This window comes from Treponema sp. (genome assembly GCF_024696245.1).
Taxonomy (GTDB): domain Bacteria; phylum Spirochaetota; class Spirochaetia; order Treponematales; family Treponemataceae; genus Treponema_D.
This window is the reverse complement of sequence record NZ_JAILGZ010000006.1, coordinates 57672-115281: the sequence shown is the minus strand read 5'-3', so window position 1 is coordinate 115281 and position 57610 is coordinate 57672. Positions and strand designations below refer to the sequence as shown.

General features: G+C 39.8%; 41 protein-coding genes (1 of these 41 running past the window's edge). 22 read left to right on the top strand and 19 right to left on the bottom strand.

Going from position 1 to position 57610, the window contains the following annotated elements; genetic code table 11:
- Positions 1–1126: CobW family GTP-binding protein (locus K6D58_RS00635; RefSeq protein ID WP_296826502.1), on the bottom strand; the 1126-nt coding region annotated here is incomplete at its 3' end.
- A 175-nt stretch (positions 1127–1301) separates the two neighbouring features.
- Here K6D58_RS00635 and K6D58_RS00630 point away from each other — a divergent pair.
- The 3 genes from K6D58_RS00630 (at position 1302) to ffh (ending at position 4543) form a co-directional block, all read left to right on the top strand.
- Entirely contained in the window at positions 1302–1991 is a 690-nt protein-coding gene (locus K6D58_RS00630; RefSeq protein WP_296826500.1) for a tRNA-uridine aminocarboxypropyltransferase, read from the top strand.
- 77 nt (positions 1992–2068) lie between these two features.
- The gene (locus tag K6D58_RS00625; RefSeq protein ID WP_296826499.1) at positions 2069–3130 is read left to right on the top strand and encodes an NAD(P)H-dependent glycerol-3-phosphate dehydrogenase; all 1062 of its coding nucleotides are present in this window, start codon (positions 2069–2071) and stop codon (positions 3128–3130) included.
- A gap of 33 nt (positions 3131–3163) precedes the next feature.
- Positions 3164–4543 (top strand): signal recognition particle protein, encoded by a 1380-nt coding sequence (gene ffh, locus K6D58_RS00620; RefSeq protein ID WP_296826497.1) that lies wholly within the window; start codon positions 3164–3166, stop codon positions 4541–4543.
- A gap of 136 nt (positions 4544–4679) precedes the next feature.
- Here ffh and K6D58_RS00615 read toward each other — a convergent pair whose 3' ends face one another.
- Complete coding sequence (locus K6D58_RS00615; protein WP_296826495.1) at positions 4680–5390, bottom strand: glycogen-binding domain-containing protein; 711 nt, start codon at positions 5388–5390, stop codon at positions 4680–4682.
- Between the two features lie 120 nt (positions 5391–5510).
- Between K6D58_RS00615 and flcA the strand changes: the two genes are divergently transcribed.
- Both flcA and K6D58_RS00605 read left to right on the top strand, forming a co-directional pair.
- Entirely contained in the window at positions 5511–9518 is a 4008-nt protein-coding gene (gene flcA / locus K6D58_RS00610) for a periplasmic flagellar collar protein FlcA (protein WP_296826493.1), read from the top strand.
- On the top strand, positions 9515–10144 hold the full coding sequence (locus K6D58_RS00605; protein WP_296826491.1) for a diacylglycerol/polyprenol kinase family protein: 630 nt from the start codon (positions 9515–9517) through the stop codon (positions 10142–10144). Before flcA ends, K6D58_RS00605 begins: the two co-directional genes overlap by 4 nt.
- Positions 10145–10150: 6 nt before the next feature.
- On the opposite strand, the gene K6D58_RS00600 is transcribed toward K6D58_RS00605, so the two are convergent.
- Entirely contained in the window at positions 10151–10999 is an 849-nt protein-coding gene (locus tag K6D58_RS00600) for a hypothetical protein (protein ID WP_296826489.1), read from the bottom strand.
- 137 nt (positions 11000–11136) lie between these two features.
- Between K6D58_RS00600 and K6D58_RS00595 the strand changes: the two genes are divergently transcribed.
- The 3 genes from K6D58_RS00595 (at position 11137) to ndk (ending at position 13620) form a co-directional block, all read left to right on the top strand.
- A complete protein-coding gene (locus tag K6D58_RS00595) occupies positions 11137–11829 on the top strand; it encodes a DUF2259 domain-containing protein (RefSeq protein WP_296826487.1) in 693 nt (230 codons plus the stop codon).
- A gap of 164 nt (positions 11830–11993) precedes the next feature.
- A complete protein-coding gene (locus K6D58_RS00590; RefSeq protein WP_296826485.1) occupies positions 11994–13115 on the top strand; it encodes a lipoprotein TP_1001-related protein in 1122 nt (373 codons plus the stop codon).
- A gap of 58 nt (positions 13116–13173) precedes the next feature.
- Positions 13174–13620 (top strand): nucleoside-diphosphate kinase, encoded by a 447-nt coding sequence (ndk, locus tag K6D58_RS00585; protein ID WP_296826483.1) that lies wholly within the window; start codon positions 13174–13176, stop codon positions 13618–13620.
- A gap of 68 nt (positions 13621–13688) precedes the next feature.
- On the opposite strand, the gene K6D58_RS00580 is transcribed toward ndk, so the two are convergent.
- Positions 13689–14471, bottom strand: coding sequence for a hypothetical protein (locus K6D58_RS00580; RefSeq protein WP_296826481.1), 783 nt, complete (start codon positions 14469–14471; stop codon positions 13689–13691).
- 154 nt (positions 14472–14625) lie between these two features.
- On the opposite strand from K6D58_RS00580, the gene rsxC reads away from it, so the two are divergent.
- The 9 genes from rsxC (at position 14626) to K6D58_RS00535 (ending at position 23915) form a co-directional block, all read left to right on the top strand.
- Entirely contained in the window at positions 14626–15942 is a 1317-nt protein-coding gene (rsxC, locus tag K6D58_RS00575; RefSeq protein ID WP_296826479.1) for an electron transport complex subunit RsxC, read from the top strand.
- 14 nt (positions 15943–15956) lie between these two features.
- On the top strand, positions 15957–16994 hold the full coding sequence (locus K6D58_RS00570; protein ID WP_296826477.1) for an RnfABCDGE type electron transport complex subunit D: 1038 nt from the start codon (positions 15957–15959) through the stop codon (positions 16992–16994).
- Entirely contained in the window at positions 16991–17587 is a 597-nt protein-coding gene (locus K6D58_RS00565) for an RnfABCDGE type electron transport complex subunit G (RefSeq protein WP_296826475.1), read from the top strand. The genes K6D58_RS00570 and K6D58_RS00565 overlap by 4 nt, the downstream gene beginning before the upstream one ends.
- On the top strand, positions 17584–18210 hold the full coding sequence (gene rsxE, locus K6D58_RS00560; RefSeq protein ID WP_296826473.1) for an electron transport complex subunit RsxE: 627 nt from the start codon (positions 17584–17586) through the stop codon (positions 18208–18210). Before K6D58_RS00565 ends, rsxE begins: the two co-directional genes overlap by 4 nt.
- Positions 18207–18785, top strand: coding sequence for an electron transport complex protein RnfA (locus K6D58_RS00555; protein ID WP_296826471.1), 579 nt, complete (start codon positions 18207–18209; stop codon positions 18783–18785). The genes rsxE and K6D58_RS00555 overlap by 4 nt, the downstream gene beginning before the upstream one ends.
- 23 nt (positions 18786–18808) lie before the next feature.
- Positions 18809–19615 (top strand): RnfABCDGE type electron transport complex subunit B, encoded by an 807-nt coding sequence (locus K6D58_RS00550; protein ID WP_296826469.1) that lies wholly within the window; start codon positions 18809–18811, stop codon positions 19613–19615.
- A gap of 189 nt (positions 19616–19804) precedes the next feature.
- The gene (locus K6D58_RS00545; protein WP_296826467.1) at positions 19805–20890 is read left to right on the top strand and encodes an ABC transporter substrate-binding protein; all 1086 of its coding nucleotides are present in this window, start codon (positions 19805–19807) and stop codon (positions 20888–20890) included.
- Complete coding sequence (locus K6D58_RS00540; protein WP_296826465.1) at positions 20891–22342, top strand: sensor histidine kinase; 1452 nt, start codon at positions 20891–20893, stop codon at positions 22340–22342. It abuts the gene before it with no gap.
- Positions 22335–23915 (top strand): response regulator, encoded by a 1581-nt coding sequence (locus K6D58_RS00535; protein ID WP_296826463.1) that lies wholly within the window; start codon positions 22335–22337, stop codon positions 23913–23915. Before K6D58_RS00540 ends, K6D58_RS00535 begins: the two co-directional genes overlap by 8 nt.
- 8 nt (positions 23916–23923) lie before the next feature.
- Here K6D58_RS00535 and K6D58_RS00530 read toward each other — a convergent pair whose 3' ends face one another.
- From K6D58_RS00530 to K6D58_RS00515, 4 genes are all read right to left on the bottom strand, one after another.
- On the bottom strand, positions 23924–24991 hold the full coding sequence (locus tag K6D58_RS00530) for an ABC transporter permease (RefSeq protein ID WP_296826461.1): 1068 nt from the start codon (positions 24989–24991) through the stop codon (positions 23924–23926).
- Between the two features lies 1 nt (position 24992).
- The gene (locus K6D58_RS00525; protein ID WP_296826459.1) at positions 24993–26078 is read right to left on the bottom strand and encodes an ABC transporter permease; all 1086 of its coding nucleotides are present in this window, start codon (positions 26076–26078) and stop codon (positions 24993–24995) included.
- Positions 26075–27589, bottom strand: coding sequence for a sugar ABC transporter ATP-binding protein (locus K6D58_RS00520; protein WP_296826457.1), 1515 nt, complete (start codon positions 27587–27589; stop codon positions 26075–26077). The genes K6D58_RS00525 and K6D58_RS00520 overlap by 4 nt, the downstream gene beginning before the upstream one ends.
- A 113-nt stretch (positions 27590–27702) precedes the next feature.
- Positions 27703–28656 (bottom strand): substrate-binding domain-containing protein, encoded by a 954-nt coding sequence (locus K6D58_RS00515; protein WP_296826455.1) that lies wholly within the window; start codon positions 28654–28656, stop codon positions 27703–27705.
- A 278-nt stretch (positions 28657–28934) separates the two neighbouring features.
- Between K6D58_RS00515 and K6D58_RS00510 the strand changes: the two genes are divergently transcribed.
- The 3 genes from K6D58_RS00510 (at position 28935) to ispF (ending at position 31481) form a co-directional block, all read left to right on the top strand.
- On the top strand, positions 28935–29567 hold the full coding sequence (locus tag K6D58_RS00510) for an adenylate kinase (protein WP_296826453.1): 633 nt from the start codon (positions 28935–28937) through the stop codon (positions 29565–29567).
- A gap of 87 nt (positions 29568–29654) precedes the next feature.
- Positions 29655–30275 carry a CarD family transcriptional regulator gene (locus K6D58_RS00505; RefSeq protein ID WP_296826451.1) on the top strand — a complete coding sequence of 207 codons (621 nt, stop codon included), beginning with the start codon at positions 29655–29657 and terminating at the stop codon, positions 30273–30275.
- A complete protein-coding gene (ispF, locus tag K6D58_RS00500) occupies positions 30276–31481 on the top strand; it encodes a 2-C-methyl-D-erythritol 2,4-cyclodiphosphate synthase (RefSeq protein ID WP_296826449.1) in 1206 nt (401 codons plus the stop codon).
- A gap of 45 nt (positions 31482–31526) precedes the next feature.
- On the opposite strand, the gene K6D58_RS00495 is transcribed toward ispF, so the two are convergent.
- The 9 genes from K6D58_RS00495 to K6D58_RS00455 are packed head-to-tail and all read right to left on the bottom strand — an operon-like array spanning position 31527 to position 49604.
- Entirely contained in the window at positions 31527–36125 is a 4599-nt protein-coding gene (locus K6D58_RS00495) for a SpiroCoCo family coiled-coil protein (RefSeq protein ID WP_296826447.1), read from the bottom strand.
- 25 nt (positions 36126–36150) lie between these two features.
- Positions 36151–36822 (bottom strand): HAD family hydrolase, encoded by a 672-nt coding sequence (locus K6D58_RS00490; RefSeq protein ID WP_296826445.1) that lies wholly within the window; start codon positions 36820–36822, stop codon positions 36151–36153.
- A 33-nt stretch (positions 36823–36855) separates the two neighbouring features.
- Complete coding sequence (locus K6D58_RS00485) at positions 36856–37944, bottom strand: hypothetical protein (RefSeq protein WP_296826443.1); 1089 nt, start codon at positions 37942–37944, stop codon at positions 36856–36858.
- Positions 37945–38355 (bottom strand): ExbD/TolR family protein, encoded by a 411-nt coding sequence (locus K6D58_RS00480; protein WP_296826441.1) that lies wholly within the window; start codon positions 38353–38355, stop codon positions 37945–37947.
- A gap of 1 nt (position 38356) precedes the next feature.
- Positions 38357–38968 carry a MotA/TolQ/ExbB proton channel family protein gene (locus K6D58_RS00475; protein WP_296826439.1) on the bottom strand — a complete coding sequence of 204 codons (612 nt, stop codon included), beginning with the start codon at positions 38966–38968 and terminating at the stop codon, positions 38357–38359.
- A gap of 56 nt (positions 38969–39024) precedes the next feature.
- On the bottom strand, positions 39025–40674 hold the full coding sequence (locus K6D58_RS00470) for a hypothetical protein (protein ID WP_296826437.1): 1650 nt from the start codon (positions 40672–40674) through the stop codon (positions 39025–39027).
- Positions 40675–40679: 5 nt separating this feature from the next.
- Positions 40680–43571 carry a tetratricopeptide repeat protein gene (locus K6D58_RS00465; protein WP_296826435.1) on the bottom strand — a complete coding sequence of 964 codons (2892 nt, stop codon included), beginning with the start codon at positions 43569–43571 and terminating at the stop codon, positions 40680–40682.
- A gap of 35 nt (positions 43572–43606) precedes the next feature.
- Complete coding sequence (locus K6D58_RS00460; RefSeq protein ID WP_296826433.1) at positions 43607–44989, bottom strand: hypothetical protein; 1383 nt, start codon at positions 44987–44989, stop codon at positions 43607–43609.
- 25 nt (positions 44990–45014) lie between these two features.
- The gene (locus tag K6D58_RS00455; protein ID WP_296826431.1) at positions 45015–49604 is read right to left on the bottom strand and encodes a 2-hydroxyacyl-CoA dehydratase; all 4590 of its coding nucleotides are present in this window, start codon (positions 49602–49604) and stop codon (positions 45015–45017) included.
- Between the two features lie 283 nt (positions 49605–49887).
- Here K6D58_RS00455 and murJ point away from each other — a divergent pair, with 283 nt between their 5' ends.
- Complete coding sequence (gene murJ / locus K6D58_RS00450; RefSeq protein ID WP_296826429.1) at positions 49888–51507, top strand: murein biosynthesis integral membrane protein MurJ; 1620 nt, start codon at positions 49888–49890, stop codon at positions 51505–51507.
- A gap of 24 nt (positions 51508–51531) precedes the next feature.
- Positions 51532–52677, top strand: a complete 1146-nt coding sequence (locus K6D58_RS00445) for a M24 family metallopeptidase (RefSeq protein WP_296826427.1) — start codon at positions 51532–51534, stop codon at positions 52675–52677.
- On the opposite strand, the gene K6D58_RS00440 is transcribed toward K6D58_RS00445, so the two are convergent.
- Together K6D58_RS00440 and K6D58_RS00435 are read right to left on the bottom strand one after the other, a co-directional pair.
- Complete coding sequence (locus K6D58_RS00440) at positions 52664–56326, bottom strand: tetratricopeptide repeat protein (RefSeq protein ID WP_296826425.1); 3663 nt, start codon at positions 56324–56326, stop codon at positions 52664–52666. The two genes, K6D58_RS00445 and K6D58_RS00440, sit on opposite strands and share 14 nt — an antisense overlap.
- A 42-nt stretch (positions 56327–56368) precedes the next feature.
- A protein-coding gene (locus K6D58_RS00435; RefSeq protein ID WP_296826423.1) for a fibronectin type III domain-containing protein crosses the window boundary here: on the bottom strand, positions 56369–57610 show its 3' portion. Its footprint extends 216 nt past the window's final position; only the last 1242 of its 1458 coding nucleotides appear in the window; the start codon falls outside the window, past its right edge; it ends in the stop codon at positions 56369–56371.

Here is a 57610-nt window from a genome sequence, read left to right as displayed (position 1 = left end):
CTTTAGGACAGGCAGCAATCCACTGTCCTGAATAACCAGCCTGAATCTGACGGCCGGAAGTTTCAAATACCCATGCCATTTCAGGTTCATCACCAAACCACATAAGTCCCTTACAGCGGATAATGTTTCTTGGCCATTTATTTGCAAATTCATCAAGTTTTACGCGGTCAAAAGGCTTTCTGCGCATGTAGATAAAAGTACCGATTCCGTATTCATCTTCACTTTCTCCTTCGTGGCGGTGTTCATGATGATGATGGTGGTGGTGACAGTGTTCATCACAATGGTGACCTTCTTCTCCATGAGCCGGATTATGGTCATGGTCATGATCTTCGTCATGATCATCGTGGTGATGTTCATGTTCATGTTCATCTTCGTCATGGTCTTCGTGATGATGATGTTCATGTTCATCTTCATCATGGTCTTCATCTTCTGAAAGTTTTTTACACCAGCCGGCAGAAGAGTATACTTCATCAAAATCAAAGCTTCCTGTTGAAAGGATTTCTGCTACAGGAACATCTCCATGAGAAGTTTCAATAACCTTTACTCCAGGGTGAAGGACTTCAATAACCTTGCGTACCTTTTTAAATTCATCTTCAGATACAAGGTCTTTCTTATTGATAATAAGGGTTGAACAGAATTCAATCTGCTGAACAAGAAGACTTTCAATATCTTCTTCTCCAATATCGTCTTTATGAAGAAGCTTGTCTCCACCGGCAAATTCATCTACAAGACGGGCTGCATCAACAACACCTACAACATTATCAACAACACCATTTCTAATAGTCTGGAGTTCCTGAGCAATTGGCATAGGTTCACAAACACCGGAAGCTTCAATCATAATGTAATCAAACTTACCGCTTTTAATAATGTTTTCTATATTCTGAGAAAGCTGACTCTTAAGGGTACAGCAGATACAGCCGTTTGTAAGAGGAACAATTGAACTTGTATCAGTAATTTTTGCTCCGTCTGCAATAAGTTTTGCATCAACATTAACTTCACCGATATCGTTTACGATAACAGCAACCTTATAACCCTGCTGGTTTGTAAGAACCTTGTTCATTAAAGTTGTTTTTCCGGCACCAAGATAACCGCACAAAAGTGTAATTGGTGTTAATTTTTTTGCCATAAAATGCCTCTTATATAATTCAATATGAGAGTCCATAAAGGACAGTCTTCGCCTAATAAAATACTAAAAATAATAAAAATTGTACACATAGAAATTCCTGGAGAAACACATATATATAGAAAGATTTTGCATGACTACTTCAAAAAAGGGGGCTTTATGTGGTATATTCTGCCCCATGAGAGAGATATGCTATAAATGTTTCAGGCCTAAATCCAGCTGCTACTGCAAGTACACAGCCCCGGTTAATTGCAATGTAAAATTTGTATTCCTCATGCATCCAAAAGAAGCCAGGCGCCAGAGAACGGGAACAGGAAGACTTGCATCCCTCTGCCTGCCGGACAGCGAAATTATTACCGGAATTGACTTTACTAAAAACGAAAGGCTCTGCAGTCTCCTGAAAGACCCGGCTTACTACCCTGTTCTTCTTTATCCGGGAGAAGATGCCCATACAGCTTCAAGTCCTTCATTAAAGGAAAACCTTACTGATAAAAAACTTCTTGTAATCATTATAGATTCAACCTGGTTCTGTTCAAAAAAAATGTTACGTTACAGTACCAATGTAAGCAGCCTTCCAAAATTTTCTTTTTACGGAAAATACAAAAGCATTTTTACCTTTAAGCATGAACCTTCGGAATACTGCATATCTACCATAGAATCCTGCTACTACCTGATTAAGGAACTTCAGGAAAACCAGCTTGCACCAGCAGAAGCAGACCCTGAACCCCTTCTTACAGTCTTTAAGAAAATGATTCAGTTTCAGCTTGAAAAAGAAAACGAAAGAATTGAATCAGGGCTCCCTGGAACACATGCCTATGACATGTACTACACAAAAAAGAAGGAAATTCCTGATTTTCTTAAGGAATAGCTAAGTTCAAGTTCAATATTGAAACTTCTTCATCAGTAAAGTATCATAGAATTTATAACTTATATTCGAGGTAAAAGATGGATACTCTTTCAGTCGGAATCATTGGAGCCGGAGCATGGGGAACGGCATTAGGAACAGCCCTTGCAGAAGGCGGACACAAAGTTCAGTTGTGGGCAATGGAAGATGATGTAGTAGAATCGATTAACAAAGAACACGAAAACAAGCGCTATCTTGCAGGATATAAACTGAATGACAGTGTTACATGCTGTCAGGACATAAAAAAAGTTGCAGAAGATAAAGATGTACTTATTCTTGCAACACCTTCACTTTACCTTGCTTCTACAATCAGCCGCTTTACAGACGTTAAGAACATTCAGGACGGTAAGACAATTATCGCTTCAATTACAAAAGGTTTTGTTCCTTCAGATGACATTCCTCATTTTGTACTTGAAACAATGGAAGCAGCCCTTCCACAGTGTTACAGGGACTGTACTGTTTACATTGCAGGTCCAAGCCACGCAGAAGAAGTTGCTTTAGGTAAGATTACCGGCCTTATCGCAGCAAGTAACCATCACCGTAATGCAATTAAAGTTCGCGACATGCTCAGGGCAGTTCCTGGTCTTATGGCTTACGCTTCTTTTGATACAATCGGTGTTCAGGTATGTGCAGCCGTAAAGAACGTAATTGCAGTTGTATACGGAAGTATGGATGCCCTTGCAGAAACTTCAGAAATCTTCGGAGACAATACAGAAAGTCTCCTTATGGCAGCAGGCCTTAACGAAATCCAGCAGATTGGTTTTGCCATGGGTGCTACTCATGCTGCTACATTTACTTCAATAAGCGGTGTAGGAGACCTGGACGTTACCTGTAAGTCTAAATTCGGCCGTAACAGAAAATTCGGACAGGATCTTATTAAAACCGACATGATGGAACGTTTCTCTAATCTGGACGATCTTATTGCCAACATTAAAAAGGTTGGATATCTTCCTGAAGGTGCAATTGCCTGCAAGTACGTACATCAGATTGCAGAAAAGAAGAACCTTAAACTTCCTATCTGTAATGCCCTTTATGAAGTACTTAACAAGGAAAAGACACCGGAACAGTGCCTTAAAGACCTTGTAAACGGTAAAAAATACTAACAGTAAAAAATAACGACTTAAGGAAATCGCAAAATGCTTGAAAAAATCACCGGAACATTCAGTTCTATAGTAAAAACACTGAGCGGAAACTCAAAGATTACTGAGAAAAACATTGAGGATACCGTAGAACAGATTAAAATGGCCCTTCTTGAGGCAGACGTAAACCTTCGTGTTGTACGTCGCTTTGTTAATGCAACAATAGAAGAAGCCAAAGGTGAAAAAGTACTTAAAGCCGTAGATCCAGGCCAGCAGTTTGTAAAAATAATCCATGACAGGATTGTTTCCATGCTGGGAGATACAAAAACTGACCTTAACTTAAAGGGACCGGATACCCAGAGCGTTATACTTTTCCTTGGTCTTCAGGGTGCCGGTAAAACTACAGCAGCTCATAAACTTGCAGCCCGTCTTAAGAAAGAAGGAAGAAAACCACTCCTTGCAGCATGTGACCTTGTTCGTCCGGCAGCTATTGAACAGCTTTGCGTTCTCGGACAGAAGATCGATGTTCCTGTTTATAAGGAAGACGGAGCTAAGGATGCCGTAAAAGTTGCAAAAAATGCCATTGATTATGCAAAAAAGAACGGTCTCGATACAGTAATTGTAGATACAGCCGGTCGTCTTCAGATTGATGAAGACATGATGAAGGAACTTGTAGAAATCAAGAAAAAGACTTCTCCTTCTGAAACAATTCTTGTTGCTGATTCAATGACTGGTCAGAATGCTGTAGATATTGCAAAGAGCTTTGATGAACAGCTGGGTATTACAGGTGTTATTCTTACCAAATTTGACTCTGACGCAAGAGGTGGTGCTGCCCTTTCACTTAAAACAATTACCGGAAAGCCTATCCTCTTTATTGGTACAGGTGAAAAAACTGACGACTTTGAACAGTTCCATCCGGACCGTATCGCCAGCAGAATCCTTGGCATGGGTGATATCGTTTCCCTTGTTGAAAAGGCACAGGAAACAGTGGACCAGGAAGCTGCAATTAAAATGCAGAAAAAGATGGCCCGCAATGAATTTACCCTGCAGGACATGCTTGAACAGTTTGAATCAGTAGAAAAAATGGGAAGCGTATCTAAAATCGTACAGATGCTTCCTGGAATGAGCAATTTTGATGAAAGCATGATTGATAAGGCAGGAATAAAGCACCAGAAAGCCATTATTCAGAGTATGACTTATAAGGAACGCCTTAATCACCTGATTATCGGACCTTCAAGAAGAAAACGTATTGCAAAAGGAAGCGGTACTTCTGTTCAGGAAGTAAACAAGCTTATCAAGCAGTTTGAAAAAACAAAGCTTACAATGAAAAAGCTTACAAGAAACCGTGGAATGCAGGCAAAAATGATGCAGCAGATGAGCGGTATGGATTTAAGCCAGCTTGGAAACATGCAGCTTCCAAAGGGCTTTCACTTCTAATAAAGGCGTAAAATAAAAGCCTGTAAAAAATAAGGGCAGAAATGAAGCTTATCCTGAAAAAGTCTTCATTCCTGCCCTTTTTATATTTACCGGTGCATCATTTTTATAAATCTAAAGTAAAAATTCCTTTATCGGACTATTTTACCACAAGAAGGGATGCTTCCTTACCCTCATTACTGTAGCAGCGTTCAGGATTGGTTTTATCTACAAAAGATTTAATTCCTGAATAGTAGCAGTACTGGTAGGTTCCAGGGGGAAGAGCCAGATCCAGCTGATAAAGACCGGGACTTACTTCCTTAAGCTCATAAATCCAGCTGTCCCAGTTGGTAAAACTGCCCCCAAGACGTATATGACGGCCGGATTCACCCTTATAAACAAACCTGACGGTACCGGAAGCCTTTTCTTCCGTAATTTCAGGTATTTCCCTGCCTGCATCAAACACAGAAAGCATAAGGTTTGAGTCCGGATCAAAGACTGAATTTGAATTAAGGGGGTCCATAGTCCATAAACCGTCAATTACAAGGCGGTATTTAAATTCCTGAACATTTTTTGGCAGTTCCAGAACGTAAAAGTAAAAGCTGCTGGTTACGTTATTAAACTCATCCTTCATTACTTTTTTGGAAAATGAATGAATCTGGGAAAAGTTTTCGTAATCCAGGGCAATTCCTACATGGCGGGCATCTTCCCTGGCTGTAAAAATTACGCTGTTTCCTGACAGATAGGGTTCCTGAACACTGTCAATCTGAGACACAAGTATTGAATAATTCCACTTTTCTTCATCTGAACTGGCAAAAGAGACAGCTGCCAGTGCAAAAAACATAGTTAAAACTGCAATATGCTTTCTCATACTTTTATTGTCGGAAACTGAACATAAGTATTTAAAAAAAAAATAGCATTCCGATAAGTAATATAACGGGCTTTATGCACATTGAAAAAAAGCCCTTTTGCGGAGTATAATCATAAAGAAATGCCAGGATTAAGCCAGCTTCAGAAGTTAAACTCAGACTTATTAAATCTCGGAGACGAAGTCAAAATTCGTGCAGCCCGCAGTGAAAAAGCTGTAACTGTACCTATTCCACGTACAATCGAAGATACCGATGACTCAGAAGACTTTAAATTTGGTCTTCCTGTACTTTCTGAAGAAGACCAGGCTCAGGCAGATGCCGCAGCTGCAGAACTGGAAAAAGAAGCAAATGACTTTTCTGACTTTTTAGGGGACGAAAAAGAAGAATCCGATTCACCTGCAGAAACAAAATCCAGTGAACCCTCTGCTCCTGATATGTCTGACATTATCGGGCCTTCTGCAGATCTTGATTTTGGAGACCTGGACTTAAGTGAATTTGAAGAGCCGGAACCTCCAAAGGAACCGGAACCGCCTAAAGAAATACCAATCGAAGACTTAGACCTGGATGCCCTTCTTGCACCAAGAGCAAAACCGGAACCAGAGCCAGCCCCTCTTCCTAAGGCAAAAAAGCCTGCCAGACCGGCTAAACCTTTAAGACCTACATCTGCTCCTGCCAGTGTTCCTGACAGCGATGAAGAAACAGATGCCCTCCTGGATTCAATCCTTGGGAACTCAGCGAATAATACGGCTGCAGATGATGAGCTGGGAGCAATGGAAGAACTTCCTGAACTGGAAGATCTGGGACTTGCAGAAGAAATTCCTGAAGCAGAAGCAATTCCAGAAGCAATTCCAGAAGCAATTCCAGAAGCAGAAGCAATTCCTGCAGAAGAAAATACCAGAGAAACAGCAGCCCCTGAACAGGCAGATGACAGTATTCCATCCCCAGCCAGTGACTTTGACACTTCAGCTTTTGAAAGCTTTGACCTTGATGATACGGGAGCAGATTCAAATGCTGTTTCAAATGCAGAAACTGCTGCCCTTTTTGAAAACTTTGATCTGGAAGCAGAAAATTCAGCTCCTCTTTCTGACAGTGAAGCCCCTTCTGACTCTGGTGATATTCCTGACATGGGAGATATTCCTGATTTTTCAGAAAGTGATGCTTCTGCAAATATTCCGGAAGCTTCAGATACAGCAGCAAGCCCGGATATTCCTGATATGGGAGACCTTCCTGATTTCTCAGATATCCCTGACACTACAGACACAACAGGCCTTTCTGACATACCTGATATTACGGACATAAGTGAAAGCCCTGAAACCGGAGAAAATAAAGCAGAAGAAAACCAGGATTTTGCTGCAGACGAAAACAATCCTTTTTCTGAATTCGACCTTGAAGAAAAACCACAGGCAGATCTTTCTGATGCCATAAACATGAATGAAGGACTTCCAAGTGAATATGCAGAAATTCCTGAAAGCCCTGTAAATACAAGTACCCCTGACACATCTGACTTACCGGATATGAGTGATCTTCCTGATATGTCAGACTTACCGGATATGTCCCAGGATTCAGCAGCTTTTGAAGAAGGAAGTTCAGAAAAAGAAACTTCTGATGCAGCTTCTGATACTCCTTCAGATCAGACCGGTGGAATGGCAGCTGATGATTTTTCACTTCCAGACTTTAACGACATATCAGATTCCGGCACTTCCCTTCCTGACTTTGATATGCCTGCAGGGGACAGTCAGGGAGAAGACCTTACACCAAATAAACTTGCTGATGACAGTACTACACCGCCTGATATAGGAGACATGTTCTCTTCCGGCAGTGGTGATGATTTTACTGTAACAAACTATGAAGGTGGCTTTGACGGAAGACCTGTTGCCCCTCCTGATGAAACAGACACAGTTCCAGATGAAGATGATTCACCTGCAGAAACCTTTGATACTTCTGCAATGGAAGGCCTGGACTTTTCCAACGAAGAAAACACAGGAATGCCTTCTGACTTTGAACTGGGCAATGTAACTACAACAGAAAGCGATGATGACATCTTTAACATTCCGGGCTTTTCTGACACAGTAACTGCTGACCTGTCAAAGAAACCAAGGGAAATCCATCCTGCTACTCCGGAAGAAGATGAATCCGGTAAACCTAAAAACTCATTTACAGATGCTGAATATCAGAAATTCCAGAAGAATCTTGCCAGCTATCCTCTTAACGTAAGGATTGCCCTGGAAGACCTGGTTGTTAAAAACGAATTTACTGATGACGCAGTATTTGAAATACTTGAAAAGGTACTTCGCAAAGTTCCTGCAAGAACCCTTGCTGCTGAACTTGAAAAGATGATGGACATTCATCTTGATGTACCAAGAGATTTTGAACACCGCAGTGCAGCAGAATATGCAGCCTACAAGCAGTCCCTGGAATATCAGCTTAAAAACAGAATCATTCCTGGGGCAATTATAAGTACAGCAGCTGCCATACTTATCTTCTGTATCTTTGTACTTACAAATACCTTTATTTATAAACCTGTAAAGGCATGGACCCTTTACAGACAGGGTCTGGCACTTATTAATGAAGAACAGTATCCGCTTTCTGAAGACAGATTCAATCAGGCTCTTGTATATAATCCGGACAAGGACTGGTTCTTTACCTATGCTCAGGCTTACAGAAAGCACAGGCAGTATGACAGGGCCAGAATGATGTACAATGCAATCCTCCAGCGCTACGACCATGACAAAAACGCCGGCATTCAGTGGGCAGAAATGGAACTGGAAGACCTGTACAACTATGAAGAAGCAGAACGTATCCTTAAAAAAGATGTACTTGTTTACAATATAAATGACAAGGATGCAATTCTTCTTTTGGGAGATACCTATCTTGACTGGGCAACAGAAAAAGACCCTGCCCAGTATGATAATGCCCTTGAACAGTATAACCGCTACGAATACTTCCACGGTGCTACAGACGACTGTGAAAAAAGAAAGATGCGCTATTACATCCGAACTGATGACCTTCATACAGTACTGGAATATAAGGAACACTTCTCAAATAAGCATCACGACAAGGCTTTAGGTTCCAGAGACCTTACTGAACTCAGCGGCTACCTTCTTGATAAAAGATACGGAAAGCTTAAGCCTGCAGAAGAAAGCCTCAGGGGCTATATCGATAATCTCCGCGGTCTTCTTGAAAAGGCTGTTGATGCAGATGAAAGCAACCCGATTGCCCTTTACAATTACGGCCGTTACTTTGTTGCTACTAAAAACGAAACAGCAGCTACAGGTATACTTACTCATGCAGAAAAGGCTTTTGAAAAACAGAAGAGGCGCAATAAGAGGGATACATATAAATACATAGACAATTACCGTCTTCTTGGTGAACAGTACGTCCTTCAGCGTGACTTCCAGATTGCAGAAGAAAAATATGCAAAGGGAATCGATATTTATGAAAATGAACATCGCTCCAGCAATTTTGAAAGCACGGAAAACATAGGACACCTTTACGCTGACTATGCAGACCTTAATTACTTTATTGCCCAGGATTATGACACTGCCCTTACAAATTATGTTTCTGCAGTAGATAATAAATATGACAATTCAGAAGTAAGGTACAAGATTGGTTATATCAATTACTCAAAACAGAAGTATCCGGAAGCTTTAGGTTCATTTATAAAGAGTCACGAAACAAATGCTGATGATACTCATCTTCTTCTTGCCCTTGCAAATACTCTTGCACAGAATTCAGACTACTATGTTGCAAAGGGATATTACGAAAGACTTATTAAGCTTTTGAATGCCCAGAGAATGAAGTGGGGAGAACTTTTCCCTCAGACAAGAGATGACCAGAATGATATTGCAGATACTTATATGAAGGCTACCAACAATCTTGGTGTAATACTTTCAAGAACTGCATCTCAAACCGGAGACTCTGAACTTAACGGTCAGGCTATCGTTAACTTCCAGGAAAGTCTCAGGGCATGGGATTCCCTTACAAGAAATCAGAAGACTATGATAAGGATGGAAGGTTCAAACCTTGCTGAACAGAACATTAAGTATCTTATTAATGATTATGCAGTTTACGAACCTGAAATCTATACAGAAATACCACGTACCCTTACAACAGAAACGGAGATTAAATGATTTTCAGAAGACGGCTTGACGGTATTGTTTCCAGACAAAGAATAAATCTTATTACCAAGGAAATATTCCGCAAGTCAATTCATCTGTGCAGTGCAACGATTCCTTTTCTCCTTAAGGCAGCTTACTGGCCTGTCTTAATTCTTCTGTGTTCCGCAGTAATCTTTTACAGTGTTTGTGAATTCCTGAGGCTTAAAGGACACACCGTTCCACTTATTACGGAAATAACAAATGCAGCTGCAAGAAAAAGGGATGAAAACAAATTTGTAAAGGGACCTGTTACCCTGTGTACGGGAATTATTATTACTGCCCTGCTCTTTGATCCTGTAAGTGCCGCTGTAGGAATACTGGCCCTTTCTTTTGGAGACGGACTTGCAAGTCTTTGCGGTAAGCTTTTTGGAAGGGTAACAATTCCATTTACAGAAGGAAAAACTGTTGCAGGCAGCCTTTCCTGCTTTACTGCCATATATATAAGCTGTGCTGCTGTATGTCAGATTTACGGAATTGCTGGAGCAGGAAGAGCCCTTGTAATTGCAGGTGCAGGAATGCTTATAGAAGTTATGCCTATAAAAGACATGGACAACATACTTATTCCAATTCTTCTGGCAGGACTCTTTTCTGTTTTATAATTCTTTTTATCTCCACTTATAAAGATTGTGAAGAGCGCTCATGTAAAAGACATTTCCAAAAGCAAAAAATGCTGAACCGGAAATAAAGGAAATATAGTTGTCACTTCCGCAGAGAATAAAATAACCGGTGCTTAAAATTAAAAGTCCAATCATTACCCTGATATAATCAGAAGAGCCCTTACTGAAGGCATTCCAGGCAGGAACTGTAAGGGAAGCAAGAACAAGTATTACCCTTACTGCAGAAAGAATTGGAGAAAATCCCCAGCCTAAAGTAAGTATGGAAGTACGGATTTCTGTATTAAGGGGATAAAAAACTCCCATGATTGTAGAAATAAGGACAAGAATCAAAACATTCCTGAGGATATTCTGCCTCTGGTCCCATTCATTAAAGACAGTAGAAAAAAGAAGGCTTAAAGGAGCAAGGATTCTGCTGGAAACTGTAAGTCTTGTTATAACTTCAAGGGAAAAACGGTTTCCCTGAATATCAGGCATGGAAGCAAGATAAAGCCTCTGCTGTTCCATAAAAATAGCAATAATAAATACAATAAAGAAAACTACTTCAAGAGCCTGAGTCTTTTCAAAAATCCTTAAAAGAAGAAAACTTTCTATAGCGGCAGAAAAGGAAAAGACAAGAATGGAAAGGCATGTTGGTGTAATATCCGGACTTGTAAATCTGTCAAAGCTGAAAATATAGACATTTCTTACTATATCACCTTCAGGAAAAGTTATAAGATTCCTGGCGGCATAAAAAATATAAAATAAAACATTGGATAAAAAGAATAAGATTGTAATAACATTTATAAAAATTAATATTCGGTTTCTTGAATTAAGGGTCATAATATAAAGATAAAACATGAAAACCTTTTAGTAAAGACTTAAAGCAATGCTTAAAAAATGCCTTAAATAAAGCCTTAATCCCTGCAAATAAAAGTATAAAGTCATTTTTTTATATTCCGATAAGTAAATAGAGACCTTTTCGGGAGGCAGAGGACATGAAAAGATTTTTGATGATTGCAGCAGCTGCCATGATTTCTTTAACGGTATATGCCGGAGATGCAGCTGTTTATGAAGACCTTGGATTTTCTGAAGACGGAAAAACCTATATTTTTGCACAGTACGGAAAAACAGATAAAGACTTTCAGGGTTGGGCAGAAATTTACACTGTTGATGTAGAAAAAAACAACTATGTTAAAAATGAAGTATACAAAACAAATCCAAAGGATCTTTCAAAAGATGCATCCGGTAAACAGGCCTTTAATTCCCTTATGAATAAAACCCTGTGGAAGAGATGCAAATACAATGCAAAACCTGCAAATGCTGCAGAACTCTTATACCTGAGGGAAGCAGAAAACAAAGGACCTACTGATGAAATTGTATTCAGAAATTTTGACAGTGGTGTTGAAGTAATTTACAAAATTAAACTGATTCCGGAATATGAGGGAAAGGGTAAAAATGTCCGCTCCAAGTATTACATCAATGTTACAATGACAGACAAGGACGGAAATACTCTTAATCAGTGGAAGGTGGGAACCCCGGACCTTAAAAGAAAAGGAATCACTTCTTACCTTATAGACAGGATCTTTACCAGCAAAGACAAAAAGAGTCTTGTTATTGTTGTTCAGAAGACTCTGGAAGACGACAAAGGCACATCAATCCGTTACATGGTAGAGACCCTGAAGTTCTAGAATATGTCTGAATAAAAAATTCAGAACTTATGCCGGAAAGCAGCTTCATTGAAATAACTTTCAGTGAGGCTGTTTTTTTTATTTTAAATTTTTTTATTTTTTTTCTTCATTTTTTTGTTCTTTTTTGCATGGCGATGAAAATATATATACAGGAGACAATAAAAATGAAATCATTAAAAACATTTACCCTTAAAACTTTACTGCCGGCTGTTGCCATGATTACCCTTGTTCTTGCAGTTATAACCCCGGCAGGATGTCATTCTGTATCTGAAGGACTTAATTTTATAGAAGGTGATTTTACCCTTCCCAAGATTCAGGCCTTTTTACTTACAGGTTCTGCCAGTGCAGAAATTGCCTTTACAAAAGAAGTAGTTTCCCTGGAAACAGAAATATTTTCTAAAAATAATCCGGAAGAATCCTTTAGGGCATCTACCTTTTTTGATTCAGCTACAAATACAGCCCTTTTAAACTTTAACCAGAAAACCTTAACAGGCTGCAGCTATATTATTGAAGGAATTGCTAAAGACAAGGGAGGAAACTCCGTTAATTTCAGCATTCCCTTTACAGGATGGAACGACAGCCCTGCCCTTCTTGCCTTAAGTGAAGTAAGAAATGCCTATGGCAGTGTAAAGCAGGATGGCTCTTCAATTCATAAAACGGAATTTGCAGAAGTCTATGTATTAAAGGAAGGAAACCTTAGCGGCCTTGAACTTTACAGTCTTTGTGACGGAGAAGAAAAAAAATATTCATTTCCACCAATAGATGTAAAAAAAGGTGAATACATAACAGTTCACATGAGAAAGCCAGAGAAATCTACTTCCTGTCCCTTTGACGAAGAAGGTGCCCTGGATGAACTTAAAGAAGACCTGACCCTGGCTACAAGAATAGACAGCAATTCAGGAGCAAGGGATTTATGGTTTGACAATACAAAGGCTGTTTTTGCAGATTCTGACATAATCATGATAAGGGACTCAAATAAAATATATGACTGCCTTTACTACAGCAAAAGTACTTTTGAAGGATTTGAAGGTGACAAAAAAATTCTTGCGGATAAAATTCTTTCTGAAGGAATATGGAAGGGAGAAGCTCTTTCTTCTGATAACATAAGTACGGGAGCCTGTAAAAGAAGTTTTTCAAGACAGAACCTTGATGAAATAATTCAAAAAGGAAGCTGTGATAATAAGAAGGATGTATGGATGATAACTGCAGACAGCGGTTCAGGAAAAAAGAAAGTTACGGGAGTGACTCCGGGCTATAAAAACTCCTCCAGTCCTTACTTAAAATAAACTTCAAAATACGGCCTTATAGACGAGAAAGCTGTTTTTTGGCATAATTTTTGCCACTATGAGTACAAGATGTTTTACAATGTTAAAGCCTGGTATCTTAAACCGCAGGCTTGTAGGCGAAGTTATCAGTCGCCTTGAAAAAAAAGGCCTTAAACTTGTTGGCCTTAAGCTGATGAATATCAGCACAGAACTTGCAGAGGAACATTATGCAGAACACAAGGGCAAGCCTTTCTATGATCCTCTTGTTGACTACATTACAAGTGGTCCTGTTGTTGCAATGGTATGGCAGGGAGATGATTGTGTTACCCTGGTAAGAAAACTTGCAGGTTCTACAAAACCGTCTGACGCTCAGCCGGGAACAATCCGCGGAGACTTCTGCGTTCATACTTCTAACAATGTTATTCATGCCAGTGATAGTGATGAAAGTGCAAACCGCGAAATCAACCTTTTCTTCAAACCGGAAGAACTTATCGACTGGGAAGATCAGGCTGCACTCTGGTACTAAAAAGATACTGCAGATTAAAAAAGACTTTCAGGAAGCTATTGTATGGCTTTACCTGAAAGTCTTTTTTTTTATTTTTTTGAAGTTTTTGTTTTTGCTTTTGCTTTTGCAGTGGATTTTGTTTTTGCAGCTGCCTTTGATTTAGCAGAAGCTGTCTTTGTTTTTGCGGCAGCTGTCTTTGATTTAGCAGAAGCTGTCTTTGTTTTTGCATCAGCTTTTGCTTTAACTGCTGTTTTTTTAGAAGAAGCAGTGCTTTTTTTTGCAGCTGACTTTTTATCTTCTGCCTTTTCCTTAGAAGAAGGACGGCCGCCCTTTTTTCCGTTCTGTCTGGCGGTTTCTGCCTTAAGGGGGCTGGTTTTACTTCCTAAAATTCTGGCTCCGATTTTTCCGTCTACATCAATATTCTGAAGCAGCCACTTTTTCATTTCTTTATGGGAGAGTTCATTAATGGAGGCTATTTCGTTTATAAGAACTTCTGCAAAATCCAGCCTGATACCTACGTTACGTTCAAGATAAGGATTGGATGTTTCTGCCGCAGCTTTTTTAATTTTTTTAAGTCCGTTAATGGCACTTCTGCAGGATGAAGAAATCTGTTCAAGAAGACTTGTTTCATCGTTTTTAATGGAAAAATTTTCCCTGTATTCTGCAAGAGCTTTTTTTATGTGGGGATGCCTGTCGGTAAGATCATATTCCTTTGCATCACCAATAGTTGACAAAAGCAAGGTCAAATTTGAATCAACAATATTAAGATCAAAAAGTTCAGCTGATGATGCTATTCCGGAGGTCTCCAGTCTGGAAATCTTATTCTCTACATAATCAAGTAATACCTTTAATTCCTTAACTTCTACTTTCATATTTAAACCTTATAACTAAAAAGCTCTTTTTGCAAACAGAAGAGGACTAAAGATAAAAAATATTTCTCTTTAAAATAAAGGTTAGGTTAGGCTAACTCTAAATAAAATAAGGAATTAGGTGAAAAAGTTTTAATAAGGTTATATAATTTCAGTTATGAAAATTCACACATTTAAAGGCGGAATACATCCGCGGGAAATGAAGGAGCTTTCAAATCGATGTGCAATCACACCGTATTTTCCTTCCAGTAAAACAGTAACCATACCTGTCACTATGGGCGGTGCACCAAATACACCTCTTGTTAAGGCAGGAGATTTAGTCAGCAGAGGACAAATAATTGCAGACGGAGACAAGCCAATGAACTGTCCCGTACATTCATCTGTTTCCGGGAAAGTAAAAAAAATACAGAACTGTCTTGTAACAGGAAACCTTCAGGTTCCATGTATTATAATAGAAGCAGATGATGAAAACCGCTGTACCTTTATGGATCCTCTTGATCCTTTTACATGCGAAACAGAAACTGCCCTTAAACGCATAAGGGATGCAGGAATTACCGGTATGGGTGGTGCCAGCTTCCCTGTTCATATAAAACTTAACCCTCCTGCAGATAAAGAAATTCTTTACGTTCTTGTAAATGCTGCAGAATGTGAACCCTACCTTACCTGTGATGAAAGAACCATGCAGGAAAGTCCTGAAAAAGTAATTGACGGTCTTGCAATTGTTTTAAAACACACCGGCGCTCAGGGAGTTATTGCCCTTGAAGACAACAAGGCCTATATAAAACCTCTTCTGGAAAAAGAAATTGAAGCTAAGGGATATGGTGATGACATGAGTGTATGCCTTGTAAAAACCAAATATCCTCAGGGGGCAGAAAAGTTTATAGTATCTGCCTGTGTGGGAGTAGAGATTCCCTCAGGAAAACTTCCAGCAGATGCCGGCTGTATAATTTCTAACGTTGGAACAGTATGTGCCATAAGTGATGCCTTCAGACTGGGAATGCCTCTTATTGAACGTTCCCTTACAATTTCCGGAGGAGCTGTAAAAAGTCCATGCAATGTCAGGGTACCTCTTGGAACTCTTGTAAGTGACATAGTAAAGGATAATGTTAAGGACGACTGTGCAAAAATAATTTCCGGCGGACCTATGATGGGCTTTGCCATGAGCAGCACTGAATTTCCTGTTGCAAAAGGAACCAGTGGCGTTACCTTCCTTACAGAAAAAGAAACCTACCTTACAAACGAAAACCAGTGCATAGGATGCGGAAGATGTGTTGCTACCTGTGCAATGCATTTAAGTCCTGTACTTATTCTCAGGGAACTTGATGCAGGTAATATTGATAAGGCAAAGAGATTTGGACTTATGGATTGTATTGAATGCGGATGCTGTGCCTTTGTATGTCCTGCAAATATCCGTCTTGTACAGAGAGTAAGGCTTGGAAAAGCCATTGTCCGTTCTCAGATGGTAAGAAAATAAAAGGGAGTATTGTAATGAATCAGATTCATATTTCATCCAGCCCTCATTTTACCCTGGGGTCTTCTACTCAGAAAATAATGCTGGCTGTCCTGATTGCCATGTTACCGGAAGTTATTTACGGAACATATATTTTTGGATTTCATGCCCTTGCTGTAGTTCTTGTTTCTGCTGCAGGCTGTGTAATTTTTGAAGGACTTTTTCAGCTGCTTACAAAACAGAAGCTGGTAATTTCCAACCTTTCCGCTGCAGTGTCAGGAGTTCTTCTTGCCCTGGTTCTGCCTCCATCAGCACCATTATGGATGGTTCTCTGCGGAGACCTGGTAGCTGTTGTAATTGCAAAGGGGCTTTTTGGTGGAATCGGAAGCAACGTATTTAACCCTGCCCTTACAGGAAGAGCTTTTCTTTTTATAAGCTTTCCTGCTGCAATGGGTTCAAGCTGGACAATGCCACAGGGACTTGATGCAGTCTCTTCTGCTACAGTTCTTGCCCAGATAAAATCAGGTGCCCTTGAAGCTCAGACAAGTGACTGGCTTGATTTCTTTATTGGAACAAAAGCCGGCTGTATTGGAGAAACTTCTGTTCTTCTTATACTTATTTCTTTTGTATTTCTTCTGGTAACAAAAATAATTGACTGGAGGGCACCTTTTGCCATGATCTTTACGGCAGCAGCTGCAACCTTCATTCATTCTTCAATTTCTGCATCCAGCCTTATTGCCGGAGGAAGGGATGTTCTTACAGCCCTTCTTACAGGAGGTCTGGCTTTTGGTGCAGTATTTATGGTAACTGATTACGCAACTACTCCTGTTACAAAACCAGGACGTCTTGTATTTGGTGCAGGATGCGGTCTTATTACTTTCCTTATAAGAAACTTCGGCGGTTATCCTGAAGGAGTTATGTTCAGCATCCTTATAATGAATGCAGTGGCACCTTTCCTTAACAATCTTACAGTAAGAATGTACGGCTACGGAAAAAAAGGTAACCGCAAGCCTGAAGTTAAAAAAATCGTACAAACCTTTGATCTTACAAGTGCCAGGGAGGAAGAAGTAAAATGAAAGAAAAAGACGGAATCCTTTCCATGATAAAGCTGGGGCTTATACTTGCAGTCTTTGCATCTGTATCATGTCTGGTACTTGCCCTGGTTAACAATGTAACAGCTCCTAAAATAAAACAGAATCAGATTGAAAAAATCAATTCTGCCATGAGGGAATTTTTTCCTGGAGAGGGATATACTTTTGAAGAAGTAAAGGATTTTAGTCCGGCTTCTAAAGGAACAATAAAAATCGAAAGCCTTTACCTTGCAAAGAAAAATGGAATTGTAGAAGGAGGTGCCGTTCAGGTAAGCGGTCCTACTTATGATACAGCTACAATTTTTGCAGGTGTAAAAAAAGACGGAAGCATACAGGGAATAAAATTCCTTAAGCTTACAGATTCACCTGGATTTGGACTTAAGGCAAATGATTCATCCTACACTCTGAGTAAAAGCAAAAAAACTTTTTACGGACAGTTTGAAGGAATGAATGCTTCTGATGGTTTTACCGTAAACAAAACTTTTGAAGCCATCAGCGGTGCTACAATTACCAGTGCAGGTATCGGTGCCTTACTGGAAGAAGGATGTAACTGTCTCCTTAAGGAGTTTGCAAAATGAACAGAAAATTACAGATACTTACAAATGGATTCGTAAAGGAAAATCCACTTCTTGTACTTAACATAGGTTTGTGCTCTTCCCTTGGTGTAACAACAAGTATTTTTAACGGACTGGGAATGGGCATGGGTATGCTCTTTGTTCTTATGATGAGTGAAATAGTAATCAGTCTTTTAAGAAAAAGCATTCCATCTTCCATAAGGCTTCCTGTTTTTATCATCATAATTGCAGCCTTTACAACTATTGTACAGCTTGTACTTAATGCCTATATGGAAAGTCTTTATGATGCCCTGGGAGTTTTTCTTCCACTTATAGTTGTAAACTGTATCATCATGGGTCGTGTTGAATCCTTTGCTTCAAAAAACAACACAGGAGATTCCATTCTTGATGCCCTGGGTATGGGGCTGGGCTATACAGCAGTTCTTCTTATTATTTCTTTTGCCAGGGAACTTTTAGGAGGGGGAACCCTTCTCTCAGGAACATCCTTTATGGTTACCATTCTTCCGGAAGAATATCGTTTTGGAATCTTTAACAGTGCTCCGGGAGGCTTTTTAGCTTTTGGTTTTCTTGGGGCCCTTGTTCAGTATTTTAAGAATCGTAAGGCAGCAAAGGAGGCAGGTAAATGAGTGACATGATTCAGCTTTTTATAAAATCAGCAATAGTTGATAATGTTGTTTTTATTCAGTATCTGGCAATTTGTCCTTTTATCGGTATGACTTCTGAAACAGGAAAAGCAACAGGTATGGGTCTGGCAACAACATTTGTAATTATGCTGGCAACAGCAGTAACCTGGCCTCTGTATAAATTTGTAATGATTCCTCTGGGACTGGAATTTCTTCAGACTCTCTTCTTTATTCTTGTAATTGCATCCCTGGTACAGCTGGTAGAATTCTACCTTAAAAAATCTGCACCTGGTCTTTACAGTTCCATGGGTGTTTACCTTGCCCTTATTACAACAAACTGTGCAGTTCTTGGTGTAACAATCAACTGTATTGGAAAAAACTACACTTACGGAGAAAGCATTGTATATGCCCTTGGTGCAGCTGCAGGCTTCCTTTTAAGTATGGTAATAATGAGCGGTGTAAGAAGCCGTATTAAAATTGCAAAAATTCCGGCAAGCTTTAAAGGAACTCCAATCCTTTATGTTGCCGCAGGTCTTCTTTCCCTTGCCTTCCTTGGCTTTAAGGGACTGATTAAATAGTTCAGGGAATATTCGAGGTTAAAATGAATACAGTTATTTATACAATCATTGTTGCTTTGTCCATCGGATTTCTTCTGGGACTTCTCCTTGGGCTTTTTAAGAAAATATTTGCAGTAAAAACTGATCCTAAGATCGAAGAGATAAGAAACTGTCTTCCTGGTGCAAACTGCGGTGGCTGCGGTTATGCAGGATGTGATTCTTTTGCTGCAGCTGTAGCAGCAGGTCAGGCTCCCGTAACAGGATGTGTTGCAGGTGGAGCTTCCTGTGCTGCAGGGCTGGCCAGAATCATGGGAGTTGAAACTTCTTCCATGACTCCTAAAGTTGCCCTTCTTGCCTGTCATGGTACTAAGGAATGTGCAGCTGACAAATGTACTTACGAAGGTGTTCAGACCTGTAAGGCCGCAGAACTTTCTGCCCACGGAACAAAAAAATGTGCTTTCGGCTGTATAGGTTTAGGAGACTGTGTTTCTGTATGTCAGTTTGGAGCCCTTACTATGGGAGAAGACGGTCTTCCACACGTAAACAGAGCTAAATGTACTGGATGCGGAATGTGTGTAAAAACCTGTCCTAAACATCTCTTTATTCTTATGAATGCAGATACAAAAGGAAGCGTTGCCTTATGTTCCTGTAAGTCAGACAACAAACCACAGATAAGAAAAGACTGCAGCAATGGCTGCTTCAAATGCGGAATGTGTGCAAGAAAATGTCCTGAAGGCTGTATTGATTTATCTTCAGGCATTCCTGTAATTGATTACAGCAAATGTACAAGCTGCGGTGAATGTATTAAAGCATGTCCGGATAAGGTTCTTCACCTTTTTCAGGAACTTTAATAATTAATATTTAACAATACGTCGAGTCAAGGCACGCTCACGCTTAAAGCCTTGACTTCGCCGTTTTGAGGGTTTTGTAATAAACCCTCAATAAATAAGGACTGCATTAATTATAAAATGCAGTCCTTTTTTTATGCCCTATATTTTTATTGAAAAATTTCCTTCTTGAATTTAAAATAGATGTAAAATATGAAAGCTATATCAAGAAAAGTTATCACCGCCATTATTATTGCAGCAATTTGTATCAGCACCATTAATCTTCTTATGGTAAGAAAGAATTTTTCATTTACAAATAAGGATACAGAAAAAAAAGAAAACAGAATTATTCTGGGCTTTTCCCAGATAGGTTCAGAAAGTGCCTGGAGAAGCAGAAATACTCAGTCTATCTTTGAAGCTGCAGAAGAAAATGATATACAGATCCTTTTTAAGGATGCCCAGCAGAAACAGGAAAATCAGCTTAAGGCTATAAGATCCTTTATAGTTTACCAGGTAGATGTAATTGCCTTTGTACCAATTGTAGAAGACGGATGGGACAATGTACTGGAAGATGCAAAAGATGCAGGAATACCTGTAATTCTTGTAGACAGGCATATTAATGCTGATCCCTCCCTTTACACAGCTTACATAGGTGAAAATGGAATTGAAGAAGGAAAAAAAGCCGCTGAATTTATATGCAGTAAATTTAAAAAGCCGGGACAATATACACCAGGAAAAACCGGTTCAAAAATATCAGATAAAAAAGAAATTAACATTCTGGAAATTTCCGGTACCAGTAATTCATCCGTAACGAAAGAAAGGGCCGGAGGCTTCAGGCAGGTACTTAAAGACAACAAAGGCTTTAATATTCTTTGCAGTCAGGACGGAGATTTTTTACGGTCCAGAGGAAAAGAAATCACTGAAAACCTTATTAAGTCTTCTTTAAATGACAAGGCCTTTAAAACCGACGGCTTATACTGGAATGGAATAAAAATAGATGCAGTTTATTCCCACAATGACTCCATGACTTTAGGCCTGCTGGATACTATTAAAAACTATGGCATTAATCTTGAATCAACAGTAATTGTAAGTATTGATGGGGAACAGCTTTGCATTGACGCCCTTAAGGAAGGAAAACTTAACTGCGTTGTAGAATGCAATCCAAACCTTGGTCCCATGCTTATGGAACTTGTAAAAAAAATATCTGTCAATGAAGCCATACAAAAAAATTCTTATATTGAAGAAAGCATTTTTACAGAAAACGATGACTTTTCTTTATATACTCCAAGAGGCTACTAATTGAAAAAAAGAAATCTAAAAAAAATCCTTCAGCAGTCATACCTTATCCTCCTGCTGATTACAGTTATTCCATCTGTATATTCCATTATTGTTTCTCAGATTCATACCCATAGTTACAATAAAATTATTTCCAATGTAAGTCAGGCTAATACAATTATTAATACAGCAGCTAACCAGCTTCCGGATGAACTTTGGGAAATCATCTGCGGTAAAAAAAAGTTTGAATACGGCATGCAGTACTTTATGATGGATGAGATTTCCAGAGGACTGCAGGATATGATTCCCCAGAGTCAGAGTAAAGAAAGCCGGGAAAAACTAAACGTAGCTCAAAGGGCAGAAGCAACACTTCTTAAAAACATAAATAACCTGAGCGAAAAAATGAAGTCAGGAAGCAGCGTAGAAGATAACGAAAGGGCCCTTGATGAAATAAGAACAATTACTAATCTTTTTTCTGACATCATGCAGGAATACATTGTTATTGAAATTGAATCAGGAAACAAAACAAATATTTCTTTCCGCAACTCATCAATTATTCTTACTATCATTCAAATTCTTATTACCATATCTGCAATCTTTATTTCAATTAAGAGTTACATCTCCATGTCTGATGCAATTCAAAGGCCTATTGCCAACATGGAAAAATTTTCCACTCAGGTAGCAGAAGGAGAACTTACAGCCAGAGTAGATATTCCAGATGTAGAGGAACTGGACAAGCTTGCATTAAACCTTAACACCATGACTGAACAGATAGATATCCTGATGAAAAAAAATCTTGAAGAACAAAAGAATTTTCAGAAGGCAGAGATGAAGGCCCTTCAGGCTCAGATTACCCCTCACTTTCTCTACAACACCTTTGACACAATTGTATGGCTGGCAGAAGAAGAAAAAACAGAAAAGGTTGTTAAACTTACAAAAGCCTTTTCCGAATTCCTTCGCATATCTTTAAGCCGGGGTCATGAATGGATTACAATTCAGCAGGAACTGGATCATATTAAAAACTACCTTACAATTCAAAAAATCCGGTACACTGATATCCTTAACTATTCTATTAATGCTGACCCGGAACTTTATAATTTTAAAATCATAAAATTAGTATTGCAGCCTCTTGTAGAAAATGCCATCTATCACGGAATAAAAAACAAACGGGGAAGAGGTGAACTTACTGTAAATGCCCGCTGGCTTGATGAAGAAAAAAAATTTATTCTTTTTGAAGTTGCGGATAACGGTGCAGGTTTTTCTCCGGAAAGACTGGAAGAAGTAAGCAGGGAACTTAATGAAGCAGAAAGTGATTCAGAAAAACTTTCTTCTGTATACGGAATGTATAACGTAAATAAAAAACTAAGGCTCTATTATGGAAGAAAAAATCGCGGACTTATGATAGAATCAGAAAAAAACAAAGGGTCAAAGATTTCTTTTATAATCCCATGTATCAGCGGAGATGAAAATGTATAGTGTATTTATAGTTGATGATGAACCAATCGTTCTTGACGGAATAAGATCCAGAATTGACTGGGAATCCAATGGCTTTACATTTGCAGGAGAAGCCGGTGACGGAGAAATTGCCCTCTCCATGATACATGAAATTAAACCTGACATTCTTATTACAGACATAAAGATGCCTTTTATGGACGGACTGCAGCTGGCAGAAGAAGTTAAAAAAAGCCAGCCCTGGATTAAAATAATTATTCTTTCAGGTCATGATGAATTTGATTATGCAAAAAAAGCAATTTCCATTGGCATTCAGGATTATGTACTTAAACCTTTTACTCCGGAAGAAATTCTTAACAGTCTTAACAAGGCAGCCTCAGAAATTGACAGGGAAAAAAAGCAGTATTCAGATATCAGCCGCATGAAGGAAGAACTTAAATCAAAAGAAAAACTTATTAAAAAAGAATTCCTTAATAATCTTGTTCACGGCTCTGCTGATTTAAATAATATCGTTCAAAAATGTGATGACTTAAAAATAAACCTGCTCTCCCGCTACTACAAGGTTCTTATCAGCAGGATAGACAGTCTTACCGGTAACCAGCAGAACCAGCAGGAAACCTGTTCCCTTATTAACTCCTATTCTTCCAGCTGGGATCAGGCTGAATGTTTTTTTCACCATACCAATCTTCTTGTATGTATTTTTAAAGGAAGCAGTCAGGAAGAACTTGAAGATAATGTTTTTAAGGCAGCAGAAAGCATAAGTCATATAACAGGAAAAAACTCTGACTGCGTGTGTCTTACGGCAATCGGTCTTACAGTAGAACATCTTTTTGACCTGAAAAAATCCTATGAAGATGCAAAGCAGATTCTTTCTTCAGAAAACGTTCAGTCAAAAAACAGAATCATCAGTTCAGATGACCTGCAGTCTGATAACAGCCAGATTCTTGAATTAAACGAAAATGATCCTTTTATTGACAGGCTTAAGTATGCAGGAAAAAATGAAATTGCAGCCATTATTGATGAATCAATGACTCTGGTAAGAAAAAACTCAGGACAGTTTAAAGTCTTTGCTTCCTACATTCTGGTTGACCTTATATTTGAAGTATCAAAGCTTATAGAAAGACTGGGGGGAGACATAAAGCAATTAAGACCGGAAATCATTTCCCGCAACTTTATTGACGAAGCTGTAGAAAACGAAGAAAAGCTTAGTTCCCATATGCAGGCTCTCCTTTACTTTGCCCTTGAATACAGGGATTCAAAAGTAACAGGAAAATATGCATCAGTAATTTTTAAGGCAAAAAAATACATTGAAGAAAACTATGCTGATCAGAATACTACACTAACCACTGTGGCTCAGGAAGTGGCAATGAGTCCAAATCACTTCAGCACAATTTTTTCTCAGGAGTGTAAGACAACATTTATCGAATACCTTACTGATGTAAGAATTGAAAATGCAAAAAAACTTATGAGGGAAACAGACATGAAGGGATATGACATAGCATACGAATGCGGCTTTAGTGATCCCCACTATTTCAGTTATATATTCAAAAAAAACACGGGGCTTTCACCCCGTGAATACAAGACATCAGTCAGCTGATTCTTTATTTAAGCTGCCATTGAACCAAGCTTCTTCTTTCTGTAAGAAAGGATAATGCTCTGAAGCAGAATAAAGAAACAAAGCATAAGTCCTGTAGTTATGCTCTGCCAGTAAGGTTCCTTTAAACCGGAAGCAACTACAATACTGCTGATAGTTTTAAGGGACATTACACCAAAGAGAGTTCCTATGATACTGCCTACTCCACCAGAAAGAAGGGTACCTCCAATAATTGAAGATGCAATAGCCTGCATTTCTGCCTGAGTAGCGTTGGAAGCATTTCCAGCTCCTGTATGAAGGAGATAAACAAATCCGGCAATTCCTGCAAGAAGGCCGCAAAGAAGATAGGCAAAGAACTGTGTACGTTTTACATTAATACCCAGCATAAGGGCACTTTCGCTGTTACCGCCAACTGCATAAAGATTACGTCCAAAACGTGTATACTTAAGGAGGAACCAGCAGACAATTACAACAGCGATAGTAATAAGTACACCAAGTTCAAGATAGGCTGGAATAAAGTTTCCGTTATTTGCATAGGATCCCAGGAATGGAATATCCACATAAAAATCCTTAAGCTTTATAAAAACTTCATTTGTAGCTGTACGTGGAACCTTGCTGACAATTGTAGTCATACCTCTTGTAAAGAACATACCTGCAAGTGTTACAATAAAAGGCTGAATCTTCAGATAGGCAACAAGGAAGCCCTGAACTGCACCAATAGCAAGACCAATGGCCAGGGCGATAAGGAGAGAAGAAAGTGGGCCTCCTGCATGATCTTCCATAAACACAACAGAAGCCATGGTAATAAGGGCAACACTTCCACCAACAGAAATATCAATTCCCCCGGTAATCATAACAATAGTAAGACCACAGGAAATAATAATCAGGTAAGCATTGTTGTTAAAAAGATTAAAGAACTGCTGAGGATTAAGAAAGCCGCCACCCCAGACAATCATTGCTAAAATATACATTGCAAAAAATGTACAGATAGTAATTGTAAGAAGAAGTGCTGTATTGGAAAGCGGATGCCTTTTTCCATTTTTTGCAAACAGATTTTTAATATTATCAGTAAATGCCATATTACTTTACCTCCGCTTTAACTGCAGAACCTCTTGCACTGGCAATACGATTCTTTAATTTTTTTAATGCATCTTTTACTACTGGTGAACCGATTACAACTATTGCAATGATTACGATTGCCTTGTAAGCCTTAACAGCTGTAGAAGAAACCTTCATTGCATAAAGGGTAATTGTAAGGGTCTGAATAATGTAGGCACCGATTATGGAACCTGCAAGCCTGAACTTACCGCCGCCAAGGGAGTTACCACCAATAGCAACTGCAAGAATGGCATCCATTTCTATATCAATAAGAATTGTCTCGTGATTGATAAGACCGATACGGCATACATTCATGGAACCTGCCATAGTTACACAAATACCAAGAATTACAAAAACCACAAGCTTCATGATAACAGGATCAATACCATTAAGTTTGGAAGCCTTTTCGTTAATACCTACAGCCTGAATATAAAGCCTTAAGTTTGTAAACTTCATAATGAGCATAATAAGTACAATAAAAAGTATTACAATAAGAATAGGACTTGGAACAGGAATCCCGGGAATAAAACTTCCAAGGTAACTGAGGTAATTGCTTTCTACGTTAGGAGTAGCACCACCATTAATCCAGTAAGCTATAGGACGACCTGCTGTAAAAAGAATAAGGGAAGCAATCATAGGCTGAATTCCAAAGCGGGCAATAAGAAGTCCGTTAAAAAGACAGAATACAATTGTTACAATACAGGCAAGTAAAAGACCACCTGCAATTACACCCGGTGTTATTGTTCCGGCACGAAGGACCTTAACAAAAACACTTCCGGCAATAGCTGCAACAGCACCGATGGAAATATCCTGTCCCCTTGTAGCTGCTGTAACCAGAGTCATTCCTATAGAAAGAATAACAAGTTCAGAAGCTCCGTTAAGAATACTTACCAGGTTACCTGTAAAAACAGAATTACCCAGGTTATTATGCTTAATGGAAATTGAAAAAAATTCCGGATCACGAATAAGATTAAAAACTACCAGAAGCAGCAGGGCAAACATTGGGATTGCCAGCTGGGACTGAGTAAACTTTTTAAACAGACTTAGACATTTATTTTTTGAAATCATCTTTTATCACTGCCTCCCGCGATTGTGCGCATTATAGTTTCCTGATTAAGGTCATCACCTGTAAGCTGACCTACAATCTTTCTGTCCCTCATAACTATAAGTCTTGAACAAACAGTAAGCATTTCCTGAATCTCAGAAGAAATAAATGTAACGCTTACACCCTGCTGGGCAAGTTTAAGAACCTGTTTTTGGATTTCGATTTTGGTTCCAACATCAATACCGCGGGTTGGTTCATCAAGAATAAGATACTTAGGATTTGTAAGAAGCCATCTGGCAAGAATTGCCTTCTGCTGATTACCACCTGAAAGTGCTTTTATAGGAGTCTCCTGGGATGCTGTTTTAATCTCAAGAAGTTTAATATATTCATCTGCCATTTTTTCTGCTTCAGCTTTAGAGAAAGGTTTAAAGAAACCTCTAAGAACCTGGAGAGCAAGAATGATGTTATCCCTTACAGAAAGATCCTGAATAATACCGTCGCCCTTTCTGTCTTCCGGAAGATAACCTATACCGTTCTTCATCGCATCAATAGGTCTGGTTATTTTTACATCCTTACCATTTATTTTTACTTTTCCGCCAGTTACCTGATCAGCTGCAAATATTGCCCTTACACTTTCACTACGGCCGGATCCCAGAAGTCCTGTAAATCCATTTACTTCTCCCCTGGCAATCTTAAAGTCATAAGGCCTTACACCTTCAGCACTGGACAATCCTTCTGCTTCATATACGTAATCGTTTTCTGCAGTAAGATTTTTCTTTTCATCCTTTAATTTGGAAATATCATCAAGGCTTTTACCCAGCATTGCAGAAATCAAATCTACTGCAGGCATATCCTTAATGGCATACTCACCAACAAGTTCACCATTTCTAAGAACAGTTATTCTATCACATACTTCGTAAACCTGTTCAAGGAAGTGGGTAATAAAAATAATACCTACTCCCCTGCACTTTAATTCCCTCATAAGGGCAAAAAGAAGTTCTACTTCCCTTTCATCAAGAGAAGAAGTTGGTTCATCAAGAATAAGAACCTTACAGTCCATATCAACTGCACGGGCTATTGCTACCATCTGCTGAACTGCAATGGAACAGGTACCCAGCTGCTGATTTGCACGGGCCGGAATATTAAGCTTTTCAAGAATTTCGTCTGCCTTTTTTTCCTGCTGTTTCCAGTTGATGAAATGATAGTTTCCACGGCCGATAAAAATATTTTCAGCCACAGTAAGATTTGGACAGAGGGTAATTTCCTGATAAACAGTACTTATGCCAAGATTCTGTGCATCCTGAGGAGAACGAATCTGAACTTCGTTTTCCATACCATCTAAATAAATGCAGCCTGAATCCTTAATATGAACACCGGTAAGAACTTTTACCAGAGTTGATTTACCTGCTCCGTTTTCCCCCATGAGAGCATGTATTTCGCCTTTGCGGAGGGTAAAATCTACATTATGAAGTGCACGCACTCCAGGAAACTCCTTGCAGATTCCCCTCATTGCCAGAACAACATTATCTTCCATCACTCACTTTCCACCTTTTTATCTCTTCTAAAAAAAAAGCGGCGTAAAATATGCAAGTGCACACCTTACGCCGCAAACCTTTTCATTACATCAGGTTTGCATATAGTCCGGAATTAGTCTCCAAGACCATATGTATCGATGTCAGCCTGTGTAATTGTTTTTGCATCAAATCCTTTTTCAGGATTGATGATTTTCTTTGAAGGAACGTTTCCGCTCTTAATCATTTCTTCAATAGCAGCAGCCTGGAATGGTGAACACTGTCCATCATAGTTCCAGTTACCCTTAAGAAGTTCACGAAGAGCCCACTTATTGCAGTCAAATCCCATGATGATTACGTCACCCTTAACACCGTGAGTGATACCTGCTTCATCAAGAGCTGCAACAGCACCCTTAGCCATACCGTCGTTTTCTGCATAGATTACGTTGAATTTTTCACCTGAGTTAATTACAGATTCAACAATTTTCTTTGCTTCTGCTTCGTCCCATGTAGCTGTCTGCTGAACAACTTTCTTCATTGTTCCCTTTGTAAATTCAGCTTCAAGAGCACCTGTACGTCCGATCTGAGCATCTGAACCCATAGCACCCTGGATGTGGATTACACGATATTCAGGAAGTTTCTGAGCTTTAAGCCATGCAACGGCTGTTTCACCTTCATTAGCCATATCAGAAACAACAGCAGCTTCATAAAGCTTTGCACTTACGTTAAGCATACGGTCAAAAAGGAATACCTTAATTCCTGCACGTTCAGCCTGTTTAAGAACTGAATCCCATCCGTCTGTTGCGGCAGCAGCAATAAGAAGATAGTCAACACCATCAGTAATAAACTGTGAAGCAGCATTGATCTGTTCATCGTTCTTAATGCTATAGAATGTTTTAACATCATAGCCTTTTTCTTTGGTGAAAACATTCTGGAAGTCAGCAACGTTAGCTGCACGATAACCAGATTCAGCAGGCGGGTTATTAATGATACCAATCTTAATGGCACCACCGGCCTTCTTGCCCTTGTTACAACCCATAAAACTTACGGCACAAAGTAATGCCATAGCAACAGCAATTAACTTTTTCATGGAAAATCCTCCTTTTTCCGACGATCTTTTAATGTAATTATAGTAAGTCCACATCAGGGCTTTTTGAATGTATTTTTTTTGGATTTTATTTTGACTTTTATTTTATTTTTTAGCCGGATGGGATTTTTTAAGGTATAAAAGTTGGAAAATTTCTTGAAAAGTTTAATTTTTTTACAATCCAACATCTTTTCTTACTTTTATTGCATACCATAGAAAATAAGAGTAAAATATAACCATTACCGCATAAGCGGATTTTTACTTTAGAGGAGATTTAATAAATGAACTTCATCTTTTTAGGACCACCGGGTGCCGGAAAGGGTACTCTTGCAGCACAGGTTGCAGAAGAATACGGCATTCCACAGATTTCAACAGGTGATATTTTCCGTGAAAACATCAAGAACCAGACAGAACTTGGTAAAAAAGTTAAGGCTATTATGGATGCCGGAGGACTGGTTAGCGATGAAGTTGTACTTGAAATCGTAGAAGACCGCCTTAAGAAAGATGACTGCAAAAATGGCTTTATTCTTGATGGTTTCCCACGCACAATTCCACAGGCAGAAGCTTTTGAAAAACTTGGAATTGACGTAAAGGTAGTAAATTTTGAAGTAAACAATGACCTTATCATTGCCCGTCTTTCAAACCGCCGTGTATGTAAAAACTGCAAGGCTAACTACAACGTTAAATTTATGCCTCCAAAGGTAGAAGGTAAATGCGACAAATGTGGCGGAGACCTCTTTACCCGTGAAGACGATAAACTTGAATCTATTACTAACCGTCTTGAAGTATACCGCAAGGAAACAGAACCCCTCATCGACTTCTACCGCAAACTGAACAAGATGACTGACATTGACAGTGCAAGGGATTCTCAGGAAGTTCTTGTTGATTTTAAGAAACTTTTCCCTGCAAAATAAAAAATAATAGATTTTCTAAATAAATATTCCACGCTTTATTTTTGTAAAGCGTGGATTTTTTTTGCCAAAAGTGTTATATTGTATCCTATGGCTAAACCAAAGACAGAGTTCGCATTAAATCAAAAAGTAGTTTACCCTAGTCAGGGTGTAGGAAAAATCACTGAAATTTTCAAAAGAGACTTTAAAGGTGAACAGGTTTATTTTTACAAGATATACCTTGAAGTTTCTGACATGATTGTTATGGTACCGGCAGAAAAAGCTGCCTCTTTAGGTATCCGTGCCATCGTTTCTGCAAAAGAAGCTCAGGAAGCACTGGACCTTATCAGCGAAGAATTTGAAACACCAACTTCTGACTGGAAGCTGCGCTATCAGATGAACCTTGACCTTCTTAAAAAGGGAACAGTAAAGGACATTGCTTCTATTGTAAGATGCCTTTATCACCGTTCTAAGGTTAAGGAACTCCCAATTCTTGAACGCAAGCTTTATGACAATGCAAAAAAACTTCTTGAAGACGAGATTTCTGATGCAATGAAGATTTCCGTTAAAGAAGTAGAAGATATGCTTCATGCAAAGCTTGAACCTCTTGGTGCAAAAATTGAAAAGAAACCTGTATATTCAGATGACGACGAAGACGACGAAGATGAATTTGCAGAAGAAAACAACAACTCAAGAGATTCAGACGACGATGATGATGACGAGGATGATTAATTGTCATCTCCTTTAGTACTTGTCTTAACGGCAGCCGGTTCCTCTACAAGAATGGGGACCGGCAAAAAAAAAGAATACCTTCCTTTAGGCAGTTCCACAGTTCTGGCAGAAGGATTAAAAACCTTCCTTAAAGCTGCCCCTTTTAATCTGATTATCATTACAGTACCAGAAAATAAAGAAGAAGAAGCAAAGCAGGCCCTTTTCTGTGATCCACAGGTAGAAGACCTCCTTAAAGCGTCTTCTTCCAGACTACTTTTATGCCAGGGCTCTGATACAAGACAAAAGTCAGTATTTAAAGCCCTTATCGCTGCCAGGGAAAACCTTACAGAGGAAGAACTTTCCTTAAACCCTCTGGTACTTATTCATGACGGTGCAAGACCATTTGTAACAAAAGAAATCATACAGGACACTATTGCCGCAGTTAAAGAATACAAGGCTGCAGCTCCAGGCATTACCCCTTCTGATACCCAGAAAGAAGTAGCCCCTGACATGACCATAACAAGGCACCTTGTAAGAAGCTGCCTTACAGCAATTCAGACACCACAGGGCTTTTTACTTAATTCCCTTATTAAATGTCATAAAAAGGCCTCACAAATTAATAAGGAATATACAGACGACACGGAAATATGGGATGCTTTTCCTGAATTAACAGGAGGCAGCCATGTTCATCTTGTTAAGGGAAACCCCTGCAATATAAAAATAACTTATCCCCAGGACCTTAAGGAAAAGAAAATGATAAGGGTTGGACTTGGAACAGACCTTCATAAACTTGTAGAAGGCCGCAGACTGATGATTGGAGGAATAGAGATTCCTTCTACAAAAGGAGAACTTGGACATTCTGATGGTGACGTACTCCTTCATGCAGTAACAGATGCCCTTCTTGGTGCAGCAGGAATGGGTGATATAGGTTCATACTTTCCACCGGAAGAAGCAAAGTGGAAGGACGCTGACTCTGCCCTTCTCTTAAAAAAAGTCTGGGATGACATACAAAAGGCCGGCTGGTCTTTAGGAAACCTTGACTGTGTAATAGAACTGGAAAGCCCTAAATTCCTTCCCTGGAGAAGTAAGGTAATAGAAAGCATAGCAGGTATTTTAAAAACAGAAAGCTGCCGGGTATTCGTTAAGGCTAAAACCAACGAAAAACTCGACAGCGTTGGAAAAGGAGATGCAGTAAAGGCTTACTGCACCTGTCTTTTAGAAAAATAAGCTTTGTTAATAATTATCATTCATTAACAAAGCTTATTTATAAATCTAGTCTTCAAGCTGAAGGATAAGGGAAACTTCTGATTTAGTAAGATTAAGTTTCTTTGCAATCTGAAGTTCTGTCCATCCGGAAGCTTTAAGGGACTTAACAGTGTTACGGGTTTCCGGAGTAACGGAATCTGTATCACCACCACCCTTCTGAACTTCACGCTTAGCCATTTCCTGAAGTATCTTAATTTCTTTCTGAGTATTAGAAGCAGCACGAAGAATCTTTTCTTCTGAAGCAGCAATTGCACCCTTTTCTGAAGTAAGCTTGCTGTAGCGTTCATCGATTTCGTTAAGGACATTATCCAGGCTTGCAACCTTTCCAATGGCATCATTAATCTTACCGCTGCTCTTCATAATCTTTTCTATATCACCCTGTACCTTTTCAATGGCAATAGGGAGCTGGTCCGTTCTGTGACTGCATTCCTGAAGACGCTGTTCAAGTTCCTTGATATTTTCAAAGGACTGGTCAACTTCTTCTGCAACACGGTCAATGGCAGTACCCTTCTTTTCAAGGCGGTCATACTTAGTCTGGATGCCTGCAAGAGTCTCCTGGAACTTTCTGACTTCTGCCTGCATATTGGTAAGGTTGTCACTGGTTGAGTTAAGGTCAAGAATCTTGCTGTCCATGGCATCACTAATAGCCATAAGCTTGGAGAACTTGGAATCAAGGTCATTTATACGGGCTCTGTCACCGGCAAATGAATTGATTCTTGAGTTAACGTCAGAGCTGAGCTTATTAAGTTCTGTAACACGAACATTAAGGTCATTAATCTTTTCGTCATAATCCTTTACTTCTGAAAGCTGGGACTTAAGGTCTGTAATTGCCTCATCCAGCTGCTTTTTAAGAACATCAGCCTTATCAAATACGCCGGTTTCTGCAGTAAACTTGGCAATTCCCTGGTTAATGCCGTCAATCTTAAGCTGAAGGTTATTTGTATCCTGGTTAAGCTTTTCAATAATTGCACGGTAAGCCTTCTTGTATTCATCAGAAGTAGCCTTAACTTCGCCACGGATTTCCTTCATCTGCTTTTCATTGTCTGCATTCTGATCAGAAACAAACTTGCGGGAAGAAGTAACAAGACTGTCAAAGTCATCCTTAAGCTGAGCCATGATTTCCCTGGTGTCATTCTGAACTTTTTCTACATCAGCAAAAATCTTTTCGTTTTCCCTGCGGGACTTATCCTCAAGTTCCTTAAGGTCAGAAGCAAACTGTCCGTCTGCATCATCAAACTGAGCCTGAATACGCTGCTTCCATACATTAAATTCCTGCATTGCAGCATCTATGGCAGCATTCTGATTTTCCTGACGGCTTTCTGCATCACGCTGGAACTGTACAAGTTTTTCTGTAAGTTCCTTTTCGTTCTTTTCAAGCTGAGCCTGAACCTTACTGTTGTAGGATTCAGTTTCTGCCTTAAGGTATTCATCAGCCTTCTGAGTTGTATCCTTAAGTTCATTTCTGTAACTTTCTATAAATTCGTGAAGCTTCTGGTTTACAGTATTAATCTGTTCCTGAATTACTGACTGTCCTGACATAATGGAAGTCTGGAATTTCTGTTCCTGTTCAGAAGTCTTTGCCTGAATTTCTGCAAGCTTTTTCTTTAAGCTGTCAGTATATTTAACTTCAAGGTCACGGCGGTGCTTTTCATATTCATCTGTAAATACTGCAAGCTGTCCGTCAAAATTATTTTTCCATGAAGCAAGCTGGTCCTGAACTTCGTCTTCCCTCTTTTTAATGTTAACAATAAAGTCATCTTCAAAGAGCTTAAGACGGGCACTGACATTGGAATAAGATTTTTTCTTAAGTTCATCTATTGCCTGTTCAACACCACTAAGTTCACCCTTAAGGTTTTCAATTCTGTTCTTTACAGCTGATTCAAAATCGGCCTGCTGTCTGTTAACAGAGGCTGCATATTTATCCAGGTCTGTAACAACTTTTTTCTGAGCTGAATCCATAAGCTTGCGGAGGGCGCCTTCCAGTTTATCTGCATCGGCACCTGTAGCATTAAGCTGCTTAAAGCGGTATTCCATTTCCCTCTTATACATATCAAGCTGCTTATCAAGACCGGAAAGAAACTTTGTCTGTTTAATATCGTAGTCAGCTGCAATCTTTTTCATTGCATCGCTAAGCTCACCGTCAAAATCAGAAAGCTGCTTCTTTACTGCATCATTAAAGTTGTTAAGGCGTTCAGTACCTTCTTCTGTTTCCCTGGCAATACGAAGGGCTGTTTCTTCTGATCTGTTTCTTGCATCTTCAAAAGAAGTCTGCATGGCAGTGATTGTAGATTCAACTTCTGTCCTGACACTTTCAGATTTTTCTTCAAGTTCAGAAAGTCTTGCAGTAATAGAAGCCTGCATTTCGTCTACAAGCTTCTGTACGCTGCCCTTATATTTATCAAGATTAGCTGAACTTATGGCATTGTACTTTTCATAAGCGGCATTTTCGTCACTGACAACCTTTGCCACAGCTGTTTCAAATACATTGTCATAACGTTCCTTAAGCTGCTCTGCCTGAGAAAGGATTGCAGCCTGAACTGCATGAAGCTTTTCTGTATTACCCTTGGTTTCTGCACCAAGACGGTCTGCTGTCTTACGGGTTTCGTCATAAGACTTGGTAATTTCTTCCTGAAGGGAATCAAGGTTTTTATTGGCACTGGTAATAACAGCTTCCGTGCGTTCCTTAACCTGAGCTTCCATGTTGTTAAGATGATTTGTAAGGTCAGCAATCTTTTCTTTAAATCCTGCTTCTGAATCTGCAGCATTCTGATTGATTTCCTTGTGAAGGGCTGTTGTCCTTGTTTTAAGGGCTTCAGTAACGGAAGCAATCTTTTCGTTAAAGGCAGCCACAAGTGCCTGAGTCTTCTGTTTAACACTTGCATCTGCACCGGCTGTTGTTTCCTTTACGCTTTCTGCAGCTTCCTTAAGTTTCTGCTGGTATTCATTTTCAAATTCCTTGATTTTCTCATCAAAGGAAGCATTAAGCTTTTTAACAACTTCACTTACGCTGGATTTAATAAGGGTAGTCTTGTCTTCCACTTCCCTGTCCATGGATTCTGTTTTGGAAAGAACGGAATTTTCAAGTTCTGCAGCCTTCTGGTTAAGGGCACTTTCAAGGGCTGTAGTTCTGGAAGTAAGGTTTTCTTCAAGAGCACGGGTCTTTTCTTCTACAGAAGCTTCAAGACCGGAAGTTCTTTCATTTACGGAGAGTTCAATACCTGATGTTTTTTCATTAACTGAATCTTCAAGAGCCTGAACCCTGGCTTCAAAATCAGCCTGAAGGCTTTGAGTTTTTTCCGTTATAAAGTTTTCCAGGGCTGTTGTCTTAGAAGATACTTCACTTTCAAACTTGCCGGACTTATCGTTAAATTCATTTTCGATCTTATCCGTTCTTGTAGTAATTGCTTCTTCAAGGGCAGCTGTCTTTGAAACAAGGTCATCTTCAAGAGACTGGGTACGTTCTATAAGGCTTGTTTCAAATCCGGAAGTTTTGTCATGGAGCATGTTTTCAAGATTAGTAAGACGTTCTTCAAACATCTCGTTAAGGGCATCTGCTTTAGAAGAAAAATTATCTTCTATATTCTTTGTGTGATCCTTATAAAGGGAATCCAGTGTAGAAGTCTGTTCATAAATCTTGTCTTCAACAGAAGAAACCTTTGCTTCAAGTTTTTCTGTAAGTTCACTGCTGCGGCTTTCCAGGCTTGAAGTAAGGTAAGCAATCTTATCCTTAAATTCCTGTTCAAAAGCAGCTGACTGTTCTTCCATGGAATCTTCAAACTTTTTGGTAACGTCCTGAATGTCTTTCTGGGTATTCTGGATTTTAGAATCAATAATTGCAGTTACCTGTTTAGTCTGTACGTCTACTTCATGGCGGCATTCATCAAAGCGCTTCTGGGAATCTGCACTAAGCTTTTTAAATGCTTCATCTTCCAGGCTGCGGGCTTTTTCTGCAGCACCATTGTAAGCATTTTTTATATCTGTCTGAATCTTTGCCATAAGTTCCTTACTTTCTGCAAGGGCCTTTGATGTAGAGGCATTAATGTTGTCTGCAATAGTATCGTACTGATCAAGAAGGTTGGAACCGATAACCTTAAGCTGCTCTGAGTTTTTTGCAGCAAATTCCTTTGTAATTGAAGGAATCTTTTTTTCTATTGTTTCTACAGTTTTCTGCTGCAGGTTAAGCCTTTCGTTAAGTTTATCAACAATACCGGCTTCTTTCTTTACCCTCTGCAGGTTCTGCTCAACAGCTGCAGTCATTTCCATAAGGTTCTTAATTACCATTTCATAGGAATTAATTTTTTCGTAAATCTTTTCTACTTCCGTAACCGGTTTTTTAAGATCCCTAGTTGCACTGATACATTCGTCAAACTGCTGCTGAAGTTTTTTTACAACAGCCTTAGATTCAATATTTTTTGTATCCAGCTGAAGGGCGTATCCGTTTATTTCTTTTTCTTTTTCTTTAAGGATTTCTTCAAGTTCCGCAAGACGGCGGTCAGTATAGCGCTTTACCTTTTCCATTGAGTTCTGATTCTTATCTTTCTGATGCAAAGCAAGCGCAATACCAGCAGAAATCGCAACTGATACAATAATAGCGATAATAGTCATATTCCCACCCGAATAATACTTTTGTCTAGTTTAACACAATGTTTTTCAATTGGCGATAGCTTTTAAACGAAAAATCGGCTTCTTTAAGTTTAAGGTTAAAAAGACGCCTGATACCGGATAAAATGTAGGCACTTTTCATTCCGGCATTTTTTGCACCTTCAATGTCATATTTACGGCTGTTTCCTACATACAGAATCTCCTGGGGCTTTAGATTGAGTTTTTGGGCAAGGATTCCAAAAGGATATTTTGAAGGCTTAAGGGCACCGCTTTCTTCTGAACCTATGCAAACGTCACATAAATCCCTGATTCCCCAGATATCTTCCTTCTGTTCAGGAGGAAAATCAGAAAGTATTCCTATTTTAAGGCCTGCATCCTTCATTGCCTTTATGGATTCGTAAACATGAGGGTAAGGCTTAATTTTTCTAAAAAAGGGAGTAAGTCCGTCATAGCTGATTTTCTTTATTTCTTTTTTAGCATCTGCAGGAGAAAGTCCTGCTATGGCAGCATAAAGCCTGGCCTGGTACTCAAAAAAGTCTCCCAGAGGGGCTGTATGATGCATCTTATGTCTTACCTTATTGAATTTATAGTAAAAAGAAAAATGGCTAAAAAAATAGAACGGCATCCGGATAAAAAGTTTCCAGGTTGGATAAAGAGTTCCGTCTATATCAAATGCAACAGCTTTAATTCCTTCTATCATTGTCTTCCTTATATTTATTTTTATATTAATATTTTATTTTACTTCTATAGTATAGTCAAAAGATGCTGTACCTGATTCTCCTGATGGATCAGCACTAAAAAGCCAGGTAGAAAGCTCTGCCCTTATGGCATCCTGTACGGCAGCAGGCAGGAGGGAAGAAGGCCTGATTGCTATATCAGAAGAAGGAACACGTCCGTTCCCTAAAACCTTAAAGGTAATTGTTACTACACGGGTATTATCAATTAACTTTGCCACATCTTCATCAAGATAGATTACAGGCTTTGAAGGCTGAAGCAGCTGTCTTGCTACTCCTCCTACAAGAATAGTAACCTTTCCGCCTTCTGAGCCGGTCTTAATGTTTGTACGGCTGGAAATACCATCTGCAACAGTAGTTGAATATTTATTCATATTCATTCCGCTTAAAGCGCTGGAAGTAGAAGAAGATGTACTTTTATTTACAGTCTTTCCGTCACTGGACCTGGATGTTGAAGGTGTATTTGACTTACTGTTAGAAGCCTTAGCTGCACTTCCTGAAAGGGAACTGGAAGCTGTTGCCGTTTTTGAAGAAGAAGCAGAAGAAGTTGATTCCGTGTATTCAAAATCATCATCACTATATGAAGAGGATTTTTTTGGAGCATTCATCTGTTCCTGAGCAAGTTCTTCTACACTTTTTTTATACTTCCTTGTTACAGTTGGAGCAGGAGTTTGGGTTACAGGAGCTTTTGTAGAAGCTTTGGCTGAGGTAGAAGAAGAGGCTTTTGAAGAAGCTTTTGAAGGTGAAGAAGCCTGAGCCTTTTTAGTCTGGCTCTGAGTCTTTGCTTTAGCCGGAGCCTGTGCCGGGGCTGGAGGAGCCTTCTCTGTAACTGCTTCCTCAACAACTTCCTGTGCAGAGGATGGTGCACTGGCATTAGATGAAGAAGCAGAGGCTGCATCTGATTCGTCCGCAGTCTGAGGCTTATCATTTAAAGTCTTTTCCAGTGGAGCCAGAGATACTTTTATTGTCTTAAAGATTTCTCTCTTCTGGGGTGCCTGAATCATCAGTCCAAGTATTATAAGGACTGCACAAATTGCAGCAGTCATTACAGTACTAAAGATGTTCCCCCTGTTTTCTATTGCTGTCATTTATCTTACGTCTGTTGTCCTTAAACTAACGGAAGTAAAACCGTTAATTCTTATGGCGTCAAAAATCTTTACGATTGTACCGTTAGTTACCTTTTCATCAGCCTGAATGGAAACAGGATATGTCTCCTTTGTAAAGTTTCCAAGTTCAACCTGTCCAAGCTGGGTCTGTAAAAGTTCCATGGAAGATTCACTTTCGTTAAACCAGATTTTTCCATCTTCTTCTACAGTAATATTTACACCGCTTATATCAGTTCCCTGAGAAGTTTTACTTTCCGGAAGATTAAGGGTAATTCCCGGAAGGTTGGCAAAAGTTGTAGATACAAGGAAAAAGAGGATTAACTGAAAGATAACATCCAGCATAGGAGACAAATCTACTCCTGACGATGGTTTTGGTCTTTTAGTTATGCGCATGTCAGATATCCTTTCCTAAAATACGGAACATAACCTGGGTTACATTTGATTCCATGTCACGGATTCTGTGGTTAACCTGGCTGTTAAAATAATTGTGGAATACAATTGCAGGAATAGCTACAACAAGTCCGGCAACTGTAGTTACAAGAGCTTCTGCTATGGCACCTGCCAAAACTGCAGGATCACCCATAGAGCCGCCGTTTCCAAGAACACCAAAGGCCTTAATGTTACCTGTTACGGTTCCAAGAAGTCCCAGAAGTGTAGAAATATTTGAAATTGTTCCAAGAGCCGAAAGGAAATGTTCAAACTGCTGAACTACACTGTCCATTTTAGTCTGTACTGCTTCCTTAAGGTTTACTTCATCAAGACGGCGGCTGTTAATTGCCATTCTGATTACTTCTGCACATGGTGTGTCAGCCTGAATACAATCAGCTTCTGCTGTTGAATAATCATGGCCTTCAAGATCATCAAGAATCGACTTCATAAGTTTTTCATCCCTTTTTTTAAGGGTAATAAAATAATGAAGTCTTTCAATAATGATAAAAAGAGCAATTACTCCGCAAAGTACAATAGGAATAATAAGTGGTCCACCGCTTTTTAATGTTTCTAACATAATTTACATCCTTAGTTTATATTTTTATGTGACTGCCGTTAAAATCCTGACTTAACCTAGAAGAAGAAGTGTACAAGAATCTTAGCACTTCCTGCCCTCTTAAGGTAAATTGATTCACCATAGTCACGGTCTTTTCTGAATATTAATTTTACAACATCGTCAACTGCCAGTTCAAGACTGATGGAATCCCTGAGCTTGTAAAAAGCACCTCCCTTAATTACAGGGCAGAGATCTACATCTTCACCAATAGTTTCGTAAAGTCCGGCATTAAAGCCCCAGTTTGCAAGGGAAGACTGAAAGTCAAGATTACCGCCGATTACATTTGAATATTCATTTGAAGGAACATGAAGGGCGTTATTCTTCCACTCAAGTTCTACAGTGAATATTTTCCATGAGAAAGAAAGGGCTGCCTGAGATATAAGAATAGTACGTTCCTTTTCTGTAAGTCCGTAAAGGTTTTCCGTACCGATTGTCTGTGAATAATCAGCTTCCCAGCTTCCGTTTCCAAAGGCTGTCTTTTTAAAAGTTGTACCTGCATCAAGAGTAAGCTTTGAACCAATAGGAAGACTGAGTTTTAAAGAACCAAACCAGTCAGTACTTTCTGATGGGAGAATTGAAGAAGCTGTAAAAAGATAAGCCTTTTCTGCATCAGAGTATTTTGTAAGTTCAGAAAGAAGACCTCCGGTAGCTTCTATAACAAGGTCACGGCTTCCGGCTTTGAAGGTTCCTGTAAAGTCAAGGGAGAATACAGGAAGGGCTGTGTTGCCTCCGATTTCATTACCAACAACTACACCACCGTCAGCAGCAATTTTAAGGAAATCATTTTTCCAGCCAAAGGCAAGGGTAAACTCTCCCCTGCTGATAAGGGAAGTGTCTTCACTGCCAGCTGTTGATTCACTGTTATAAAAGAATTCACACTGATAGTCAGAAAGAAAGGCAATGTTAAAGCCGTAGTTTTCCCACTGGGCTTTAAATACAGGATTTAAGAAGAAAACATCTCCGTCTTCCTGCTGGCTTAAAAGGGAACTTACTGAATCCTTGTTTTTACCTTCATAGCGGTTGTACCATTCAGCCTGGCCCCCAAGATTAAAGGCAAAACCATAAGGAAGCTTCCATTTAATATTGTCCTTAGTAGAAACTGTCTGATAGTTAATGTCATAAAAAGCTTCACTCTTTTCCTGAAGACCGTAAGCACTGTTGTCATAGGCTGCAGAAAAATCAAATACAAAGTTTTTAGTAGTAATTGTTTTTTCTCCACTAAGAAGGGTCCTGCGGTCAAAGTATCCTTCTGTAACATCATGTTTTCCGTAACCATTCTGGTTTTCATGAGAAAACTTAAGGGAGAAAGGATTATCACCACTGCTCTTATAGATAGAAAAATCTCCGGTAAAATATCCCGGAATACCTGCACCTATAAGACCATTTGCAAAAATCTGCTTGTCTGAGGCAGAAGAAAAATCTGCTTCCGGTTCATCATAAACATTACCTGTCTGAATTCCAGGGAGCTTAGGCATAGGAAGGTCTTCTGATTCAGATGGAAGTACATCTGAAAAATCAGGCACAGCATCTTTTCCGGCAGTAAGGGAATCACCTGTTACTGTAGTTGTAAGTTCCGGAAGGATAATCTTTTCTTCTTCATCTGCTGTCTGGGCAAAAAGGCCTGCAGTGCAAATAAGGGTCGCTGTTAATAAGGCAATTTTTTTCATATATATTATTCTCCGTAATTTGCTATGAGTTTCTGACTGCGCTTGTCATATTCTGAATCAGCATACAGTTCGTGAAGTTTTGCAGCTGTTGACCTGGCATCTCCCTGGTAACCTGCAAAATCAAAGGCTTCTACTGCACCATAAAGTACCCTCTGGGCAAGCTTATGGTTGGAAGTACCTACTGCATAATTGGCAGCCTTAAGGTAATAGTCAGCTGCACTTTTTGCATCACCGGAAGCCCTGTTGTACTGGGCAGCTATAAGGGCAGTTCTTGCGGCAAAAGCAGCTTCCCTGTTTTCGTTAGACTTTTTACTCTGAATTGCAAAAAGTTCTTCTGCAAGAATTGCTGCATCTTTCTGAGTAGAAGCATCTTCCCATAAAAGTTCACAAAGTTCTGTTCCAATAGCACGGCCTTTTTCTGTAGAAGATTTTCCTGCATCTTCATAATCTTTCTGAAGCCTTACACCCTTCTCGCTTTCTCCTGCAAGAAGTTTTTTAAGTTCATCAAGTTCTTCTGTAATTCCATCAGCCTTAGCTTCTACAGGAAAGTTCTGAACTATACTTCTTGCTTCTGCCAGAGCCAGATCATAGGAAGCCTGGGCACGGTAAAGTTCAGCAAGATTTTTCTGGGCACTGTAAATATAAGATGAATCAGGAAAAGCTTCCTTAAGAATCTTATACTGATTTACAGCACGGTTTGTCTGATTGTTCTTTGCATAACTGTCTGCAATAAAAAAATATGAGGCATCAAGAAAATTTCCTGATGGGAATTTTTTCTGATATTCAGTAAAGCGGCTTACTGCCTGAGGATATTCTCCCTTGGTATAGTAAAGTTCACCTCTCCTGAAGGAAGCTTCATCTGCAAGACTGGAAGAAGTAAAATTATTCTGAATGTCACGATAAAGACTGTCACTGTCTTCTATTTTATTAAGCTTTGCATAAAGACGGGCTGTTTCAAAACGGCACCTTACGCCAAAATCACTTTTTTCTTTAAGATAAGGATTAAGAACAGCTACAGCCTTTTCACTTTCTCCTGCATCTGAATAAATGGAAGCATAAAGTAAAACTGCATTTTCCTTCTGGTCTTTTGTCCTTGAAGCATCAACTGCCTTTTTTGCAAATTTTTCTGCTGTCTGCAAATCAGAATTCTGAAGGGCTGCTCTTGCTCCGACAACACAGGCATTCCATGCAAGGGAATGAGATGAATATTTCTGTACAAAAGTATTCAGCGATGTACAGGCAGAAAGAGACTGTCCGGTTTTATACTGAACATAGCCATTGTAGAACATGGCATAAGCTTCCATAGGTCTGTTCTTTACGGAAAGATACTTTGAAAAATATTTTTCCGCAGTTTTCCAGTCCCGGCGGTTAAAGGCAGAAAGGGCTGCCATATAATTTGCATCAGGAACTGTAGAATCAAGGGCTGCATCAAAGCTGGAAGTAAGGGCTCCTTCCAGGAAAAGAACCTTTGAAAAATCTGCCATCTGTTCTCCGTTAAGATAATCCCTGTGGGCACGATAAAGGGCTGCTGATTTTTCTGTCTTTCCGTTTCTTGCAAGAATCTGGGCATAAAGAAGATTAAGTTCATGACTTTCAAGTTTTCTGCCCTGAAGAATTTCTTCTGCCTTTTTATAATCACCCTTTTTATAAAGACTGAGGGCATATAAATAAAGGGAAGCCTGACTTACGCTTTTAGAATAAGCTTCACCTGCATTAAACAAAGCTTCGTCCCACTTACCTTCAAATGCATAGCTTCTTGCATATAAAAGGCGGTAGGCAGGATAGTATTCATCATCTTCAGACAGAGAAGATTTTACAACATAGTCATCAAGAATCTTTACTGTATTTGCTGAATCCAGTCTTGCCCTGTAAAGTCCGATAAGGGCTGTATAAGTTCCGCTGGAATCTGCACTTTCTGCATTATCAAGGTAAGTTTTGCATTTGGCATAATTTTTTTCTTCATAAGCATCTGCTGCAAAACGGGTCCAGAATTCTGCAAGAAGGGAATCATACTCCCTTAAGTTGCCCCTGGCTTTTTCAAGAACAGTTCCCGGATCTTCTCCAACTTCCTTTCTGTGAAGGGAAGCAACATTATAAGCTTTCTGTAAAGCAAGGGATGCCATTACAGAATCAGAACCGGAGAGAACCTTAACATACTGACCGTAAGCTTTTTTATACTGGCCTAGATTTTCGTAAGCTGAACCTGCATCAAGGGAAAGGCTGGCAGCTGTTATTTCATCCAGTTTTTTTGTATCAATGCGCTGGTATACATCAAGAAGCCTTTGATTTTTACCATCATTAAGGTAAGAATCAAAAAGCATAAGTACTACGGAATTAAAATCATCCGAAGAAAATTTATCTCCACCAGAAAGACAGGTTTCCAGAAGTTCAACAGCCTGTCCAAACTTATTCTGACTGTAAAAAACTCCGGCTGCATTCATAAGGGAAAGATAGTAATACTCTTCCAGGGAATCAGGCCGCCTGTTTCTGAAAATCCTGCAGGATTCATAAAAGGCATTTAATGCATAAGTGTCTTCCTGACGGGCTGCATAAGCTCTTCCAAGCCAGTAGAGGGAAGGACAAAGAAGGTCTTCATCTCCGGAAGCAAGCTGGCAGGCTTTTGTAAGGGAAAGGCAGGCATCTTCATAACGGCCCAGCCTGAAGTAGCTTCTGCCCTTAAAGGAAAGAGCCTTGCCTAAAAGCAGGGAACGGGGATATTCCTCTTCCATAGTAATGGCATACTCAATTGCAGCAGGAAAAGCTCCGCTGTAATAGGCAGACTTAATGTCACTGTATACCCTGGCATCGTTTGCAAAAATTCTTCCGCCGGCAAGCAGAAGTCCGGAAGCAAGAAGAAGTTTTACAGTAAATCCGGTCTTTTTAAAAACAGATATCAAAGAAATCTCCTTATTTAATTACGTGTTTATTCAGGTCAGCGTGGATAAAAATATTCCGACGACTTAACCCTGTTAAGATGAATGTAGGCATTTTTATAGAGGGAAAGATAATCTTCAAAAGATACTTCCTTACCGTTCATAAAAACAGCACAGTCAAACTTTCCTGAGTCATCAAAGTAAGGAAAGAAAACTGCAGTATCACTGAAGACAAATTCGTCATGCTTAATGGCAGAATGCTGTTTTACCGCTGCTATATAAAACCAGCCCGGTTCACGGACAGCAAGGACGTAAAGCATGGCCTTAAGATTTTTAAATTCATATCCTGTATCTGGAATATATCCGGTGTTATCTACGACTTTTCCATTCTGAATGTCAGAAGAAAAAATCTTTACGTTTACATCTACACCGCCGTTTTCAAAAGTAAAGCTGCGGCCTGTTCTTACGGAAACTGCCTTTGCTGCAAGATTCCTTACCCAGTCCAGGGCAAAAGTTATGCTGGCTTCCTGGGAGATAACTCCGTTTTTACTTGTTGAATCAAAGTAAACTGTAGGCTGCTCAAGTTCTGCTATGGCTGTGTTTTTTCCTGTTACAGGTTCTATGATTCCGTCTACAATCCATTTTATAAAGCCGGCTCCGCTTAAAGAAAGACGACCGTTGTCTTCCGGAATATATTCACTTCCGTCTTCTTCATTTATAAGGGTAAAGGGCTTGTTTTTAAGAATGGAATAAAGTTTTCCTTCTTCGTTGTAACAAAGGTCAGGAGCATAATCTATTGAAGGAATCTTTTCACGGATAATCTGAATCATGGTAAGAATATCCCTGTACTGTCCCGGAATAACTTCTACGTTTTTCCATGGAAGGGATTTTTCTGTCCAGCGGTGAATGTCAAGGAAAGAAGCTGTGTAAAGTCTGTTAAAAGGTACACCAATTGCTACGGATCTGGCCGCATACATACCAAGAATAATCATATCTCCGTAAGTCTTGCTGCCAACAGGTTTAAACTGAATGTAAACGGAAGCATCCTTATTAAAATACCACTGAATGTTTTCTGCTTTACCTGTAGCCTTGTTACGGGTTAAAACCCAGCTGCCGGGAGCACCCCGTTCATAGGCGGCAACCTGCATTGTCTGCTCACCGTCTTCATGAACAAAGGTAACTTCCTGATAGCCTCTTGGTGAAACTATGATGAAAATACTGTCAAAACCTTCTTCTGCACGAACCTGAAAAACGTTTCCAGTAGCGTCTTCATACAGTTCAGGATTTTTTTTCTGAAGTTCACTGACAGGGGCTGTAAACCAGCTGTCAATAATCCTGCTTCTTATTTCAGATGAATCCGGCAGGCTGCCTAAAAGATAGTCAGCAAATACCGGAATAACATTCAGCAAGGCAAAAGAAATAATACAGAAAACTTTTTTCATCACTTTCATTATTCGTCCTGATATTTTATACCGAAAGGGGCGCATCCTGCATTGCAACCGGTTCCGGATCAATGAATGCTGCACCTTCAGGAAGCCTTATTTCCGGCTTAAGAACTTTGTGATCCGGTGTATGAATCATTCCGTCCTTTTCTTCGTCAGGGTGCTTTCCTGCAGGAGAGTTACTGAGAAGAAGCTTAAGTCGGTTAAGCTGGTTTACTTCTGAAGAACCCGGGTCGTAATCGATGGCAGAAATATTTGCATCAGGATAACGGCGGCGGAGTTCCTTAATCATACCCTTACCTGTTACATGGTTAGGAAGACAGGCAAAAGGCTGAACACAGGCAATACTTGGAGCACCGGTATGAATAAGTTCTACCATTTCTGCAGTAAGGAACCATCCTTCTCCGGTAATGTTACCAAGCTGTACGATATCATCTACACCCTTCTGCATATCCCAGATGAGGGCTGGAGGATCAAAACGGTGACTCTTTCTAAGCTGTTTCTTCATGTACTTTCTGAAAAGTTCAAGAAGCCATACAAGAAGCTTTGAGTTACGTTCTTCTTTCTTAGGGAAAGCAAGTTCCCTGTGGCGGAATGGACCTTCTGCAAGACAATAGAATACAAAGTCTGCAAGATCAGGCATTACACATTCAGCACCTTCACGCTCAATTGTATTAACGATATCGTTGTTGGCTGTAGGATGGAACTTAACAAGGATTTCTCCTACAACACCTACACGAGGCTTTTTAATTGGAAGAAGAGGAAGTCTGTCAAAGTCACGGATAATTCCCCTGATTACCTTATGATAGGTAAAGGTATTCATATTCCTGAGCTTTTCTTCACAAATGCCGTTCCATTTTTCATAAAGGGCATTGGCACTGCCTGGAACTGCTTCGTAAGGTCTTGTTCTGTAAAGTACCCTCATAAGAAGGTCACCAAGCATTACAGAACGGAAACACCTCTTAATCATGGACAGTGAATAAGTCCATCCAGGGTTTGTTTCAAGTCCCTGAGTGCTCATGGAAATTACAGGAATATGGGCAAGACCTGCATCTGCAAGGGCACGGCGGATAAATCCGATATAGTTTGTAGCACGGCAGCCACCACCTGTCTGGGTAATAAGAAGGCTGACGTTGTTAAGGTCATATTTACCGCTCTGAAGGGCATGAATCATCTGACCTGCAACCAGGATTGAAGGATAGCAGGCATCATTGTTTACATACTTAAGTCCTGTTTCTACAGCTCCCGGATCAACGGCATCAAGAACAACAAAGTTGTAACCTGAATACTGCATTGCCCTCTGTAAAAGGCGGAAGTGAATAGGACTCATCTGAGGTGCAAGAATTGTATGCTTGTACTTCATTTCTTTAGTAAAGATCTGACGCTGATATGCAGCACTCTTAACTACAGGCTTAATTCTGTTACGTTCACGGGCTTTAACGGCTGCAATAAGGGAACGGATACGGATACGGACTGCACCAAGGTTGCTTCCTTCGTCGATCTTAATAAGGGTATACATGCGGCTCTTTGCCTTCATGATTTCGTCAACCTGATCTGCTGTTACGGCATCAAGACCACAACCAAAAGAAGTAAGCTGTACAAGTTCCAGGTTAGGCATTCCGTTAACAAAGGATGCTGCACGGTAAAGTCGGTTATGGTAAGTCCACTGGTCTACAATACGGAGAGGACGTTCGATTTTTCCAAAGTGAGCTACAGAATCTTCTGTAAATACTGCAAGGCCAAGACCGTTAATCATTTCCGGAATACCATGGTTGATTTCCGGATCAAGGTGATATGGACGTCCTGCAAGAACTACACCATTTGCACCACGGCGGATGATTTCTTCAAGAGTTTCTTCACCTTTTTCCTGTACATCATGGCGGAATTTTTCCTGTTCAAGCCAGCCGGCATGTACCGCATCCTTTACCTGATCATAAGTAAGGTTCTTAAAGTGAGGCTTAAGTACTTCGTAAAGACGCTCACCAAGACGCTTTTCGTCATAGATAGGGAGGAAAGGATTAAGGAAGGTTATGCTGGAATCCTGACGGAGGGCATCAATATTGTTGCGGAGAACTTCAGGATAACTTGTAACGATAGGACAGTTATAGTGGTTGCCTGCCCCGGAATCTTCCTTGGTTTCGTAAGGAGCACAAGGATAGAATATAAATTTAACTCCTGATTTAAGGAGACTTTCTACATGACCATGGGAAATCTTTCCAGGGTAACATACAGATTCAGATGGAATTGTTTCAAGACCCTTTTCGTAAACTGCACGGCTGGAACGTGGAGAAAGACGAACCCTGAATCCAAGTTTTGTAAAGAAAGTAAACCAGAGAGGGTAATTTTCGTACATATTAAGTACACGTGGAATACCTACATCACCCATTGTTGCTTCTTCAGGACGAAGAGGAACATAGTGGAAGAGTCTCTTGTACTTCCATTCAAAGAGGTTTGGAAGATTCTTGTTGTCATCATCGTCAGAAGTAAGGGTATTTGCCTTGTTGCTGGCATCTACAACCTTTGACTTGTCTTCATCAAGTTCAGCACCACGTTCACAACGGTTTCCTGTAATGAACTTGCGTACTGCACGGGTAGAAGAACCTTCATCTCCGTCTGTAGAGAAGGTATTAATAGTAAGGAGACAGTTATTTGAACACTTACCGCAGCGGCGGAGTTCCAGGTCTACCTTAAAGCTTTCAAGCTGTTCAAGATTTGCAATATTTGACTTAACGAATTTTGGTGTCTGGTCAGGATCATCCGGCTTAGGACGACGGAGATCTTCCCACTGGTCCTGGGCTATAAGGGCAGAACCATAGGCACCCATAAGGCCGGCAACATCAGGACGAAATACATTTACTCCTGCAATCTTTTCAAAAGCACGGAGAACTGCATCGTTATTAAAGGTACCACCCTGAACAACTACCTTGGAACCAATATCTGAAGCCTTTCTAAGCTTAATTACCTTAAAGAGGGCATTTTTAATAACGGAATAAGAAAGTCCGGCAGAAATATCAGCAACTTCTGCACCTTCCTTCTGGGCCTGCTTTACACGGCTGTTCATAAATACAGTACAGCGGGTACCAAGGTCTACAGGCTTTTTGGCAAGAAGGGCTATTTTACTGAAGTCCCTTACATTCATACCCATTGTATGGGCAAAGTTATCAAGGAAGGAACCACAACCTGCGGAACAGGCTTCATTAAGCTGAATTGAAACAATGGCACCGTCCTTCATACGAAGACACTTCATGTCCTGTCCACCAATATCAAGGAGGAATTCAACACCAGGAACAAAGAAATCAGCTGCACGGTAATGGGTAATTGTTTCTACTTCGCCTGCATCTACACCTAAAGCGGCCTGGAAAAGAGCTTCTCCATAACCGGTAGAAACTGCACGGGCAATATATACATCCTTTGGAAGAATCTTATAAAGGTCTTTAAGTACGCGGACTGCAAGGTCTACAGGGTTTCCGGCATTAACGTCATAGAATCTCCAGAGAATACGTCCCTTTGTATCTGTAAGAACGGCCTTTGTTGTAGTAGAACCGGCATCAAGGCCAAGGAATACAGGACCTTTTGTCTCTTCAAGCTTGCCGGTAAGGGCTTTTTCTGTAGAGTGACGCTTGTTGAACTCGTCAATTTCTTCCTGAGTATTAAAAAGAGGTTCAAGACGCTGAACTTCCTGCATTTCTGCCCCTACAAGGTTTGAAAGGCTATCACGGAATTCTGCAATTGTAGGGAAAGTCCTCTGTTTTTCCTGAGGATTAAGGCATCTTACAGTTCTTTCTGCTGAATATGCTGCACCGCTGGCAACAAAAAGCTGGCTGTTATCAGGAACAATAGTTTCTTCTTCTGTAAGCTTAAGGGTTACGATAAAGCGCTGGCGGAGCTGATCAAGAAAGTGAAGAGGTCCACCAAGGAAGGCAACGTGACCGCGGATAGGCTTACCGCAGGCAAGTCCTGAAATAGTCTGGGATACTACAGCCTGAAAAATGGAAGCTGCAATATCTTCACGGCGGGCACCCTCGTTAATAAGAGGCTGTACGTCTGTCTTGGCAAATACACCACAGCGGGCTGCAATAGGATAAATTGTAGTTGCTCCACGGGCAAGTTCATTAAGGCCGGAAGCATCTGTTTCAAGAAGGGCTGCCATCTGGTCAATAAAGGCTCCTGTACCACCGGCACAGGTACCATTCATGCGCTGCTCTACACCACCCTTAAAATATGTAATTTTGGCGTCTTCACCACCAAGTTCAATTACAACATCTGTCTGAGGAATAATCTTTTTTACTGCAGTTGTAGCAGCTACTACTTCCTGAATAAAAGGAATGTTAAGCCACTGGGATACTGAAAATCCTCCGGAACCTGTTACCTTTACACTAACAGTCTGCTTTTCTCCGGCAGGGAATTTACTTATAACAGTATCAAAGGCATTGTTTACAACCTGAATGATTGTGTTTCTGATATCAGCACGGTGTCTTTCATAAGCCCCGTACAAGAGCTCGTCATTATCTCCTAAAATTACTACTTTTACGGTTGTTGAACCAACGTCAATACCCATGCGTACTGGTTTTACTACAGGTGTCATGGACGAAACGTTAAGCTGTGAATTCTCCATACAAAAAATCTCCACAAAAAGGCATATTTATAGAATAAACTAATCTTCAACAAATGAAAGTGCTGCCATTATTTAAACAGCCACAACATAGTCAATGTACAAGTTTATAAAGAATCTGATTAAAACTCAAGGGTTTTAATGAGAATGAAATTTTGTCTTAAAGTTTAGCTTTTTAAGCAGATTTTAAGGCTCTTTACAGGAAACAGGCAGTTCACGGCTTATAATATAGAAGATAAAAAGCTGTCCACTTTATAAAATATTATCAAAGTTTTATACTCATTCCATGAGCAATAATGATGACAAAGCTTCTGTTCAGACAGAAAAGAAAAAATCCCGGTCACTTCTTTCAAAGGGCTTATCCCTTTCACTTCTTACATTAATTTCCAGAGTCCTGGGACTTATAAGGGAAATGACAAAATCCCGCTTTTTAGGAACAAGCAGTCTTTCTGACGCATTTACAAATGCCTTTATGATACCTAACCTTTTCAGGCGTCTTTTTGCAGAAAACTCTGTTTCCGTAGCCTTTATTCCAACCTTTAAGGGCTATCTTGAAGAAGAATCAGGGGAAGACGGTAAAAAAAGAACCCAGCAGTTCATTAATTCAACCTTTACACTGGTAACTTTCTCTACAGTGCTTTTTGTAACCCTGGGAATGATTTTTACACCATGGATTCTCCGTATATTTTACAAAAACCAGTCAGCTATAAGTGAAGCTGCTGTCCTTACCCGTATAATGTTTCCTTACCTGGTGGTAATTTCAATAGCTGCATTTTTTCAGGGAATACTTAACGGCCTTAAGATTTTTTCTCCTTCAGGCTTTACACCTATTCTCTTTAATTCAATTGTAATTACTGCCACCTACCTGCTTGCTCCCCTTACAAAAAATCCTGCAAGGGCCATGGCAATTGGTGTAATAAGCGGAGGAAGCGTACAGTGTCTTTTTCAGCTGCCTTTTGTATTAAAAAACGGCTGGAAGATCAGCTTTACTTCACTTAAAAATGCCTTTACTAATCCTGGAACAAAAAAAGTTCTTTTATTAATAGGACCTACAATTATCGGAATGGCAGGTTATCAGGTAAATGACCTGGTTTCTTCTGCCCTGGCAACAAGAGCAGGGACCGGTGTTGTATCTTCCCTGCAGTATTCCCTCAGGCTTCAGGAACTTATTCTGGGTATTTGTGCCGTAACCATTGGTACAGTTATTCTTCCTGACCTTACCGGCTTTGTAAAAAAACAGCTGTGGGCAGATTTTAATTCAATGCTGGCTGCTGCAATCAAAATAATGACCCTTATTTCCATTCCAATTACTTTTTACGGAATAGTTATGGGAGATTCCCTTATTACTTTAGTTTATGCTTCCGGAAAATTTGATGCCTCTTCCATTAAACAAACCACAGCAGTATTTCATTTTCATATAGCAGGACTTTTATTTATTGCCCTTAACAGAATTTTAGGACCAGCTTTTTATGCCCAGTCCGATACAAAAAGTCCTACCCTGGCAGGGCTTATTAATTTTGGAGTAAACATTCTTCTTGCTTCACTTCTGGTGAATAAATATGAAGGAAAGGGAATTGCCTTTGCCCTTACGGCTGCAAGTTTTGTAAACACAGTTATGCTTTTTATTTTCTTCAGGAAAAATGCTTTTATCGAAACTAAAAAAATAATAGGCGGCAGTATTCTTTATGCAGTTAAGATTGCTCTTTTCTCCGGTCTTTCAATAATTCCACTTATTCTTTTTAAGAATAAACTTCTGGATATTTTTGCAGGACACGGACGTTTTATTTCTGCAGGTTTTCCTGTAGCAATCAGCGTAGCAGTATTTGCCTTCTGTGGAATTTTCCTTCTTGTAATTACAAAGGATTCAATATTAAAGGCAGCCCTTTCAAAAATAAGACGAAGATAAAAATAATTATAAAGAGGTTTTTATATGACAGATTTAGATTCAATTTTTAAGGCACGCAGGCAGAAGGTTTATGCCTGGATGAAAGAACATGACATTGCAGCTGCTGTTTTTCATGACAGTGAAGACGGCAGGGATGTTTCCGTAAGATATCTTACCGGTCACCCTAATGATGCAGTACTTGTACTTCATTCAAAGGGCCAAGCTGTTCTTATTCCATGGGATGTAAACCTTGCTTCTCAGAAAGCCCACGCAGACAGGGTTATTCCATACACAGATTTTGAAAGGGATTACCTTACCAGTGTAAAGGCAATTCTGGCTCAGTTTGACGGAGACTTTACAGGGGCTTCTTCAGAAAAAAGGCTGGCTCTTCCAGATGTAACAACTCATGTAGAATTCCTTAAATTCAAAAATGAAATTAAAGACTGGGATGTTTTCTGCAGTGAAAATTCCGTACATGACTTTGTAGAAGAATGCAGGGCCGTTAAAGATGAATACGAGATTCAGTGTACCCGTAAAGCCTGCTCTATTACAGATGCCATGACTGACGAAATAGAAAAAATGCTTAAAAGCGGTAAAGCCCTTACAGAAGCAGATGTGGCACTTTTTGCAGAAGGCTACCTTAGACAGGAAGGAGCAGAAAGAACTAGCTTTGATACTTTATCAGCAGGTCCATCCCGCTCCTTTGCAATTCATGCCTTCCCTGGATATACAGGTGGAAGCTGGGGAAGCAAAGGTTTAAGTATTCTTGATTATGGTGTCTGCTATGAAGGTTACGCTTCTGACTGTACTATAACTGTAGCAAGGGGTCCTCTTGAAAAAGAACAGGAAAAACTTCTTGAACTTGTACAGACTGCTGCTGATGAATGCCGCAAGCTTTACATGCCTGGTAAAAAAATCATAGATGCTGCCCGTAAGGCAGATGAGATTTTTGCAGCTGCAGGCAAAAAAATGCCCCATGGTCTTGGCCACGGGACAGGTCTTGAAATTCATGAAGCTCCATTTATCAGCATGAGGGCTGCAGAAGACAAGGTATTTGTACCAGGCAATATCATTACTCTGGAACCTGGTCTTTACGATCCTGAACTTGGGGGAACCCGTCTTGAAAATGACGTACTTATAACTGCCACTTCAAACGAGCTCCTTACCCGTTCAAGAATCATGTATTTGTAATCTTTTCAAACATGCGCTCAACTTCTTTTTCCAGCTTTCCGGCCTTTTCCTTGTCAGGAAGTTCATAGACCAGAGGAAGCATGGAATTAAGGAGGGTGAGCGCAAGCTTTTTCTTATCAAAGTTAACGCCGGAAATATCATCATCACCAAGCTGATCACGAATGGCACTTGCCTGAGCAAGAAGACCACGCTTTCCACTACGGCGGGCAATAATAAATTCAAGCTGAAGGTTTGTACGGCTTCTTAAGAAGGCATCTGATTTACCATCAGGCAAAAACTGTGAGAAAGCCTTAAGGTTCTGGAAGAGCTTGCTTGTAAGGCTGAACTTTTGTGAAGTTTCGTACTCTGTAAGTTCATCTACAACTTTACGGATAGTATCTGCTGCCATTTCATAAGGATCTTCTTCCGGACGGACAGCAGGCTGACTTTCTGCAAAGGCAAGTTCTTCAGGAGTAATTGCAGGCCAGTCCAGTTCTTCATCGTCATTATCCTCTGACGCTTCTGATGCAATCTGATGAGCCATGGAATCAATATCATCAGCAGGGGAATCTTCAGGATTTATATCAGCAGAAGTTTCTGATTCACCTTCTCCACCTGCAGTCTGACCGGCAGAATCTTCTGCGTTTACATCTGCGTTTTCTGCATTTACGTCTGTATCATCGGCATTTACATCTGCTGCAGTTTCAGATTCAGGAAGAGAATCTCCTGCTATATCTTCATCCATAAAATCAGCAGCATCTTCTGCAGGAGGAACTTCTTCCAGTGACTTTTCATCAGGATCTTCCTGCATCATGTCATAGGCATCCTTCATCTGATCTTCACTGTCAAACATAGGTTCTTCATAAGGAGCATCCTCCATGTCATTGTCAGACATGATTGAATCAGGAGAACCGCTTTGCTTTAAAAGATCTTCATCATCAATAAGGTCATCTGCAGAATCATAATCCGGTCCTTTATCATGAGGCTGGGACTGGTTGTAATCAAACTCATCTGCTGCATCTTCAAGTTCGTCTTCGCTGAACAAAGGTTCAACTTCCTGACTTAAATCAGCTGCATCTTCATGAGCAGGACTGTCATCTGCAGTAAAGACAGGTCCCTTATCTGCAGAATCTTCATCATCTGCAGGCATTAAATCATCATCCATGTTCCGGATGGTATCTTCATCTTCACTATCATCCCTCATGTAAGGAGGAAGGTTTTTATTATCAGGCTGAGGATTATAGTCTTCTTCCGGCTGACTCTCCATGTCTGATTGAGGATTATATTTTTCTTCATCAGCTTCCGGCATTACTTGCTCAGCTTTTGATGGCTGCTGACTCTGAAGAGCATCTTCGTTTTTCTTTTCTGCTGCATCCTTAAGCTGCTGGCGGGCATCCTGAAGTTCTTTTGCAAGATCCTGAAGTTTTTTTAATTCTTCATTACGCTTTGCATTCTGTTCATCTTCATATTTTTGAAGACGTTCCATTTCCTGATCCTTGTTCTCTTTCTGCTGACGAGCAAGCTGGTCCCTGGCATCCTGAAGTTCCTTTGCAAGGTCCTGAAGTTTCTGGAGTTCTTCGTTTCTTTTCTGGTTAAAAAGTTCATCCTGAGGAGAATAAGAAGGCTCCTGTGGCTGTGGCTGAGGAGGCTGTGGCTGTGGCTGTGGAGGTGGAGGAGCATAGGCATCTTCCTTTGGCTGCTGGTAAGGATTATCTCTATATGGATCTTCCCTGTAAGGATCATTCTGAGGCTGAGGACGCTGAGGACGCTGACTGGCATAAGGATTTTGTTCATTGTCCCTCTTTGGAGGATAATCATTCTGAAAGTCATCCATGCCGTCACTTAATTCAAATGGAGAATCATTCTTTTTATGAGGAGTAATGTCTTCCGGAGAAAACATGTTATCCATATTGTCTTCAGATGGTCCCTTTATTGAATCTGAACCAAAGGAATTATTGGCAAAGAAATCTTCATCATCCTCATCTTCAAGAGCATCAAGACGGTCTTCGTATTTATCCGTATTGTCAGCAAGGATTTCCTGATCAAGTTTACCTGAATCAAATATATCTTCTGCAGAAGAAGTATCGTCGGTAAGTTTTTCAAAATCATAGGGCTGACGGTTTCTGAATTCTTCTTCCGGCGTAAGTTTCCTTTCTTCTTTAGAAGAGTCTTCCTTTACAAATTCTGCACCTATTTCTTCTTTTTCTGGGGAAGGCTCTACAGAAGCAATTTCTGAATTAATAAAGTCTTCTGACTTTTCTTCCTGCTGTTCATTTTTCTTTTCTAAAAGCATTTTGTCATTTATATGCTCAATGCCTTTTTTTGCAGTCTTACTGTCTTTATCAAGTTCTCCAATCTGCCTGTAATACTCATAGGAATCTGCAAGATTACCAAGCTTTTCTGAAGTTTCTGCCAGATTCTTTAATACCTGAGTATCTTCCGGATTTTTTTCATTAAACTTTTTGTAGTATTTTTCTGCCTTATCAAGATTACCTACCTGAGAAAATCTCTTTGCACAGTCTTTATAAAAGTCACTGTACTCAGGTTCCTTTTCGCTTATTTTCTTAAGGCACTGAAGGGCTTTTTCTTCTTCATCCTTACAGATGTAATACTGGCTCAGAAGATTAAGGGTCTTTGCATCTTCAGGATTTTCATTCCACAGTTTCTGGATTTTTTTACTGGCATCATCAATTTTGTTTGCACTTAAAAGAATTGATGCGTACTGATGCTGAACATTTGAATTTTCAGGTTCAAGGCGTTCAAGATGTTCCATTGTGTGAATGGCTTCTTCATTTTTTCCTGTGACTTCATAATTATCAGCAAGGGCAGAAAGAGCCTTTACATTGTCAGGGTCATAATTAAGGGCGGTTTTAAATTCCTTTTCTGCCCCATCATATTCATTCTGCTTATATAAAACCTTTCCCATTTTAGTATGCATGTCTACATTTTTAGGATTAAGGTCTATGGCATTTTTTACCATCTGGCCTGCTTCTTTTGTTCTGTTTTTTGTAAGAAGCATGTCTGCATAGGAATCAACTGCATCTATCCAGCCCGGCTTTGTTTTAAGGGCCATTTCATACTGGGTTTCTGCAAGATTATATTTACCAATCTTACTGTAGCTGTCTGCAAGATTAAGGTGAAGGACAGGATGATTAGGATCTATCTTTAATCCCTTAAGGTACCAGGAAATTGCTTCTTCATTTTTATTTTCTGCAGCATAAACAGCACCTATATGATTAAGGGCAAGAACATCCTGAGGGTTTTCATTTACAACTTTTTTAAAACATGAAATGGCTTCTTCGTTCATTCCCATAAGCTTGTAGGTAAAGCCCATGTTGTAAAAAATCTGTGTATTGTTTTCGTCTACGATAATTGCTTTTTCAAGAACGGCAATTGATTCTTCATAACGCTTCATTCTTCTGTAAATGGCACCCATATTGTTAAGGGCATTTACATTATCAGGACGAAGAATGATTATCCGGTTAAAAACTTCAAGAGCCTGGGCATCCTGACCACTTTTAACATACATTTCTGCCAGGTTTTTAAGCAGGCCTACGTTTTCAGGATCATCCTTAAGCATAGTGGTATAAATTCTTGATGCTGTATTGTAGTCTCGGGCAAGAACAGCGGATTTAGCTCTATCTATCATTACTGAATTAGAATTCACCATATTTTATCTCCAAATAATCAGGATTATCCTTTACAGAAAACCTTATTTCTTATATTTAAGGGGTCTCGCATAAACTTCTTTAGAAAGATCACCCATAATTCTTGAATCCATCTTTGAATAAGCTGCCACAGCAAAATAATAAATCTTGCCGTTTTTAAGCCCCGTAATTGTTATGGAATTCTGATTTCCGGCATTTACAGGTGAAGGACCTTCTGCAGCTTCCCTTCCCAGATATTCTCCAGGACGCTCTCCATAATAAACATAATAGCCCCCGGCGTTGTTATCAATTGAATAGCTCCAGGTTAAAGTAACACTTTCGTCAGAAGGCTGGGCTTTTACACTAAAAGGTGGAAGAGGAGGAGGAGTTTCCGTGTAATAAAGGTCCATCTGGGTAACTACAGGAGAATGCTGTCCCCCACCGTCACTGTAAAGATCTGCAGCAAGCTGAAAATAAAGACCGCTTACATTTGATATTTCTTCATTATTTTTTACAGGAATCCATTCAGGGTAGTTTTCGTCCCAGCTGAAAATATTATCACCGCTTCTTACAAAGTAAACTACATCTGTCTGCTCCGGAATATCTGCAAGAACACTTATTTTTGTAAGTCTGGCACAGGAAGAAATAAGGATAGGCTGAGTTTCAAAACGTCCCCCTTCCTTTCTGTAAGTATCATAATTTAATTCAGGGTCGATTTCTGAAGCTGCCTGACGGGAAATATGAAAGTCGTCAATTACTCCAGAAAACTGGGGGCAGATATCTATATCTGCAGTAACACCAGTCTGGAACATATAAACGGAACCGCCGCTTTCCTTACCTGTAGAAGTAAGGTACTTAAGGGATTCAAGTTCACCATTGATTCTGTATTCAAGAAGGCCAGTATCCTGATTGTAGCTGATTGAATGATGAGCCCAGGTATTTGGAATAATTGTCCTGTAACTGGAAATACTGATTTCTCCGGAATTGTCTACATAGCCGTCAAATACATTGGTAAATACCCACTGCAGCCTGTTGCCGTAAAAACTGGCACGGATAATCTGATAGAGAGGATAGCCGGCAACTGTACGGGATGAACGCCATGAAAAAACAATTTCTCCATTTTCTGCTACAAAAGGATAGAGCCAGAATTCAAGTTCAAAGGAACCTGTTGCATTTTCACTTCCAAAAAGAGAGCCTTTTTTTCCCCTGAGGCGGAGACCATTGTTTTCCCTTATAAGGCCTCCCCTTTTACCCATCTTACAGCGGGAAGCAGGTGTTACTTCATTAAGGATTACCTCATAGTTACC

What these genes read in the sequence shown, in the direction of transcription:
- K6D58_RS00520 (WP_296826457.1), bottom strand. Translation starts at nt 27,589, where the DNA reads ATGGAAGATAATGTTGTTCTGGCAATGAGGGGAATCTGCAAGGAGTTT.
- K6D58_RS00580 (WP_296826481.1), bottom strand. Translation starts at nt 14,471, where the DNA reads ATGAAAGTAGAAGTTAAGGAATTAAAGGTATTACTTGATTATGTAGAG.
- K6D58_RS00600 (WP_296826489.1), bottom strand. Translation starts at nt 10,999, where the DNA reads ATGTTTTATCTTTATATTATGACCCTTAATTCAAGAAACCGAATATTA.
- rsxE (WP_296826473.1), top strand. Translation starts at nt 17,584, where the DNA reads ATGAACAGAAAATTACAGATACTTACAAATGGATTCGTAAAGGAAAAT.
- K6D58_RS00505 (WP_296826451.1), top strand. Translation starts at nt 29,655, where the DNA reads ATGGCTAAACCAAAGACAGAGTTCGCATTAAATCAAAAAGTAGTTTAC.
- K6D58_RS00525 (WP_296826459.1), bottom strand. Translation starts at nt 26,078, where the DNA reads ATGATTTCAAAAAATAAATGTCTAAGTCTGTTTAAAAAGTTTACTCAG.
- flcA (WP_296826493.1), top strand. Translation starts at nt 5,511, where the DNA reads ATGCCAGGATTAAGCCAGCTTCAGAAGTTAAACTCAGACTTATTAAAT.
- K6D58_RS00565 (WP_296826475.1), top strand. Translation starts at nt 16,991, where the DNA reads ATGAAAGAAAAAGACGGAATCCTTTCCATGATAAAGCTGGGGCTTATA.
- K6D58_RS00445 (WP_296826427.1), top strand. Translation starts at nt 51,532, where the DNA reads ATGACAGATTTAGATTCAATTTTTAAGGCACGCAGGCAGAAGGTTTAT.
- K6D58_RS00530 (WP_296826461.1), bottom strand. Translation starts at nt 24,991, where the DNA reads ATGGCATTTACTGATAATATTAAAAATCTGTTTGCAAAAAATGGAAAA.
- K6D58_RS00515 (WP_296826455.1), bottom strand. Translation starts at nt 28,656, where the DNA reads ATGAAAAAGTTAATTGCTGTTGCTATGGCATTACTTTGTGCCGTAAGT.
- K6D58_RS00625 (WP_296826499.1), top strand. Translation starts at nt 2,069, where the DNA reads ATGGATACTCTTTCAGTCGGAATCATTGGAGCCGGAGCATGGGGAACG.
- K6D58_RS00475 (WP_296826439.1), bottom strand. Translation starts at nt 38,968, where the DNA reads ATGTTAGAAACATTAAAAAGCGGTGGACCACTTATTATTCCTATTGTA.
- rsxC (WP_296826479.1), top strand. Translation starts at nt 14,626, where the DNA reads ATGAAAATTCACACATTTAAAGGCGGAATACATCCGCGGGAAATGAAG.
- ffh (WP_296826497.1), top strand. Translation starts at nt 3,164, where the DNA reads ATGCTTGAAAAAATCACCGGAACATTCAGTTCTATAGTAAAAACACTG.
- K6D58_RS00485 (WP_296826443.1), bottom strand. Translation starts at nt 37,944, where the DNA reads ATGACAGCAATAGAAAACAGGGGGAACATCTTTAGTACTGTAATGACT.
- K6D58_RS00480 (WP_296826441.1), bottom strand. Translation starts at nt 38,355, where the DNA reads ATGCGCATAACTAAAAGACCAAAACCATCGTCAGGAGTAGATTTGTCT.
- K6D58_RS00455 (WP_296826431.1), bottom strand. Translation starts at nt 49,604, where the DNA reads ATGGAGAATTCACAGCTTAACGTTTCGTCCATGACACCTGTAGTAAAA.
- ndk (WP_296826483.1), top strand. Translation starts at nt 13,174, where the DNA reads ATGAGTACAAGATGTTTTACAATGTTAAAGCCTGGTATCTTAAACCGC.
- K6D58_RS00590 (WP_296826485.1), top strand. Translation starts at nt 11,994, where the DNA reads ATGAAATCATTAAAAACATTTACCCTTAAAACTTTACTGCCGGCTGTT.
- K6D58_RS00570 (WP_296826477.1), top strand. Translation starts at nt 15,957, where the DNA reads ATGAATCAGATTCATATTTCATCCAGCCCTCATTTTACCCTGGGGTCT.
- K6D58_RS00495 (WP_296826447.1), bottom strand. Translation starts at nt 36,125, where the DNA reads ATGACTATTATCGCTATTATTGTATCAGTTGCGATTTCTGCTGGTATT.
- K6D58_RS00550 (WP_296826469.1), top strand. Translation starts at nt 18,809, where the DNA reads ATGAATACAGTTATTTATACAATCATTGTTGCTTTGTCCATCGGATTT.
- K6D58_RS00555 (WP_296826471.1), top strand. Translation starts at nt 18,207, where the DNA reads ATGAGTGACATGATTCAGCTTTTTATAAAATCAGCAATAGTTGATAAT.
- K6D58_RS00615 (WP_296826495.1), bottom strand. Translation starts at nt 5,390, where the DNA reads ATGAGAAAGCATATTGCAGTTTTAACTATGTTTTTTGCACTGGCAGCT.
- K6D58_RS00460 (WP_296826433.1), bottom strand. Translation starts at nt 44,989, where the DNA reads ATGAAAAAAGTTTTCTGTATTATTTCTTTTGCCTTGCTGAATGTTATT.
- K6D58_RS00490 (WP_296826445.1), bottom strand. Translation starts at nt 36,822, where the DNA reads ATGATAGAAGGAATTAAAGCTGTTGCATTTGATATAGACGGAACTCTT.
- K6D58_RS00510 (WP_296826453.1), top strand. Translation starts at nt 28,935, where the DNA reads ATGAACTTCATCTTTTTAGGACCACCGGGTGCCGGAAAGGGTACTCTT.
- K6D58_RS00545 (WP_296826467.1), top strand. Translation starts at nt 19,805, where the DNA reads ATGAAAGCTATATCAAGAAAAGTTATCACCGCCATTATTATTGCAGCA.
- K6D58_RS00605 (WP_296826491.1), top strand. Translation starts at nt 9,515, where the DNA reads ATGATTTTCAGAAGACGGCTTGACGGTATTGTTTCCAGACAAAGAATA.
- K6D58_RS00630 (WP_296826500.1), top strand. Translation starts at nt 1,302, where the DNA reads ATGAGAGAGATATGCTATAAATGTTTCAGGCCTAAATCCAGCTGCTAC.
- K6D58_RS00595 (WP_296826487.1), top strand. Translation starts at nt 11,137, where the DNA reads ATGAAAAGATTTTTGATGATTGCAGCAGCTGCCATGATTTCTTTAACG.
- murJ (WP_296826429.1), top strand. Translation starts at nt 49,888, where the DNA reads ATGAGCAATAATGATGACAAAGCTTCTGTTCAGACAGAAAAGAAAAAA.
- K6D58_RS00535 (WP_296826463.1), top strand. Translation starts at nt 22,335, where the DNA reads ATGTATAGTGTATTTATAGTTGATGATGAACCAATCGTTCTTGACGGA.
- K6D58_RS00470 (WP_296826437.1), bottom strand. Translation starts at nt 40,674, where the DNA reads ATGAAAAAAATTGCCTTATTAACAGCGACCCTTATTTGCACTGCAGGC.
- K6D58_RS00440 (WP_296826425.1), bottom strand. Translation starts at nt 56,326, where the DNA reads ATGGTGAATTCTAATTCAGTAATGATAGATAGAGCTAAATCCGCTGTT.